Annotated in this window: 63 protein-coding genes, 1 pseudogene and 1 riboswitch (1 of these 65 cut by a window edge); of the genes and pseudogenes, 21 read left to right on the top strand and 43 right to left on the bottom strand. The window is 71.0% G+C overall.

What is annotated here, in order from left to right; genetic code table 11:
• From ABEA33_RS24345 to ABEA33_RS24330, 4 genes are all read right to left on the bottom strand, one after another.
• Positions 1-248 carry the beginning of a glycosyltransferase gene (locus tag ABEA33_RS24345; protein ID WP_345529697.1) on the bottom strand. Its footprint begins 1849 nt before the window's first position, so 248 of the gene's 2097 nt are visible here — the first part of the coding sequence; it begins with the start codon at positions 246-248; its stop codon lies off the left edge, out of view.
• Between the two features lie 153 nt (positions 249-401).
• Positions 402-1358, bottom strand: coding sequence for an ABC transporter substrate-binding protein (locus ABEA33_RS24340; RefSeq protein WP_345529696.1), 957 nt, complete (start codon positions 1356-1358; stop codon positions 402-404).
• 52 nt (positions 1359-1410) lie between these two features.
• Positions 1411-2175: an ABC transporter permease gene (locus tag ABEA33_RS24335; RefSeq protein WP_345529695.1), complete on the bottom strand. Its 765-nt coding sequence runs from the start codon at positions 2173-2175 to the stop codon at positions 1411-1413.
• Positions 2172-2885: an ABC transporter permease gene (locus ABEA33_RS24330; RefSeq protein WP_345529694.1), complete on the bottom strand. Its 714-nt coding sequence runs from the start codon at positions 2883-2885 to the stop codon at positions 2172-2174. The genes ABEA33_RS24335 and ABEA33_RS24330 overlap by 4 nt, the downstream gene beginning before the upstream one ends.
• A 3-nt stretch (positions 2886-2888) precedes the next feature.
• Between ABEA33_RS24330 and ABEA33_RS24325 the strand changes: the two genes are divergently transcribed.
• Positions 2889-3899, top strand: a complete 1011-nt coding sequence (locus ABEA33_RS24325) for an ABC transporter ATP-binding protein (protein WP_345529693.1) — start codon at positions 2889-2891, stop codon at positions 3897-3899.
• A 67-nt stretch (positions 3900-3966) separates the two neighbouring features.
• On the opposite strand, the gene ABEA33_RS24320 is transcribed toward ABEA33_RS24325, so the two are convergent.
• The 6 genes from ABEA33_RS24320 to folP form a co-directional block, all read right to left on the bottom strand.
• Positions 3967-5049 carry a GNAT family N-acetyltransferase gene (locus ABEA33_RS24320; RefSeq protein ID WP_345529692.1) on the bottom strand — a complete coding sequence of 361 codons (1083 nt, stop codon included), beginning with the start codon at positions 5047-5049 and terminating at the stop codon, positions 3967-3969.
• A 79-nt stretch (positions 5050-5128) separates the two neighbouring features.
• Positions 5129-5740 carry a hypothetical protein gene (locus ABEA33_RS24315; RefSeq protein WP_345529691.1) on the bottom strand — a complete coding sequence of 204 codons (612 nt, stop codon included), beginning with the start codon at positions 5738-5740 and terminating at the stop codon, positions 5129-5131.
• Between the two features lie 9 nt (positions 5741-5749).
• Positions 5750-6259, bottom strand: a complete 510-nt coding sequence (locus ABEA33_RS24310; RefSeq protein ID WP_345529690.1) for a DUF3180 domain-containing protein — start codon at positions 6257-6259, stop codon at positions 5750-5752.
• A 21-nt stretch (positions 6260-6280) separates the two neighbouring features.
• Entirely contained in the window at positions 6281-6850 is a 570-nt protein-coding gene (gene folK / locus ABEA33_RS24305; RefSeq protein WP_345529689.1) for a 2-amino-4-hydroxy-6-hydroxymethyldihydropteridine diphosphokinase, read from the bottom strand.
• Positions 6847-7212 (bottom strand): dihydroneopterin aldolase, encoded by a 366-nt coding sequence (folB, locus tag ABEA33_RS24300; RefSeq protein WP_345529688.1) that lies wholly within the window; start codon positions 7210-7212, stop codon positions 6847-6849. Before folB ends, folK begins: the two co-directional genes overlap by 4 nt.
• On the bottom strand, positions 7205-8038 hold the full coding sequence (gene folP, locus ABEA33_RS24295) for a dihydropteroate synthase (RefSeq protein ID WP_345529687.1): 834 nt from the start codon (positions 8036-8038) through the stop codon (positions 7205-7207). Before folP ends, folB begins: the two co-directional genes overlap by 8 nt.
• Positions 8039-8097: 59 nt before the next feature.
• Between folP and ABEA33_RS24290 the strand changes: the two genes are divergently transcribed.
• Complete coding sequence (locus ABEA33_RS24290; RefSeq protein ID WP_345529686.1) at positions 8098-9456, top strand: glycosyltransferase family 2 protein; 1359 nt, start codon at positions 8098-8100, stop codon at positions 9454-9456.
• Here ABEA33_RS24290 and ABEA33_RS24285 read toward each other — a convergent pair.
• The 8 genes from ABEA33_RS24285 to dacB form a co-directional block, all read right to left on the bottom strand.
• Complete coding sequence (locus ABEA33_RS24285; RefSeq protein WP_345529684.1) at positions 9453-10217, bottom strand: class I SAM-dependent methyltransferase; 765 nt, start codon at positions 10215-10217, stop codon at positions 9453-9455. The two genes, ABEA33_RS24290 and ABEA33_RS24285, sit on opposite strands and share 4 nt — an antisense overlap.
• Before the next feature lie 266 nt (positions 10218-10483).
• Positions 10484-11104, bottom strand: a complete 621-nt coding sequence (gene folE / locus ABEA33_RS24280) for a GTP cyclohydrolase I FolE (RefSeq protein ID WP_345529683.1) — start codon at positions 11102-11104, stop codon at positions 10484-10486.
• Positions 11105-11108: 4 nt separating this feature from the next.
• On the bottom strand, positions 11109-13187 hold the full coding sequence (gene ftsH / locus ABEA33_RS24275) for an ATP-dependent zinc metalloprotease FtsH (RefSeq protein ID WP_345529682.1): 2079 nt from the start codon (positions 13185-13187) through the stop codon (positions 11109-11111).
• A gap of 263 nt (positions 13188-13450) precedes the next feature.
• Positions 13451-13660, bottom strand: a complete 210-nt coding sequence (locus ABEA33_RS27555; RefSeq protein ID WP_425577469.1) for a hypothetical protein — start codon at positions 13658-13660, stop codon at positions 13451-13453.
• 7 nt (positions 13661-13667) lie between these two features.
• Positions 13668-14219, bottom strand: coding sequence for a hypoxanthine phosphoribosyltransferase (gene hpt / locus ABEA33_RS24265; protein ID WP_345529681.1), 552 nt, complete (start codon positions 14217-14219; stop codon positions 13668-13670).
• Between the two features lie 10 nt (positions 14220-14229).
• Complete coding sequence (gene tilS / locus ABEA33_RS24260) at positions 14230-15204, bottom strand: tRNA lysidine(34) synthetase TilS (RefSeq protein WP_345529680.1); 975 nt, start codon at positions 15202-15204, stop codon at positions 14230-14232.
• 18 nt (positions 15205-15222) lie between these two features.
• Positions 15223-16260, bottom strand: coding sequence for a zinc-dependent metalloprotease (locus ABEA33_RS24255; protein WP_345529679.1), 1038 nt, complete (start codon positions 16258-16260; stop codon positions 15223-15225).
• A gap of 54 nt (positions 16261-16314) precedes the next feature.
• The gene (gene dacB, locus ABEA33_RS24250) at positions 16315-17727 is read right to left on the bottom strand and encodes a D-alanyl-D-alanine carboxypeptidase/D-alanyl-D-alanine endopeptidase (RefSeq protein WP_345529678.1); all 1413 of its coding nucleotides are present in this window, start codon (positions 17725-17727) and stop codon (positions 16315-16317) included.
• Between the two features lie 122 nt (positions 17728-17849).
• Between dacB and ABEA33_RS24245 the strand changes: the two genes are divergently transcribed.
• Positions 17850-18365 carry an inorganic diphosphatase gene (locus tag ABEA33_RS24245; protein WP_345529677.1) on the top strand — a complete coding sequence of 172 codons (516 nt, stop codon included), beginning with the start codon at positions 17850-17852 and terminating at the stop codon, positions 18363-18365.
• Between the two features lie 110 nt (positions 18366-18475).
• Here ABEA33_RS24245 and ABEA33_RS24240 read toward each other — a convergent pair whose 3' ends face one another.
• The 8 genes from ABEA33_RS24240 to ABEA33_RS24205 form a co-directional block, all read right to left on the bottom strand.
• Positions 18476-20467 (bottom strand): acyl-CoA dehydrogenase family protein, encoded by a 1992-nt coding sequence (locus ABEA33_RS24240; protein WP_345529676.1) that lies wholly within the window; start codon positions 20465-20467, stop codon positions 18476-18478.
• A 62-nt stretch (positions 20468-20529) separates the two neighbouring features.
• Positions 20530-21843: a C40 family peptidase gene (locus ABEA33_RS24235; RefSeq protein WP_345529675.1), complete on the bottom strand. Its 1314-nt coding sequence runs from the start codon at positions 21841-21843 to the stop codon at positions 20530-20532.
• 173 nt (positions 21844-22016) lie between these two features.
• Positions 22017-23054, bottom strand: coding sequence for a phosphatase PAP2 family protein (locus tag ABEA33_RS24230; protein WP_345529674.1), 1038 nt, complete (start codon positions 23052-23054; stop codon positions 22017-22019).
• A 26-nt stretch (positions 23055-23080) separates the two neighbouring features.
• Positions 23081-24073 (bottom strand): ABC transporter ATP-binding protein, encoded by a 993-nt coding sequence (locus tag ABEA33_RS24225; protein ID WP_345529673.1) that lies wholly within the window; start codon positions 24071-24073, stop codon positions 23081-23083.
• A complete protein-coding gene (locus ABEA33_RS24220; RefSeq protein WP_345529672.1) occupies positions 24073-25707 on the bottom strand; it encodes an ABC transporter permease in 1635 nt (544 codons plus the stop codon). Before ABEA33_RS24220 ends, ABEA33_RS24225 begins: the two co-directional genes overlap by 1 nt.
• A complete protein-coding gene (locus ABEA33_RS24215) occupies positions 25704-26771 on the bottom strand; it encodes a thiamine ABC transporter substrate-binding protein (RefSeq protein WP_345529671.1) in 1068 nt (355 codons plus the stop codon). The genes ABEA33_RS24220 and ABEA33_RS24215 overlap by 4 nt, the downstream gene beginning before the upstream one ends.
• Positions 26762-26870: riboswitch (TPP riboswitch) on the bottom strand. It overlaps the preceding gene by 10 nt.
• A 39-nt stretch (positions 26871-26909) precedes the next feature.
• Complete coding sequence (locus ABEA33_RS24210; protein WP_345529670.1) at positions 26910-27800, bottom strand: RNA polymerase sigma-70 factor; 891 nt, start codon at positions 27798-27800, stop codon at positions 26910-26912.
• Positions 27797-28372 (bottom strand): carboxymuconolactone decarboxylase family protein, encoded by a 576-nt coding sequence (locus tag ABEA33_RS24205; protein WP_345529669.1) that lies wholly within the window; start codon positions 28370-28372, stop codon positions 27797-27799. Before ABEA33_RS24205 ends, ABEA33_RS24210 begins: the two co-directional genes overlap by 4 nt.
• Before the next feature lie 75 nt (positions 28373-28447).
• Between ABEA33_RS24205 and ABEA33_RS24200 the strand changes: the two genes are divergently transcribed.
• The gene (locus ABEA33_RS24200; protein WP_345529668.1) at positions 28448-29362 is read left to right on the top strand and encodes an alpha/beta hydrolase; all 915 of its coding nucleotides are present in this window, start codon (positions 28448-28450) and stop codon (positions 29360-29362) included.
• Positions 29359-29790, top strand: a complete 432-nt coding sequence (locus ABEA33_RS24195; RefSeq protein WP_345529667.1) for a GNAT family N-acetyltransferase — start codon at positions 29359-29361, stop codon at positions 29788-29790. The genes ABEA33_RS24200 and ABEA33_RS24195 overlap by 4 nt, the downstream gene beginning before the upstream one ends.
• Here the strand turns inward: ABEA33_RS24195 and ABEA33_RS24190 are convergent.
• From ABEA33_RS24190 to ABEA33_RS24150, 9 genes are all read right to left on the bottom strand, one after another.
• Positions 29780-30283 (bottom strand): RDD family protein, encoded by a 504-nt coding sequence (locus ABEA33_RS24190; RefSeq protein ID WP_345529666.1) that lies wholly within the window; start codon positions 30281-30283, stop codon positions 29780-29782. The two genes, ABEA33_RS24195 and ABEA33_RS24190, sit on opposite strands and share 11 nt — an antisense overlap.
• Positions 30280-31053, bottom strand: coding sequence for a hypothetical protein (locus tag ABEA33_RS24185; RefSeq protein WP_345529665.1), 774 nt, complete (start codon positions 31051-31053; stop codon positions 30280-30282). The genes ABEA33_RS24190 and ABEA33_RS24185 overlap by 4 nt, the downstream gene beginning before the upstream one ends.
• Positions 31054-31131: 78 nt before the next feature.
• Positions 31132-32190, bottom strand: a complete 1059-nt coding sequence (locus ABEA33_RS24180; protein WP_345529664.1) for an MBL fold metallo-hydrolase — start codon at positions 32188-32190, stop codon at positions 31132-31134.
• A gap of 10 nt (positions 32191-32200) precedes the next feature.
• On the bottom strand, positions 32201-33007 hold the full coding sequence (locus ABEA33_RS24175; RefSeq protein ID WP_345529663.1) for an SDR family oxidoreductase: 807 nt from the start codon (positions 33005-33007) through the stop codon (positions 32201-32203).
• Complete coding sequence (locus ABEA33_RS24170; protein WP_345529662.1) at positions 33004-34089, bottom strand: NAD(P)H-dependent amine dehydrogenase family protein; 1086 nt, start codon at positions 34087-34089, stop codon at positions 33004-33006. Before ABEA33_RS24170 ends, ABEA33_RS24175 begins: the two co-directional genes overlap by 4 nt.
• A gap of 114 nt (positions 34090-34203) precedes the next feature.
• Complete coding sequence (locus ABEA33_RS24165; RefSeq protein ID WP_345529661.1) at positions 34204-35391, bottom strand: oxidoreductase; 1188 nt, start codon at positions 35389-35391, stop codon at positions 34204-34206.
• A 49-nt stretch (positions 35392-35440) separates the two neighbouring features.
• Positions 35441-35845 (bottom strand): hypothetical protein, encoded by a 405-nt coding sequence (locus ABEA33_RS24160; protein WP_345529660.1) that lies wholly within the window; start codon positions 35843-35845, stop codon positions 35441-35443.
• 50 nt (positions 35846-35895) lie between these two features.
• Positions 35896-36330 (bottom strand): hypothetical protein, encoded by a 435-nt coding sequence (locus ABEA33_RS24155; protein WP_345529659.1) that lies wholly within the window; start codon positions 36328-36330, stop codon positions 35896-35898.
• Positions 36327-36686 (bottom strand): hypothetical protein, encoded by a 360-nt coding sequence (locus ABEA33_RS24150; RefSeq protein WP_345529658.1) that lies wholly within the window; start codon positions 36684-36686, stop codon positions 36327-36329. The genes ABEA33_RS24155 and ABEA33_RS24150 overlap by 4 nt, the downstream gene beginning before the upstream one ends.
• Between ABEA33_RS24150 and ABEA33_RS24145 the strand changes: the two genes are divergently transcribed.
• A complete protein-coding gene (locus ABEA33_RS24145; protein WP_345529657.1) occupies positions 36685-37488 on the top strand; it encodes a putative protein N(5)-glutamine methyltransferase in 804 nt (267 codons plus the stop codon). The genes ABEA33_RS24150 and ABEA33_RS24145 overlap by 2 nt on opposite strands.
• Positions 37489-37493: 5 nt before the next feature.
• Here the strand turns inward: ABEA33_RS24145 and ABEA33_RS24140 are convergent, their stop codons facing one another.
• The gene (locus tag ABEA33_RS24140; protein WP_345529656.1) at positions 37494-38348 is read right to left on the bottom strand and encodes an SDR family oxidoreductase; all 855 of its coding nucleotides are present in this window, start codon (positions 38346-38348) and stop codon (positions 37494-37496) included.
• Between the two features lie 124 nt (positions 38349-38472).
• On the opposite strand from ABEA33_RS24140, the gene ABEA33_RS24135 reads away from it, so the two are divergent.
• Complete coding sequence (locus tag ABEA33_RS24135) at positions 38473-38817, top strand: winged helix-turn-helix transcriptional regulator (RefSeq protein ID WP_345529655.1); 345 nt, start codon at positions 38473-38475, stop codon at positions 38815-38817.
• Entirely contained in the window at positions 38814-39584 is a 771-nt protein-coding gene (locus ABEA33_RS24130; RefSeq protein WP_345529654.1) for an MBL fold metallo-hydrolase, read from the top strand. The genes ABEA33_RS24135 and ABEA33_RS24130 overlap by 4 nt, the downstream gene beginning before the upstream one ends.
• Positions 39585-39595: 11 nt before the next feature.
• Here ABEA33_RS24130 and ABEA33_RS24125 read toward each other — a convergent pair whose 3' ends face one another.
• Positions 39596-40663: an exonuclease/endonuclease/phosphatase family protein gene (locus tag ABEA33_RS24125; RefSeq protein WP_345529653.1), complete on the bottom strand. Its 1068-nt coding sequence runs from the start codon at positions 40661-40663 to the stop codon at positions 39596-39598.
• Positions 40664-40807: 144 nt separating this feature from the next.
• Between ABEA33_RS24125 and ABEA33_RS24120 the strand changes: the two genes are divergently transcribed.
• Together ABEA33_RS24120 and ABEA33_RS24115 are read left to right on the top strand one after the other, a co-directional pair.
• Complete coding sequence (locus ABEA33_RS24120; protein ID WP_345529652.1) at positions 40808-41308, top strand: thioesterase family protein; 501 nt, start codon at positions 40808-40810, stop codon at positions 41306-41308.
• 5 nt (positions 41309-41313) lie between these two features.
• Positions 41314-41724, top strand: coding sequence for a DUF6314 family protein (locus ABEA33_RS24115; protein ID WP_345529651.1), 411 nt, complete (start codon positions 41314-41316; stop codon positions 41722-41724).
• A 6-nt stretch (positions 41725-41730) separates the two neighbouring features.
• On the opposite strand, the gene ABEA33_RS24110 is transcribed toward ABEA33_RS24115, so the two are convergent.
• Both ABEA33_RS24110 and ABEA33_RS24105 read right to left on the bottom strand, forming a co-directional pair.
• Positions 41731-42213 (bottom strand): response regulator transcription factor, encoded by a 483-nt coding sequence (locus tag ABEA33_RS24110; RefSeq protein WP_345529649.1) that lies wholly within the window; start codon positions 42211-42213, stop codon positions 41731-41733.
• A gap of 151 nt (positions 42214-42364) precedes the next feature.
• Complete coding sequence (locus tag ABEA33_RS24105; RefSeq protein WP_345529648.1) at positions 42365-42541, bottom strand: hypothetical protein; 177 nt, start codon at positions 42539-42541, stop codon at positions 42365-42367.
• Between the two features lie 441 nt (positions 42542-42982).
• Between ABEA33_RS24105 and ABEA33_RS24100 the strand changes: the two genes are divergently transcribed.
• The 7 genes from ABEA33_RS24100 to ABEA33_RS24075 all read left to right on the top strand — a co-directional run bounded on the left by ABEA33_RS24100 (position 42983) and on the right by ABEA33_RS24075 (position 48399).
• Positions 42983-43846: a TIGR03619 family F420-dependent LLM class oxidoreductase gene (locus tag ABEA33_RS24100; protein WP_345529647.1), complete on the top strand. Its 864-nt coding sequence runs from the start codon at positions 42983-42985 to the stop codon at positions 43844-43846.
• Positions 43843-44481 (top strand): TetR/AcrR family transcriptional regulator, encoded by a 639-nt coding sequence (locus tag ABEA33_RS24095; RefSeq protein ID WP_345529646.1) that lies wholly within the window; start codon positions 43843-43845, stop codon positions 44479-44481. The genes ABEA33_RS24100 and ABEA33_RS24095 overlap by 4 nt, the downstream gene beginning before the upstream one ends.
• Positions 44478-46442 carry an oxidoreductase gene (locus ABEA33_RS24090; protein ID WP_345529645.1) on the top strand — a complete coding sequence of 655 codons (1965 nt, stop codon included), beginning with the start codon at positions 44478-44480 and terminating at the stop codon, positions 46440-46442. The genes ABEA33_RS24095 and ABEA33_RS24090 overlap by 4 nt, the downstream gene beginning before the upstream one ends.
• Entirely contained in the window at positions 46439-47077 is a 639-nt protein-coding gene (locus tag ABEA33_RS24085; RefSeq protein WP_345529644.1) for a PaaI family thioesterase, read from the top strand. Before ABEA33_RS24090 ends, ABEA33_RS24085 begins: the two co-directional genes overlap by 4 nt.
• On the top strand, positions 47059-47433 hold the full coding sequence (locus ABEA33_RS27550) for a CoA-binding protein (protein ID WP_425577468.1): 375 nt from the start codon (positions 47059-47061) through the stop codon (positions 47431-47433). The genes ABEA33_RS24085 and ABEA33_RS27550 overlap by 19 nt, the downstream gene beginning before the upstream one ends.
• Before the next feature lie 61 nt (positions 47434-47494).
• The gene (locus ABEA33_RS24080; protein ID WP_345529643.1) at positions 47495-47989 is read left to right on the top strand and encodes a nuclear transport factor 2 family protein; all 495 of its coding nucleotides are present in this window, start codon (positions 47495-47497) and stop codon (positions 47987-47989) included.
• Positions 47990-48072: 83 nt separating this feature from the next.
• Positions 48073-48399 carry a sigma factor gene (locus tag ABEA33_RS24075; protein WP_345529642.1) on the top strand — a complete coding sequence of 109 codons (327 nt, stop codon included), beginning with the start codon at positions 48073-48075 and terminating at the stop codon, positions 48397-48399.
• Positions 48400-48424: 25 nt separating this feature from the next.
• Here ABEA33_RS24075 and ABEA33_RS24070 read toward each other — a convergent pair whose 3' ends face one another.
• Complete coding sequence (locus ABEA33_RS24070; RefSeq protein ID WP_345529641.1) at positions 48425-49861, bottom strand: MFS transporter; 1437 nt, start codon at positions 49859-49861, stop codon at positions 48425-48427.
• A 113-nt stretch (positions 49862-49974) separates the two neighbouring features.
• On the opposite strand from ABEA33_RS24070, the gene ABEA33_RS24065 reads away from it, so the two are divergent.
• From ABEA33_RS24065 to ABEA33_RS24055, 3 genes are read left to right on the top strand one after another with little or no spacing between them, the layout of a single operon-like run.
• On the top strand, positions 49975-50439 hold the full coding sequence (locus tag ABEA33_RS24065) for a MarR family winged helix-turn-helix transcriptional regulator (RefSeq protein WP_345529640.1): 465 nt from the start codon (positions 49975-49977) through the stop codon (positions 50437-50439).
• Between the two features lie 29 nt (positions 50440-50468).
• Complete coding sequence (locus ABEA33_RS24060; protein ID WP_345529638.1) at positions 50469-50933, top strand: PTS sugar transporter subunit IIA; 465 nt, start codon at positions 50469-50471, stop codon at positions 50931-50933.
• A 43-nt stretch (positions 50934-50976) separates the two neighbouring features.
• A complete protein-coding gene (locus ABEA33_RS24055) occupies positions 50977-51297 on the top strand; it encodes a LapA family protein (RefSeq protein ID WP_345529637.1) in 321 nt (106 codons plus the stop codon).
• Positions 51298-51400: 103 nt separating this feature from the next.
• Here the strand turns inward: ABEA33_RS24055 and ABEA33_RS24050 are convergent.
• Together ABEA33_RS24050 and ABEA33_RS24045 are read right to left on the bottom strand one after the other, a co-directional pair.
• Positions 51401-51807, bottom strand: a pseudogene (locus tag ABEA33_RS24050) (ISL3 family transposase); the annotation flags it as partial.
• Positions 51808-51813: 6 nt separating this feature from the next.
• A complete protein-coding gene (locus ABEA33_RS24045) occupies positions 51814-52527 on the bottom strand; it encodes an SDR family NAD(P)-dependent oxidoreductase (protein ID WP_345529636.1) in 714 nt (237 codons plus the stop codon).
• 134 nt (positions 52528-52661) lie between these two features.
• On the opposite strand from ABEA33_RS24045, the gene ABEA33_RS24040 reads away from it, so the two are divergent.
• Complete coding sequence (locus ABEA33_RS24040) at positions 52662-53264, top strand: TetR/AcrR family transcriptional regulator (protein WP_345529635.1); 603 nt, start codon at positions 52662-52664, stop codon at positions 53262-53264.
• Between the two features lie 314 nt (positions 53265-53578).
• On the opposite strand, the gene ABEA33_RS24035 is transcribed toward ABEA33_RS24040, so the two are convergent.
• Positions 53579-53914: HNH endonuclease signature motif containing protein (locus ABEA33_RS24035; RefSeq protein ID WP_345529634.1), on the bottom strand; the 336-nt coding region annotated here is incomplete at its 5' end.

The raw sequence follows: 53914 nt of genomic DNA, 5'->3' as shown, positions 1-53914 counted from the left end.
CGGGCTCGGCCCGCACCCGACTCCCGGAGCTGGACGGTGCGGAGCCGGAGTCGGGGGTGCTGCCGGCGGACCTGCTGGATGCGGTCCGGCGTGTCGTCCAGGATTCCGTTGAGTACGACGACCACCTCGAACTCGGACGGGTCCATCGTCTGGCGGGCCAGCGAGTCCAGCGTCTCGACGATCCGGTCCGCGCCACCGTGTGAGGGGATGACGACGGTCACGAAGGGCTTCGTGGTCCCGTGACTCATCCATTCTCCCTGAGCGAACGCGACTCGTGCAGAACGAGCGTCGGGCGGCATCGTATCCGGGCGCAAAGCTCCTCGCCGAATCATGCCTGGCCAGCCCAGCGCGTCGCAGGCCGCCCCGGAGCGCCCGGAGCGGCCTGCGACGTCACTTCGTCGTCAGAGCAGACCTGCGTCTTCCAGGAAGGCGTGAGCGACGTCCTCAGGGGTCTTCCGGTCGACTGCCACCTCGCCGTTGAGCGTGGTGAGCTCTTCGGTCGTCAGCGCCGCCATCAGCCCGTTGAGCACGTCGGCGACGTCCGGGTGCGCCTCCAGGAAGGCACTGCTGACGGCCGGCACCAGGTTCTGCGCAGGCTGGATCTGCAGGTCGTCCTCGAGCACCACCAGACCCTGGGACTCCAGCGTGCCGTCAGTGGTGCTGGTCTCGCCGAGCTCCGCCTCGCCCCTGAGCACCGACTGGTAGGTCTGGTCGCTGGCGTAGCCGAGCGGGAGGACCTTGGTGATGTCGATGCCGTACTCGTCCGATAGCCCACCCTCGCAGTCGAGGCGCCCCTCGCAGTCGGGCGCGGCGGCCAGCACGACCGACTTGCCCTTGAGGTCCGAGAGCTTGGTGACGCCCTCGGACTCCGAGAACTCCTTCGTCACGAAGAAGGCGTTGGTGTCGGTGGCCGCGGACTGGTCGAGCAGCGTGATCCCGGCGCCGTCGAGCAGCTCGGTGCCCTGGCTGGCGAGCTCCGCGCCGTCACCGGCCGTGAACGGGTCCGCCTTCGCGCCGTTCTCGCGGGCGTTGAGGAAGTTGACGATGCCGCCGACGTACTCCGGGACGACGTCGATGCTGTCCGGGAACGTCGCCATGTAGGCGTCGCGGGTGTCGACCAGCTTGACGTCGGTCTCGTAGCCGGCGTTGGTCAGCAGCTCGTCGTACATGGCGGCGACCAGCGCGGCCTCGGGGAAGGCCTGCCCAGAGATCCGGACCGGACCCTGGTCGGCGGCGGCAGACGTGTCGGTCGACGGCGAGTTGTCGTCGGAGGCGTCACTCAGGTCGGAGCCGGCGCAGCCGACCAAGAGGAGGGAGCCGGCGGCGAGCGCCACGGCCAGGGAACGTCGTACGTGCATGTGCTTTCACCTTTTGTGTCCCGCGGTGTCTGACCGCGCGTGTCCGGTCGAGCTAGTGACCGACGGCGTCGATCTCCTCGGCAACCATAGGACGGGTCGCCGACATTCCCCGGTGACGTTTCGGTGACGGTTCCCGGGGCACCGGATCCAGACGTCGCTGGGCGAGAGCCGCGAGGCCCTCCAGCACCAGCGCGACGGCCGCGACCACGACGGCGCCGGCGATGCCTTTGCCGTAGTTGGTGCGGTAGAACCCGTCGGTGATGACCCGGCCGAGCCCCGGGCCGGCCACCAGGGCCGCGATCGTCGCCGTCGCCCAGACCTGCACCAGAGCCAGCCGGACGCCGGACATCACCAGCGACGCGGCGATCGGCAGCTCGACGCGCCAGAACTTCTGCCAGCCGGTCATCCCCATCCCGTCGGCCGCCTGCCGCACCGAGGGCGAGACCTCGCGGATCGCGACGTTGGCCGCGGTGATGATCGGCGGGAGCGCGAAGAGGGTGAGCGCGATGATCGTCGCCAGCCCGGCCCGGCCGTACGGCCCGAAGCCGCGCGTCCCGGGCCAGTCGGCCACCACCAGCAGGGCGAGCAGCGCGAAGGTCGGGACCGCGCGACCGATGTTGGAGACGTTGATCGCCAGCACTCCGCCGCGACCGAGGTGTCCCAGCCAGAGCGCAACCGGCAGCCCGATCAGCATCGCGATCAGGAGCGCGGTCACCGTCAGCAGGAGCTGCTGGCCCATCAGCTGCAGCATCCCACCCTCGCCGGTCCAGTTGCTTGCCGTCGTGAGATAGGTCCAGGCGTCCGAGATCACCGTCATGGGGTCGACACTCCCCGGGTCCACGGAGTCAGCACCCACTGCGCCCCGACGATGAGCAGGTCGAGGACCACCGCCAGCAGCACGCAGATGATGGACGCCGCCATCAGCTCGGCGCGGAAGTTGGTCTGGACGCCGTCGCTGATCAGGTTGCCGAGCCCGCCGTACGACACGATCGTGCCGATCGTGGTGAGGGCGACAGTCGACACGGTGGCGACCCGAAGGCCGGCCATCATCACCGGCAGTGCCAGCGGCAGCTCGATGCGGAAGAGCCGACGGGTCGTCCCGTAGCCCAGGCCGGTCGCGGACTCGCGCACCTCCTCCGGGACCGAGCGCAGCCCCTCGAGGACGCTGCGCACCAGGATCGTCAGCGCGTAGAGCGCGAGCCCGATCACGACCGTCGTCCTCGACAGGTCCGTGAACGGCACCAGCAGCGGGAGCAGCGCGAGCGACGGGATCGTGTAGACGGCGGTCGACAGGCCGAGGATGCCGGCTTCGAGGCGCGGGAGCCGCCGGGCCAGCAGCGCGAGCGGGAACGCGATGAGCACGGACACGACGATGGCGATGAGCGTGATCTGGATGTGCTCGACCGTGGCGTCGACCAGCTGGTCCTGGCGGTCGTGGAGGTACTGCGCGCAGAACCACTCGTTGGTGAGCCTGCTGTAACAGCTCGGCGCGTCGGCCGCCGTCGCCACCGTCGCGAGTAGGGTCACCGCATGGACGCTACCTCCTCCGCGAGCGCCCAGCCCATGATCCGGCTCTCGGGTGTCGGCAAGACCTACGACGACGGCACGGTGGCGGTCCAGGAGCTCGATCTCGAGATCGAGCGGGGCGAGCTGGTCTGCCTGGTCGGGCCGTCGGGCTGCGGCAAGTCGACGACGCTGAAGATGATCAACCGGCTGATCGAGCCGACGACGGGCACCATCGAGATCGACGGCGACGACGTCACCCACCAGGATCCCGTGCAGCTGCGGCGCAGCATCGGCTACGTGATCCAGCAGGTCGGGCTGTTCCCGCACCAGAAGATCCTGGCGAACGTGATGACCGTCCCGCTGCTGTACGGCGAGTCGAAGTCGGTCGCGCGAGACCGTGCCCGCGAGCTGCTCGACCTCGTCGGGCTCGACCCGGCGACGTACGGCGACCGCTACCCGCACCAGCTCTCCGGTGGCCAGCAGCAGCGGGTCGGCGTGGCGCGGGCGCTGGCAGCCAACCCTCCGGTGCTGCTCATGGACGAGCCGTTCGGCGCGGTCGACCCCGTGGTCCGCACCCGGCTGCAGGATGAGTTCCTGCGCCTGCAGGACGAGGTCGGCGTGACGGTCGTCTTCGTCACCCACGACATCGACGAGGCGGTGCGGCTCGGCGACCGGGTCGCGGTCTTCGCGAGCGGCGGCCGACTGGCGCAGTTCGACACGCCGGCACGGGTGCTCGGCCGACCGTCCGACGAGTTCGTGGCGGAGTTCGTGGGGTCGACCAGCGGGCTGCGGCGCCTCGCGGTGACCCCGCTCGATCCCGCCCACATCGAGCCTCTCGACGGCGTCCGCACCGGCGATCTCGGGGCCGCCGTCGGCACCGACATCTCCCTGGGCGAGGCCCTCGCCGTACTGCTGCGCGACGACCATGGTGTCGTCGGCGTACGCGAAGGCGCGCAGTTCGTCGGCGTGCTCACCCCCAACGGCGTCCACCGGGCCCTGCGTGCGGCGCTGGCGGAGATGGCCGCGGAGGGGTAGTCCCTGACGTCTTCGGGGTGTGGGAGCGAGCCCATCCCAACCATCGTCAGGGACTACCCCGACGATCTCAGCCGATCACCACGTCGCGGTGCCACGACTCCGTGACGTACTTCGTGGCCCACCCCATCGATGTGTACAGCCTGGCAGCGCCGGTTGGTGAGTCGGCGTCCACCTCGAGGCCCACGCGGTCACGCCCGCGCGCCGCTGCGTCGGCGATGATCGTGCGCAGCAGGCCCTTGGCGACGCCGCGGCCGCGGGCCGCCTCGAGGACCCCCAGGTAGGAGACGTACGAGCCGTCGGGCCCGTTCGCCGACTCGGAGACGGTGCCGATCAGCGCGCCCACCGGCCGCAGCGCGTCCCCGTCGACGAGCTCGGCGAGCCACCAGTGGTCCCACCGGTGGCCGGGGTCCTCACGGAGCCGGAAGAGGAACTCCTCGAACGTCTCCTCACTGGAGTTGAAGTGGTCGACGAAGGCGCCCTCCAGGACCTCGTGCACCTCGCGCAGGTCGTCGACGTCCGGCATGCCGTCGCCCGTACGACGCACCAGGCGGAAGACCACGTCGCGCTGCTCCCAGTGGTCCGGCGTCTCGACCAGTCCCTCCTCCTCGGGCGTGACCGGTCGGCTCATCTGCCACCACGTGCGCACGCGCTCGAAGCCGGCCCCCGCCAGCCAGCGCGCCTGACGCTCGTCGCCCTGGAACGCCCCCGTGTCGATCTGCTGCGTCTCCAGGCCGCGGGCCGCGCCGACGGTCCGGGCCTGGGCCTGCGCCCACGCCAGCAACAGGTCCGAGCAACGGTCGGCGACGTCGTCGGGCAGGTCGCGCTGGACGACGTGCACGAAGAGCATCCGGCCGACCGACCGGTCGTGGACGCTCCCCCACGCGTGGACATCGCCGTCCTCGTCGCGGATGACGACGTTCTCGCGCATCCGCAGGCCGTGCTCGGAGACCTCCACGAGGACGTCGTCGACCCCGGCACCGGCCCAGCCGCGGCCGTGCCGCTCGTGAGCCCTGAGCAGGTGGGTCAGTCGCGCGACGTCGAAGCGGTCTGCGGGGTCGGGGGTGCCGACCGTCCACCCCTTCGGCAGCCCGGAGACGGTGCCGAGGGCGGCGTCGGGATCACTTTCGAACCGGTTCTCATCGGGGATCACAATCGTCCATCCTGCCCGGCCGCGGGCAGCGTGAACCGACCGGGGACGCCCGCCGACGTGACCTTGGGCTCAGGCCCGCTCAGGCGTGGCGGCGCGCGGTGGCCTCGGCGGAGCGCCAGGCCTGGGTGACGGCCGTCAGCTCCGCACGGACGACGTCGAGCTCCTGCTCCAGCTCCAAGACCCGTACGACGGCCTCGGCCGCGCGCTCCTCGGCCTCGGCCAGGCGACCACCCAGCCGCTCCTGGTCATCGCGACCCTGGCGCTCGGCGGCGTCAGCCCGACGGGCCTCCGCGTTGAGCTTGCGGGTCGCGTCCGCGGCGCGCTGTTGGGCGAGGGCGAGTGCCTCCTCGAGCTCACCGACCGCAGCCACCTGCCGCGACAGCTTGTCCTGCATCGAGGTGGCGAACGCGGCGTTCTCCGCCGTGCGCTCGTCGGTGAGGCGGCGGTAGGCCTGCGCCTGCTCCGCCCGGTCCCGGGCGGCGTCGCGCCGCGTGGTGACCAGCTCGTTGTGGGTGATCTTGGTGGCCGCGGCTCCGAGGAGCACACCGACCGCTGCGGCGAACGTGACGAGGAGCCACGAGCCGCTCACGACCGCGCCCAGCACCGCGACGGCGGCGAGCGCGAGCAGGGCGACGGCGACGGTCAGGCGGGTGCTCCGCTGCCGACGCCGGTTCGAGCGAGGGGAAGCCATACCAGCAGGTTAGGACTCATCCCCGTCGGAACGGACGCGACACGCGCGCTCGAGGAGCAGCGCCGAGATGACGATCGCCACGCCGGCGAGGCCCGCGATGACGGAGCGCCACAGCCGCTGCTCGCCGAGCTCGGACTCGACACCGACCCAGCTGAGGGCGTACCCGAAGTAGCCGCCGGCCACCAGCGCGCCCACCAGCGCACACGCTCGGGCGAGCACCAGGCGGTTCACCGCCTGGTGCGGGTCGAGGCGCTGGTGATGGACGTGCACCGTGCGCCAGGTGACGTACGCCGTCGCGCCGAGGATCGCCGTCACCAGCAGGAGCGCGAGCGGCTGCGCCCACGTGACGATCGGCGCGGTGTCGCGGAACCGCTCCGCGAGCGGGTGCAGGGCCCAGCCACCGACCAGGCCGACCACCACCCAGCCGGTGATGGCCCCGGCCGAGGTCGGACGGAGCCGGCCCTGCTGGGTCCGGCCCTGCTCCTCGTCGTCCTCGGGGTCGGCCGGGCCGCCGATCACGTCAGGGTCACTTCGGCGGAGTCACTGGATCTCGAGCACCAGGTCCTCACGGACCTTGATGCCGCCCTGGTCTGCCTGGTCGAGGAGCTCGCTGACCGGGCCCCGCTCGGGGAGCTCCGCGGTCGGGTCGACGTCGAGCCAGGGCCGCAGCACGAAGGCGCGCTCGTGGGCACGCGGGTGCGGAAGCCGGAGCGACTCGTCGTCGCTGCGTCGGTCGCCGACGACGATCAGGTCGACGTCGAGCGTGCGGGGCGCGTTGCGCACCTCGCTGCGCTCGCGCTCGAAGGCGTCCTCGATCGCCAGCGCCCGGTCCATCAGCCGCGAGGCCGCGAGGGTCGTGTCGATGAGCACGACGGCGTTGAGGTAGTTCTTCGCCTCCGGCGGACAGTCGACCGGCTCGGTCTCGTAGACAGGGGAGACGCCGGTGACCCAGACATCCGGGGTGTCGGCGATGGCGTTGACCGCACCTTGGAGGCTGGCCATCCGCTCCCCGAGATTCGAGCCGAGCGCGAGCACGGCGCGCCGGATCGGTCGCATCTCACCGGTCAACGTGTCGGTGTCGACGATGTGGGGGTTCGGGGTCTCAGTCACGGGCGGCCCTTCCGGGTAATCGTCAGCGCCACGTCCGAGAACGTCGCGTCGATGGGTGCATCCGGCTTGTGGACCGTCACCCGAGTCCATTCAACACGGTCGTCCAAGAGGCAGACGCCCGAGATCCGCTCGGCGAGGGTCTCGATCAGGTCGACCGGATCCTTCTCCACGGCGGCTTTCACCGAGGCCACGAGACTTCCGTAGTCGACGGTGTCTCGCAAGTCGTCGCTCGCCGCCGCCGGCGTGGTGTCGATGCCCAGGACGAGGTCGATCACGAAGATCTGGCCCTCGCGCTTCTCGAACTCGAAGACGCCGTGGTGGCCGAAACACTCGATGCCGAGCACCGCCAGCTCGTCAGTCATGGACCGCCTCCTCCTCGTCGAGCCGCTCGAGCACCCGGAGGGCGTCCTTCGCAGCGAGTACGTCGTGCACCCGCAGGCCCCACACGCCCTGCTGGGCGAGCAGCACGGTGAGCGCGGTGTTGGCGTGCTCCCGCTCCCCGACCGGGCGCGGTGACCCGTCGGAGGCGAGGAGCGTACCGAGGAACGACTTGCGACTCACCCCGACCAGCAGCGGGAAGCCCAGCGCCCGCACCGGACCGAGGTCGCGGAGCAGCTGCCAGTTGTGCTCGGGGCGCTTGGCGAAGCCCAGGCCGGGGTCCAGCACGATCCGGTCCCGCTCGATCCCCGCGGCCAGCATCGCGTCGACCCGGGCCGCCAGCTCGTCCCGGACCGCGGTGACGACACCGCCAGGCCCGTCGTACACGGCGAAGTCGCGCATGTGGTCGGCATGGGCGCGCCAGTGCATCGCGACGTACGTCGAGCCGGCGGCCGCGACGACGTCGTACATCCGTGGGTCGGCGAGGCCCCCGGAGACGTCGTTGACGATCTCGGCGCCGGCGGCGATCGCCGCCTCGGCGACCTCGGCGCGCATGGTGTCGACGGAGACCGTCGCTCCCCTCGCCGCCAGCGCGGTGATCACCGGGACGACTCGGTCGAGCTCCTCGGTCGCGAGCGGCCGGGTGGCGCCGGGCCGGGTGGACTCGCCGCCGATGTCGATGACGTCGGCACCCTCGCCCAGCAGCTCCAGGCCGTGGGCGATCGCCGCATCCGGGGTGAACCAGCGGCCGCCGTCGGAGAACGAGTCGGGCGTGACGTTGACGACGCCCATCAGCCGCGGCAGCTCCATAGGCCGAACGTAGCGTGCGTCGGAGGAGCGGACATCACCGCGCCGTGCACAATGTCGTCATGTCTCTCCGCGCCTCGGTCCTCGTCCCGCCCGCCGCTGCCACTTCGCGCGGCCTGCTGTCGAGCCTGGACCGGCAGAGCCTGTCGGCCGACGAGTTCGAGGTGCTGATCGGCGACGACGAGCGCGACCCCGATCTCACCTCGAGGCTCGAGGACCTGGTCGCACATCGCACCAACCTGGCGCGAGTGCCGGTCCCCGCCGGTAGCGACGTCGCCTCGACCCTGCTCGACCGGGCGAGCGGTGAGTACGTCCTCGCACTCCCGCCCGGCCGCGCCCTGACCCCGAACGCGCTCGCCGAGCTGTGCGACCGGGCGGACGCCACCGGCGCCGGGATCTGTCTCGGTCTCACCGGCCGAGCCGGCATCCGGCCCGCGGCGCTTCCGGACTCGCCCGAGCGGCTCGCCGGCCCCGCCGCGGGGCTGCGCCGTCGCGCATCCGCGAACGCCGAGCAGATCGCCGCCGATCTGGCGGGCGCCGACGCGGCCACCGAAGGCGCCGCAGCACTCCCCACGACGCTGTGCTTCGTCGACGGACCCGCCCCCGACCGCCGTACGCCGATCGAGACGGACCGGTCGGTCCGGGCGCGGTCCACGCGCGTCGCCTGGAGCGACGGCGTCCTCGAGGTGGACGTCAAGCTCACCGAGCCGTCCGACGACGTCCGGGCCAGCCTCTACTCCGACCGGACCGGCATCGAGTGGCCGCTCCCCGAGATCCAGGTCGACGGCAGCAGCTTCACGCTCCGGATCGACCCGGCGTCCGTGCCCGTGGTGGGCCTGCTCCCGGAAGGCACCTGGTGGCCGTCCCTGCGCATCGGCGGCCGAGCCGCCATCCTGGTCCGCGCCCGGTCGGGGAAGGCCCACGGTGCGAGCGTGCGCGAGCGGACCGTCGTGTCGTTCGCCCGGGGCAAGCGCCTGGGCATCGACGTGGGTGGGCTCACCCAGCAGCCGGTCCGCAACCTCGACCCCGAGGCCACCACCGTGGTCGAGGACTCCCGGGGCAGCCTGCTGACCAGCCGCCTGACGAACCTCGACCTGGCTCCGGGCAAGCGGCTCACCGGCGAGCTGCGGCTCGGCACGATGCCGGTCGTCGCGTGGGTCGAGCACCGGGACGGCGCCGAGCCGGTCCTCCAGGCGTGGGTGAGCGGCCTGGCGGGCGAGAGCCCGCTCTTCACCCGGTTCGGACCCGCGCCGTTCGCCCCCACCGGCGCCCGGCTGATCATCGACGGCGTCGGCACGATGACCGTCGCCTCGATCCCCCAGCCGGCCGACACGACCGCGCCCAGCTCGCCGGCGACGTCGCCGGCACCGGGCAAGGAGCGCCGCGGGGTCGGTCGCCGGCTGCGGGCCCTGCGCGGCTAGGAGACCTGGGAGACCGGCCCGTACGCCGCACCGAGGTCGGTGGCCAGCTGCTCGCGCAACCTGAGGTGGAAGTCGGGCAGGTCGGGCTGGTCGCGCTGCTCACGCAGCGTCTTCCAGAACCCGGCCTCGAGCACCCGCGCCGGCGTCTGCACTCCCCCGCGGTCAAGCAGCTGCTGCGGCACCACCTGCGGGTCGGGCCGCCGGAAGTCGCGGACGATCTCGTCGTAGTTGTCCCGCAGCGTGGTGTTGCTCGGGTCCAGACCGAGCACGAACATCAGGCCGGTCGGCGCGGTGTCGACGAGGATCGTGACGAGCTCGGGGCGGTAGCGGCGCAGCACCTCGATGATCGGGAAGACGTCACCCGTCCACGCTCCGGTGTGGCGCTGACGCGCCGCCTCGGGGACGTTGCGCGGCAGCACGTCGTCGAAGATCACCACCGACCAGGGGTTGGCGTGCTCCTCGGTGTTGATGAAGTCGCGCAGACCGAACTCGAAGAGGTGCATCCCGTCGATGAACGCGAAGTCGAACGGCTGCCCGTCGGTCACGTCGAGGCAGTCGGGACGGGTGAAGTACTCGTCGCTGGTGGTCCGCTTGAGGTGCACCTCGCCGGAGAGCTCCGCCTCGATCAGGTACGCCGGGTCGATTCCGACGGCTCGACACTGGGCGAGTGCGAGGCTGTGCCCGAAGCGCACCCCGATCTCGAGGTAGTTGGCGGGCTGGTGCAGCGCGTGCACGCGGCTGAGGAAGTCGAGGTACTGCATGGCGGTCAACCTAGCGCGCCGCAGGTCAGGATCAGGGCGCCAGGTCGGATGTCAGGTCGAGTGTCGCCTGACTTCGACCGGCCTGGGCCACCTGGACAGCGAAGTGGGTCTCCGTAGCATCGCGACGTGACGACGGTCACTTTCGCTCGAAGTGACGGGCTCGCGGCGTGCCACCGCCCCGGCCCCGAAGGAGCCCCATGACCACCCTCGCCAACGCCGGGTGCGCGACGACCAGGAGTTCTTCGACGTGGAGTCGGAGGACTGGGCTAGCGCCGGCCGCTGTTGATCAGCGACATCGCCTCGGAGCGGGTCGTGGCGCTCGAGAGCATCAGGCCGCGGACGGCCGAGGTGATGGTGCGGGCACCGGCCTTCTTGACGCCGCGCATCGTCATGCACAGGTGCTCGGCCTCGATCACCACGATCACGCCGCGGGCGTCGAGGATCCGCATCAGGGCGTCGGCGACCTGCGTCGTCAGTCGCTCCTGCACCTGGGGGCGCTTCGCGTAGACGTCGACCAGGCGGGCGAGCTTGGAGATCCCGGTGATCTTGCCGGACACGGCCGGGATGTAGCCCACGTGCGCGACGCCGGTGAACGGCACCAGGTGGTGCTCGCACATCGACCAGAGCTCGATGTCGCGGACCAGGACCATCTCCTCGTGCCCGATGTCGAACGTCGTGGTGAGGACGTCCTCGGGGGCCATCCGCATCCCCGCCGTGACCTCGGCGTACGCCCGCGCGACGCGGGCCGGGGTGTCGCGCAGGCCCTCGCGGTCGGGGTCCTCGCCGATGGCCGCCAGGAGCTCGCGTACGGCGGCCTCGGCGCGCGGCTGGTCGAACGCCGGGATGTTGCCTGGCGCCCGATCGTCGGGGCGGATCGAGTCGGTCATCGGATCAGCGCGGCGGCAGGGCCGGGCCCGAGCCGGGGCCTCCGACACCAGGGTCGCCGTGCACGTCCCCACCGGCGCCGGGCGGCGTCAGGATCGCGCCACTCTCGCTCTCGTCGTCGGCCTTCGGCCCGTCGCCGTTCGACGCGGCGAACGCCGCATGGTTGGCGGCCGTCCGGTCCTTGATCCACTGCGGGATCTCGACCGGCGGGATCGCGGACGGGATGCGCCGGTCGGAGCCGGTCCAGGCCGGACGCTCGGGCCGGCGGCGCAGCGGCTCGAAGATCCGCGCGACCTGCTCTTTGTCGAGGGTCTCCTTGTCGAAGAGCTCGAGCACGAGCGTGTCGAGCACGTCGCGGTTCTCCTCGAGGATCTCGAAGGCCTCTTGGTGCGCGACCGCGAGGAACTTCTTGGTCTCCTCGTCGATCTTGGCCGCGACGTCCTCGGAGTAGTTGCGCTGGTGACCCATGTCGCGGCCCAGGAACGGCTCGGAGGTGGAGTCACCGAGCTTGATCGCGCCGAGCGACTCGGTCATGCCGTACTGCGTGACCATCGCGCGAGCCAGTCCGGTGGCCTTCTCGATGTCGTTGCCGGCTCCGGTGGTCGGGTCGTGGAAGACCATCTCCTCCGCGGCGCGGCCACCGAGCATGTAGGCCAGCGTGTCGAGCATCTGCGAGCGGGTCTGGGAGTACTTGTCCTCGTCGGGCAGCACCATCGTGTAGCCGAGCGCGCGACCCCGCGGGAGGATCGTGATCTTGTGCACCGGGTCGGTGCCCGGCAGCGCCGCGGCGACGAGGGCGTGGCCGCCCTCGTGGTAGGCCGTGATGAGCTTCTCCTTCTCGCTCATCAGGCGGGTACGCCGCTGCGGGCCCGCGATCACGCGGTCGATCGCCTCGTCGAGGGCCGGGTTGGTGATCAGCTTCTCGTTGGCGCGCGCGGTGAGCAGCGCGGCCTCGTTGAGCACGTTGGCCAGGTCGGCGCCGGTGAAGCCCGGCGTACGACGCGCCACCGACAGCAGGTCGATGTCGGAGGCCATCGGCTTGCCGCGCGAGTGGACCTTGAGGACCTGGTGGCGGCCGGACAGGTCGGGCGCGTCGACCTGGATCTGGCGGTCGAAGCGACCCGGGCGCAGCAGCGCCGGGTCCAGCACGTCGGGGCGGTTGGTCGCGGCGATCAGGATGACGCCGCCACGGACGTCGAAGCCGTCCATCTCGACGAGCAGCTGGTTGAGGGTCTGCTCGCGCTCGTCGTGACCGCCGCCCATGCCGGCGCCGCGGTGGCGACCGACGGCGTCGATCTCGTCGATGAAGACGATCGCGGGGGCGTTCTCCTTGGCCTGCTCGAAGAGGTCGCGGACGCGGGACGCACCCACACCCACGAACATCTCGACGAAGTCGGAGCCGGAGATCGAGTAGAAGGGGACGCCCGCCTCGCCGGCGACAGCGCGCGCGAGCAGGGTCTTGCCGGTGCCGGGAGGCCCGTAGAGCAGCACGCCCTTGGGGATCTTGGCGCCGACGGCCTGGAACTTGGCGGGCTCCTGGAGGAACTCCTTGATCTCGCCGAGCTCCTCGATGGCCTCCTCGCAGCCGGCGACGTCGGTGAACGTCGTCTTCGGCATGTCCTTGGAGATCAGCTTGGCCTTGGACTTCGCGAACTGCATGACTCCGCGTCCGCCACCGCCCTGGACCTGGTTCATCAGGAAGAGGAACAGGAAGATGATCAGCGCGAAGGGCAGCAGCGTGGCGAGGATCGAGCCGAGCAGGCTGGGCTTGGGCACGTCGACGGTGAACTTCTCCGTCTTGCCCGCATCGACCTGCTTCTGGACCTCGTCCTGGATCGCCTCCTGGGTGCCCGCGAGCCAGAACGACGTGACCTTGTCGCCGTTGTCGAGGGTCGCCTTGATCTGCTGGTCGCCGCCGTCGACGAACGTGATCTCCTTGACCTCGCCGCTGGAGATGTAGCTCTCCATCTTCGAGGACTCGATCTCGTCGTACCCGCCGCTGGGGGCGAGGTACTGCAGGGCGATGAGGACGCCCACCACCGCGAGGACGATCCACAGCCATGGACCCTTGAATATGCGCTTCACAGGCTTCTCTCGACACGAGCTTGCCGCCGGACGGTCATGCGACCGCGTAGGCGCTCAACTGAACTAGTGACGGTACACACCGTCGCCAATGGGCATTGTCTCAGCAATCGGCCGTTCGGGCGCATCGGACCCGATGGGTGGTCGAGTCGGGAGTTCTGACGGTCGAGTCCGGGAAGAAGTCCCGACTCGACGTACCCAGGTCACGACTCGACGTACCCAGGTCACGACTCGACCGTCAGAGGTCGCGACTCAACGGTTCGGGGTCACGAGTAGACGCGCGGAGCGAGCGTGCCGATGTCACGCAGGTTGCGGTAGCGCTCGCGGTAGTCGAGGCCGTAGCCGACGACGAACTCGTTGCCCGAAACGCGCGCAGCGTCCCAGCCGACGCCCCCGACCCGCCTCCAAGACGTCAGACGGACGGTGCAACCGCCTGCTCCACCCGCATGACGTCCGCCGACGGCAATCGACGGCAATCGACGATCACGAGTAGACGCGCGGAGCGAGCGTGCCGATGTCACGCAGGTTGCGGTAGCGCTCGCGATAGTCGAGGCCGTAGCCGACGACGAACTCGTTGGGGATGTCCCAGCCGACGTACTTGACATCGACCTGCATGGTCAGCGCCTCCGGCTTGCGCAGCAGCGTGCAGATCTCGACGCTCGCCGGGCTGCGGGAGGTGAGGTTGGAGGTCAGCCACGAGAGCGTCAGGCCGGTGTCGATGATCTCGTCGACGATGACCACGTGCCGACCGGAGATGTCGGTGTCGAGGTCCTTGAGGATCCGCACGACGCCGCTGGACTTGGTGCCGGAGCCGTACGACGACACCGCCATCCAGTCCATCTCGAGGTGCCGGCTGAAGCTGCGGGCCAGGTCGGCCATCACCATCACGGCGCCGCGGAGGATGCCCACGATCAGCAGGTCCTTGCCGGCGTAGTCGGCCTCGATCTCGGCGGCCAGCTCACGCAGCCGCCCCTGGATCTGCTCCTCGGTGAAGAGAACGTTGACGAGGTCGTCCGGCACGTCGGCTGCGTCCATGGTCGAGAGCCTAGACGGGCAGGACCCGGAGCCACCCGTCGACCCGGGTGCACCGGACCGGTCCCGGCAGGTCGACCCAGCGCTGGCCCCGCCAGTCGGTCAGCAGCGCGTCCATCGCCAGGACGTGCTCGTAGAAGAGCTCGGAGGCGGGCGCGCCGGCCGCGAGCGCCGCGAGCCGGAGCACCCGGCGCCGAACCGGCGTCGGGTGGTCCGTCAGTGCGGCCGCCGGCAGCGAACCGTCCGGACCACGGAGCTCGCCGTACGCCTCCTCGGCGAGGTCGTCCAGCAGGTCCATGTCGGCGCGGAGCTGGTCGGCCGTGCGGGCGAGCGTCTCGGCGACCCCGGGGCCGAGCTGCTCCTCGAGCATCGGCAGCACCGTGTGCCGCACGCGCGACCGGGTGTACGCCGGGTCCTCGTTGTGCGGGTCGTCCCAGGTCTCGAGGCCCTCGACCAGGCAGGCGGTGACGGTGTCGGCCCGGCCGACGTCGAGCAGCGGCCGGACGAAGCGGTCGTACGAGCGGCGCATGCCCGCGAGCGAGCGGCCGCCCGAGCCCCGGGCCAGGCCGAGCAGGACGGTCTCGGCCTGGTCGTCCCGGGTGTGGCCGAGCAGCACGGCCGCGGCGTCGAAGCGCTCGGCGACCTCCTCGAGCACGGCGTACCGTGCCCGCCGGGCGGCCGCCTCCGGACCGAGCCCGGCGCCCTCGACGTGCACCCGCGCGCTGAGGGTCTCGTCGGCGCCGATCGCCGCCATCCGCGTGACCAGGGCCGCGGCCCGGTCGGCCGAGCCGTCCTGGAGACCGTGGTCCACGGTCGCGCCGAGCACGTGCCAGCCGGCCTTGCGGCCTTCGAACACGGTCGCCGCCAGCAGCGCGGTGGAGTCCGGTCCGCCGGAGCAGGCGACGACCACGGTCTGGCCCGCCTCGATGTGCGCGAGCGCCCGGCGTACGCCGAGACGGACCCCGGCGACGGCCGGGTGCAGGCTCATCGCTGCCTCATCGCAGGCTCAGAGGACCCGTGAGATCCAGGCGCTCGGGTCGGCGATCTCGGCCTTGCTGGGGAGGTTGTCGGGGCGCTCCCAGATGGCGTTGAACTCCTCCATGCCGGCCTTGTCGACGACGGCCCGGACGAAGATCGCTCCGTCGCGGTACTGCGCCATCTTGGCGTCCAGACCGAGCAGGCGACGCAGAGTGCGGTCGAGGACGCCGACGCCCTTGCGGCGCTTGGTGAACTTCTTGCGGATGTCGCCGACGGTCGGGATCACGCTAGGCCCGACGCCGTCCATGACGACGTCGGCGTGACCCTCCAGCAGGGACATCACGCCGGTGATGCGGTCGACGATCTCCTTCTGCTCGGGGGTGCTGACCACGTCGAGCAGGTTGCTGCCGCGCGCGCCGCCCTTGAGCGCCTCGGTGATGCGACCCAGGCCCTCGTCGAGGAATCCGGACGGCTCGATGCTGTCGGCGATGCCGTGCATCTCACCGAGCAGGTGGTCGGCCAGCCAGGGCGTCGCCGTGAACTGCACCCGGTGGGTCTCCTCGTGCAGGCACACCCAGAGCCTGAAGTCGTGCGGGTCGACCTCGAGCTCGCGCTCCACGTGCACGATGTTGGGCGCGACCAGCAGCAGCCGGCCGGACGGCGCGAAGAACGGGTCGAACTGCCCGAGCACCTTGCCCGCGAGGAAGCCGAGGAGGCCGCCGACCTCGGCGCCGGTGACTCGCGAGCCGACCGCGTGGGCCACCCGCGAGGGCTCCTTCTCGCCGGACAGCTTGTCGACGATCGGGGCCAGCACGGTCGCGAAGCCGTCGGCGTTGGCCTGCACCCACCCGGCTCGGTCGACGACCACGACCGGAGCGGTGTTGGCGGCCGCCTCGAGCCCGGTGAACTCCCGCACCAGGCCGGTCGAGCGGTTCGCGTCGGCCCGGAGCTCCTCCACGACCGCCGCGGCCTCGGCCCAGCTCACGGACGGGCCGTCCCCGGCCAGCCGGGAGCCGATCGAGACGGCGAGGTCCCAGTCGACCATGCCTGAGCGGGGGTTCGTCATGCGCAGACCGTACTCGCGGCGTCCAACGCTGGGGCCCAACGCCGGGATCCTCAGTCAAGCGGCGCAGCGGCAGGCGGCGAGGGCAGCGGCGACGTCGTCGAGGGCGGCGCGTGCGTCGAGGGTGTCGAGCAGCGCGATGTCGTCGGCGAGGACCGCGAAGACCATCGGCGTGCCGGTCCGGTCGGTCACGGTGCCGGCGAGCCCGCTGACGCCGGTGAGGGTGCCGGTCTTCGCGCGCACGCTCCCCCGGCCCTCCTCGTCGGAGATCTCGGCGAACCGCTCCGAGAGCGACCCGTTGAACCCGGCGACGGGCAGGCCCGTCAGGACCGTCCGCAGGTCCGGGTGCTCGGCGGACCCAGCCAGCTCGAGCACCCCGGTCAGCGTGTCCGGATCCAGCCGGTTGTCGCGGGAGAGCCCGCTGCCGTCGTACGTCGTGGCGCCGCTGGTCGGGACGCCGAGCCCGGCGACGGTGCTGAGGACGGCATCGGCGCCGCCGACGAAGGTGGCCGGTGCCCCGGTGGCGATCGCGACCTGGCGGGCGAGTACCTCGGCTGCCTCGTTGTCGCTCACCAGCAAGGTGTGCTCGACGATCTGGGCGAGCGGAGGGCTGGTCACCCGGGCGATCTCGGGTGCGGCGGGGTCGGCGCTGCGCGGCTCGGGCACCCCGACGACCTCGATGCCGGCCCTGGCCAGGGCCGCGGCGAAGACCGTCGCGGCGACCTGGGCGGGGTCCTCGACTCGGCCGGTGCCCTCGAGGGGCCGGCCCTCGTCGACCCACAGCGACTGGATCGGGGCGACCACCTCGTCGGGAAGGTAGGAGGGTGGCCAGTGCGGGTTGACGTCAGGGCCGGTGAACAACGTCGCGTCGTACCCGAGCCGGATCCGGGTCGTGCCGCTTGCCTGCAGCTGCGCGGCGGTGGCCCGGGCGAGGGTGACGACGTCGGCGGGCCGGGGGTAGTCGCCCCGCTCCGGGCGGGTCGCGGAGAGCAGCGGGTCGCCGCCGCCGACCAGGACGATGCGGCGCGGTCCGGCGGAGACGACCGTCGTGGCGAACGCGTGGTCGGGACCCATCGTCTCGAGCGCCGCCGCGGCGGTGAGCAGCTTGAGGGTCGAGGCGGGCACGGCCTCGCCGGTGCCGTCCGTGAAGAGGAGTGAGCCGTCGACGCCGGCGACCGTGGTGAGCACGTGCGGTCCGAGGTCGTCGTCGCCGAGCAGGGGCGCCAGCGCTCGCCGTACCTTCACGGGGTCCGCGCTGCCGACGGCAGCGGTCGCGACCGGGGCGGGGTCGGTCAGCGGCGGCAGCTCGAGACCCGCCGGCGGCGCGACCTGCTCGGGATCCTCGGTCGGGTCCGGCTGGTCGCGGTCGAGCCAGTACGCCGTACCGGCGCCGCCGAGGAGCGCCACGACGAGCAGCACCGGGAGCCAGAACGCGAGGCGCGAGCCGTGGCGTGCGTCACGTCGGACCACTTCTTGCCCCTTCTCGACTCCACGTTTGGCGTCATTGTGCGCGAGACTGGCCCGGGCCCGCTGGGCGGGCCTCACTCAAAACGTGTAGATGACTGTGTCGACGAACGTGTCGATGGCTGACGATGGCGGAGGATGACGTGCTCGAGTTCGACGTGCTGGTGGAGATCCCCAAGGGTGAGCGCAACAAGTACGAGGTCGACCACGAGTCGGGACGGCTGCGCCTGGACCGCACCCTCTTCACCTCGACCGCCTACCCCGCGGACTACGGGTTCATCGAGAACACGCTCGGCCAGGACGGCGACCCGCTCGACGCGCTGGTGATCCTCCAGCAGCCCACGTTCCCCGGCTGCCTCATCCGCTGCCGCGCGATCGGCATGTTCCGAATGACCGACGAGGCCGGCGGCGACGACAAGGTCCTCTGCGTCCCCGCCCAGGACCCGCGCCTGGAGCACCTGCGCGACATCTCGCACGTGTCGAAGTTCGACCGTCTCGAGATCCAACACTTCTTCGAGGTCTACAAGGACCTCGAGCCCGGCAAGTCCGTCGAAGGTGCCGAGTGGGTCGGGCGCACCGAGGCCGAGGCCGAGGTGCACGCGTCGTTCGATCGGGCCAAGACCGAGGGCTACAACACTCACTGAGGCATCCAGGGATACCCGGTTCACCGGGTGTCCCTCAGGTTCTAGGGCTCTGCAGTGCCCTAGAAGCTCCAGAACTCCCAGTTCACCGGGTATCCCTGGGGCTGGCGTGACTAACCGATGAGGTCGGGCGCCCTGAGCATCTCTACGGGCACGCCCCAGGCGTCGACGAGGTCGACCGCGATCGGTCGGAGCTTGCGGCAGAGGCCGTTGACCTCGCGACTGATCGACTTCGAGCGCTGGACGGTGAGCCGGCCGTGCTCCATGAACCACGCGCGGTCGGCCTCGATCGTCGACAGCGCGAAGAGGTCGCAGAGCAGGCCGAGCGCGACCCGGTTGCCCTCGGGTACGTCGGCGGGCAGGTCGCGCACCTTCTCCACGAACGCCTCCAGGACGAGGCGCTCGACGTGCGCGTTGGCCGCACCGATCACGTGGTCCTGGACGTCCGAGAAGACCACGCCCGGGTTGAGCTTCTGATCCATGCCGCGCTTCAGCCGGCGGGCGACCCCGGAGAGCATGTGCTCCTCGCGGAAGCGCAGCATCGCGAGCTGGTACTCCGAGTCGAGCAGACCGGCCTCCTGGTCCCACTCGTCGCCGCCCGGCAGCAGGTCCTTGACCCGCTCGAGCAGCTTGTGGGCCGAGGTCCGCTCGATCACCGTACCCACGGCGAGGTTGGTGACGAAGCGGACCATGCCGAGCTGGTCCAGGTCCTCGAACTCGCTGGCGTAGTCGGTGAGCAGGCCCTTCGCCACGAGCTGGAGCAGCACGTGGTTGTCACCCTCGAACGTCGTGAAGACGTCGGTGTCGGCCTTGAGCGCGGCGAACCGGTTGACCGCGAGGTAGCCGGCACCGCCGCACGCCTCACGGCACTCCTGGATCGTGCGGGTCGCGTGCCAGGTGCCCAGCGCCTTGGTGCCGGCCGCACGCCCCTCGAGCTCACGACGCGTGGCCTCGAGGGCTGCGTCCGGCGTCGCTGAGAAGACGTCGTGCAGCTGCGTGCGTACGACGTCCTGCGCGAAGTGCAGCGCGTACGTCCGGGCGATCAGCGGCAGCAGCCGCCGCTGGTGCATGCCGTAGTCGAGGAGCAGCTGCTCCTCGGTGTCCGAGGCCGCCTCGAACTGACGGCGGCGCACGGCGTACTTGGTGGCGATCGTGAGCGCCACCTTGCTGGCGTTGATGCCGGCACCGCCGACGCAGACGCGCCCCTGCACCAGCGTGCCGAGCATCGTGAAGAAGCGACGGTTGGGGTTGTCGATCGAGCTCTCGTAGACACCCGCGGGCGTGACGTCGGCGAACCGGTTCAGCAGCGCGTCGCGCGGCACCCGCACCTCGTCGAACCAGATCCGGCCGTTGTCGACGCCGTTGAGACCCATCTTGCGGCCGTCGTCCTCGATCCGGACGCCGTCGAGGACCTTGCCCGCCTTACGGATCGGGACGACGAAGGCGTGCACGCCCTCGGACGCTCTGTCGGACTCTGGACCGACCTCGAGCTGCGCGAAGACGACCGCGAGCTCGGCGTGCTTGGCGGCGTTGCCGATGTAGTCCTTGCGCGACTCGTCGCCATGCGTGGAGATCACGAACTCCTGCGTCGCGACGTCGTACGTCGCCACCGTGCCGAGCGCCTGGACGTTGGACCCGTGGCCGGTCTCGGTCATCGCGAAGCAGCCCATCAGCTGTCCGGTGACCAGGTCCTGCAGGTAGGCGTCGTGGTGCCGCTTGGTGCCGAGCTGGAGGATCGCGCCGCCGAAGAGCCCGAACTGCACGCCGACCTTGACCAGCACGGAGAGGTCACCGAAGGCCAGCGTCTCGAAGGCGGCGATCGAGGCGCCGATGTCGCCCCCACCGCCGTACTCCTCCGGGAAGCCCATCCCGGTCTGCCCGGTCGCCGCCATCTCGACCACGATGTCGCGGACACGTTCGCGGAAGTCGTCCATGCCGAGCTCGTCGGCCTCGTCGAGGACGGAGGCGTACGCCGCGAGGTTGGTGCGCACCAGGTGCCGGATCTCGGCGAACCTGCCGTCGAGCAGCGCGGTCAGGGCGGGGACGTCGACGTCGGGCTGGACGTAACGGGGCGCGCCGGCAGGTACGGCGGTGTCGGTGGCCATGCCCCGAGGATTACCCACCGGTGGTTGCCTTCAAGCGGCGATCTGGACCTCTCAGCAGCCGATCAGGGCCGGGCGTAGAAGTTGGGAGTGATCCAGTAGTACATCGACTCCTCGACGACCGGCCGCCCGGTGCGCGGGGCGTGGATGATCTTGCCGTCCCCGACGTAGAGCGCGACGTGGTAGATCGAGCCCGGGTCGTTGCTGGAGCCCCAGAAGACGAGGTCCCCCGGCTGGAGCTCGCCGGCGGAGATCGGCGTCGACTGCTCGTACTGCGCGACGGAGTAGTGCGGGAGCGAGGAGCCGCCCGCCTGCCAGGCACCGGCCGTCAGGCCGGAGCAGTCCCAGGAGCTCGGGCCGGACGCGCCCCAGCGGTAGGGCTCGCCGATCTGGGCGCGCGCGAACGCGATCGCCGCCTGGGCGCCCGTCTTGGGTGCCGGCGGGGTCGCGGGAGGCGCGGGCGGGGTCGTCGGCTCGGCGGTGTGCGTCGGGGTGGGGGTCTCGGTGGGCTCCGCCTTCGGAGTCTGCGTCTCGGTCGGCTCCGGGGTCGGCGTCTCGGCCGCCGGCTCGGTGGGCTCTGGAGCGGCCGTCGGCTGCTCCTCGGCGGCGGCAGCGGCGGCCGCCACCCGTGCCACGCGGGCTGCGCGCACCTCGAGCGCCGACTGGCGACGCTCGGCCAGCTTGACGCTGACGTGCTCGAGGTCGGCGAGCCGGGCGATCAGGTCCGCCTTCTCGGCGGCGATGCTCTGGGCGTCGGCGGCCGCGGCGTCGGCGGCCCGCTGGGCGTCCTGCTTGGCGTCGAGCGCGTCCTGCTCCGCCCGCTCCGCGTCGGCCTGCGCCCGCGCGGCCCGGTCGCGGGCGACGTCGGCCACCACGGCCGCCGCGCGGAACTCGTCGTAGTTGCCGTCGAGCGCGTCCGCGGCGTTCTCCATGGTCGCCGAGCGCTGCAGGACCATGTCGATCCCGTCGGAGTGGACGACCGCCGACAGGGCCGTCAGACCCGGGGCGAGCTCGTACGACGTGACGACGGAGTCGGTGTAGGCGTCACGCTGGCGTTCGACGTCCTTCTGCGCCGAGACGGCGCCTGCCTGGGCCTGGACGGCGGTGTCGCGAGCCTGGTCGGCGCGCCACCGCGCCCCGTTGAACGCCTCCGCTGCCTGGGCCGCCGCGACCCCCGACGCCTCGAGTCGCTGGTTGGCCACGACCAGCCGGGCGCGGACACCGGCGACGTCGTCTAGTTGGGCGCGCACCGCCGTACGTGCATCCCGCACGTCGGCCTTGCTCGGCACGGCGTCGTCGTCTGCGACGGCCATCCCCGTGACCAGACCGGTCACCAGGAGTGCGAGCACCGTGGTCGCCGCCGTACCCCGCGCTCGCACCGTTCTGCCCCCTCGTCCGACCGCCCCGAACGGGCGGCTCGCGAGTCACGCTAAACAACTTTCGTCACTTTGGGAACAATTTCCTCAATTTTCTCACCAGTCACCGGCGTGTCGGCTTGACGAACTACAAGGTTGTAATTCGTTCGCGGAGGGGTAGTCCCACGACTGCGAGCTCAGCGGTCGACCGGGACCTGCGAGGTGGTGGTCGTCGGGTGCGAGGACAACCCGTGCCGATCGAACTTCTGGCCGCTGGCGATGCCGCCGAGGTAGAAGGAGACCAGCGCGATGGCGACACCGGCGATGTCGTCGGCGATGTAGTGCCACCCGAAGTAGATGGTGGCGACGACGATCAGTCCGAAGTTGATCCAGAAGGCGATCCGGATGATCCGGCTCTGCACGGTGAACTGCACCATCAGCGCCCACAGCAGCCCGATTCCCGTGTGCAGGCTGGCGAAGCCGGCCACGGTCTGGGCCTGGCCGTCGCTCCACAGCACGTGGTGTCGGGCGTTGACGAGCGATGCGATCAGGTCGCTGGTACCCGTATGGGCGAGGTCGCGGTACAGCCAGTCGTACTCCAGGCCCGGACCGATGGTGGGCAACGCGTAGTACGAGATCGTCCCAAGCGTCCACGCGATGCCCTGGGACGTCACGAACCACCAGCCGTACGAGAGGTTGCGCGACCAGACCAGCCAGACGGTGACCATGATCGCGACCATCGGGATGAAGAGCAGGTAGAAGCTCGACAGCACGTGTGCCACCAGGTCGGTGCCGAGGATGTCGTGGAACACGGTGGCGGGGTTGTGGTCGAAGAACAGGATCCGGTCCAGCGTGTGCAGCTCACGGTCGTACATCCGGTCGCTGACAAGCGGGAGGAACGACTTGAGGTTCCGGTAGCAGACGTAGATCACGTAGAAACAGACGATGCCGAGCAACACCAGCGTGATCCGGTCCCGGGTCCAGTGGGTGCGCCAACGGTCCCGGATCAGCTCGGGCATCCGGCCGACTCGGCCGCGGGAAAGCCAGATGGCGCGCGGCACCAGGTCGAGGAAGAGCGCGCCGAAGCAGAGGATCGGCAGCCGCACCATCGCGGGCCCGAGGAAGCTGCCCTCGGGGTCGATCAGCGGCCGTCCGACGGACCAGGCCGTGATTGCGGCCCACAGGAGCATCAGGGCGGCGTTGACCACGAGCAGGGTCCAGGCACGGCGATACACGCCGTCAGTGTAGGGAGTGTGACCAGTCAATGACGGGTCGGTGTCACGGCCAGCCGTGAGGCGTCAACCACCATCGACACCTGGTCGCCGGTGGCGGGGTGCGTGTCCAGGCGGGCGACCGCGTCCAGCTCGCCGATGCCGTCGACGACCACCACGAGCCGGATCTGCTCGGGCGTGACCCGGGCCGAGAGCACCGTCCCCGAGAGCGGCCCGGAGTCCGCGACGACCAGTGCAGACCGGCGTACGGCGACCGCGGCGTCGGCGCCGGCGAGCCCGGCGGCCCGCAGGAGCACGCCGCCGGCAGCGCCCTCCAGCACCCGGGCGTAGCCCAGGAACAAGGCGGTCGCCGCGTCCGCCGGCGCCCGCCAGACAGCGGCGATGTCGCCCTGCTGCACGATCCGACCGCCGCGCATCACGGCCAGCCGGTCGGCGACGGTGAACGCCTCCTCCTGGTCGTGCGTGACCATCAGCGCCGTGGTCCCGGCCTCGCGCAGGATGTCGCGCAGGTCGTTGGCGAGCCGCTCGCGCAGGCCGGCGTCGAGGGCCGACAGCGGCTCGTCGAGCAGCAGCAGCCGGGGCTGCACCGCCAGCGAGCGGGCCAGCGCGACCCGCTGCCGCTCGCCACCCGAGAGCGTCGCCGGCAGACGGTCGCCGTAGCCCTCCAGTCCGACCAGCGCCAGCAGCTCGCGCACCCGCGCGGCGGCGTTGGGCGTACGCCGCAGGCGCAGTGCGTAGCCGACGTTGCGGGCAACCGTCAGGTGTCCGAAGAGCTGGCCGTCCTGGAACATCAGCGCGAACCCGCGCTTGTGGGTGGGTACGCCGTCGAGGTCGCTGCCGTCCCAGGAGATCCGGCCGGACGCGACCGGCTCGAGCCCGGCGATCGCCCGCAGCAGGGTCGACTTGCCCGATCCGCTGGGTCCGAGCACGGCGAGGACGTGGCCGTCCTCGAGCCGCAGCGAGGCGTCGACGACGGCCGGCACGCCGTCGTACGCGACGGAGACGTCGTCGAGGGTCAGCATCAGAAGGCTCCTAGTGACGGCACCCGCAGCCGCTCGACCGCGAGCATCACGACGGCGGTCGTGGCGGCGAGCACGACAGAGGCGGCGAGGGCCATGCCGTAGTTCATCGCACCGGGGTGCCCGATGAGGTGGAAGATCACGATCGGCATGGTCGGGGTCTCGTCCCGGGCGAGGAACGACGTGGCGCCGAACTCCCCCAGCGACACCGCGAACGCGAATCCGGCGGCCGCCAGCAGGGGCTTCCACATGATCGGCAGGTCGACTGTCACAAACGTTCGAAGCGGTCCGGCGCCGAGCGACGCCGCGGCCTGCCGCTGCCGGTCGTCGACCCCGCCGAGCGCCGGCGCCAGGGTGCGTACGACGAGCGGGAGGGCCACCAGCGCCTGGGCGATGGGCACCAGGAGGAGCGAGTCCCGCAGGTCGAGGGGCGGCTCGTCGAGCGTGATCAGGAAGCCGAAGCCGAGCGTCACCGCGGACACGCCGAGCGGAAGCATGAAGAGGCCGTCGACCAGGCCGCGCACCCGGCGTTCGGCACGGGTGTGCGAGCGCCGTGTGACGATCACCGCGACCAGCAGCCCCAGAGACAGCGACATCCAGGTCGCGTCGACCGCGGTCCGCAGCGAGGTGACGAGGGCGTCGGTCGCCGGCACCAGCAACGCATCGCGAGACCCGACCGTCGTGAGCGCCCGGTAGTTGCCCAGTCCCCAGCCGTCGCCGACCTGCAGCGAGCCGACGACCAGAGCCGCGATCGGCAGCCCGACGAGCACGATCACCAGCAGCGTCGCGAGCAGGCTCGGCCAGTCCCCGCGGGAGACTCGCGGTGGGCGAGCCGTCGTACGCGCCAGGCTCGGGTCGGCCACCGCGCGCAGGCGGCTGGTGACGAACAGCAGAGCCGTGATCGCCAGCAGCTGCACGATCGACAGCGCGGCCGCCGCCTGGAGGTCGAGCAGGTTGGTGGTCAGCAGGTAGATCTCGGTCTCGACCGAGGAGTAGCGCAGCCCACCGAGGGTCAGCACGACCCCGAAGGCGGTGGCACAGAAGAGGAAGACCACGCTCGCGGCCGACACGATCGCGGGCCGCAGCGCCGGCAGCGTGACGGTCCGGAAGACATGGGCCGGCCCGGCCCCCAGTGCGGCGGCGGCCTCCGCGGGTCGCGGGTCGAGTGACTCCCAGGCGGCGCCGACGGCACGGATCACGACTGCGACGTTGAAGAACGCCAGCCCCGCGATGATCGCGCCGGCGGATCCGTCGAAGCCGAGGAAGCCGAGCGGTCCGGCCTCTCCGATCAGCTCACGGAAGGCAACGCCGACCACGACGGTCGGCAGCACGAACGGCACCAGCAGCAGCGCCCGCAGCACTCCTCGCCCGCGGAACCGGCGGCGGTGCAGCAGGTGCGCGGCGGGTACGCCGAGCAGCACCGCCACCGTCGTACCCGCCAGCGCCGACCAGGCCGTGAACCAGATGACCCGCAACGTGCGCGGACGGGTGAGCACCTCGGCGACCGCGGCCGGGTCGAACCGGCCGTCGACCCAGAACCCCTCCGCCAGCATCCCGCTGACCGGCAGCACGAAGAAGACGCCGAGGACGGCCAGCGGCACCGCCGCCAGGCCGACCAGCGCCAGGATGCGCTTCATCGCGAGGTGATGTCGCTCCACTCGCGCAGCCAGTCGTCGCGGTTGGCGGCGATGTCGGCCGGGTCGACCTGCCAAGGGTCGGTCGGCTGCTTCGCGAACTCCGCCCACTCGGCCGGCAGCTGCACCGACGAGTCGACCGGGAAGACGTACATGCTGTCCGGCAGCGCTGCCTGCACCTCGGGCGACAGCAGGAAGTCGACCAGAGCCTTGGCGCCGTCGGGGTTCTCGGCGCCGTCGAGCACGCCGGCGTACTCCACCTGGCGGAAGCAGGTGTCGAGCAGCGCGCTGGTCGTGGACGTCCCGTCGTCGGCGATGGTGAACGCCGGTGACGAGTCGTAGGAGAGCACGATCGGCCGGTCGCCCTTGCCGCCACCCTGGGTGAAGTCGACCTGGTAGGCGTCGGACCAGCCGTCGGTCAGCAGCGCGCCGTTGTCCATGAGGTCGGCCCAGTAGTCGGGCCAGTCGTCGCCGTACTTCGCGATCGTGGCCAGCAGGAAGGCCATGCCCGGCGAGCTGGTCGCGGCACCGGAGGTGACGAAGAGGTCCTTGTACGCCGGCTTCACGAGATCGTCGAGACTCCTCGGCGGCGTGACTCCCTTGTCGGCGAACCACGTGTCGTCGACGTTCACGCAGACGTTGGCGTTGTCGACCGGCGACAGTCTCTGGTCGTCGTCGCCCTCGAGCAGGAACTCGTCGGCGCCCTCCGGCAGCTTGGCGGCGTAGGGCGCGAACACGCCCTCGTCGAGCGCCCGCGACGCGAAGGTGTTGTCGACACCGAAGGCGACGTCGCCGAGCGGGTTCTCCTTGGTGAGCACCAGCTTGTTGGTCAGCGCGCCCGCGTCACCGGAGGCGCGGGTCTCGATCTCGTAGCCGGTGTCCTTCTCGAACTGCCTCTGCAGCTCCTCGGGCAGCACGAACGACTCGTGCGTGACCAGGACGACGCGCTTCGAGGCGGCCCCGGAGGAGGTGTCCTTGCCGGCATCGTCGTCGCCGCCGATCACCGAGCAGGCGGAGGCCGCGAGGACGACGGCCAGGGTGGGCGCGAGCATGCGCAGGTGTCTCACTGGTGACTCCCTATCGCCGGTACTAACCGGATCAGGTTCGTAGGGTCTGCGGCTTGTCCGCACTCTCAGCACGCGTGGCGTGCTCCCCTGTCTGTGAGGTGGACTCTAGTACGTCGTCCTCGGTCGTGGTCTCGAGGCTCACCGGGTGAGCGACACCACGGCGTCCAGCCGCGCGAGCTTGGCGGGGTTGCGGATGGCGTAGAGGCCGGTGACCAGGCCGGCCTCGACCGCGAACGTGGCGATCGTGTCGAGCTCGCCGTCGAGGATGATCCGCAGCGCCGGTGCACCGTTGACGACCACGATGTCCGCCTCGGCCGGCCCCTCGGAGACCCCTGCCAGGAAACGCACCACCTTGTCCGCACCGAGGATCGGCCGCAGGGCTGCCTTCTTGACCCCACCGCCATCTGTGACGAGGACGACGTCGGGGGCGAGCACGTCGAGCAGGCTCTGGATGTCACCGGTCGACGCGGCGACCATGAACCGCTGCAGCACCCGGTCCCGCTCCCCCGGCGTCGCCTCGGCGCGCGGACGCCGTTCGGCGACGTGTGCCCTTGCCCTGCTGGCGATCTGGCGTACGGCGACCGGCGTCTTCTCGACCGCTGCCGCGATCTCGTCGTACTCGAAGTCGAAGACCTCGCGCAGCACGAAGACCGCCCGCTCGGTCGGCGCCAGCGTCTCGAGCACGGTGAGCATCGCCACCGAGACCGAGTCGGCGAGCTCGACGTCCTCGGCCACGTCGGGCGTGGTCAGCAGCGGCTCGGGCAGCCACGGCCCGACGTACGACTCGCGGCGACGCGCGTTGGTGCGCATCCGGTTCAGGGCGAGCCTGGTGCTGATCCGCACCAGGTAGGCACGGTCGTCGCGCACCTGGCTCCGGTCGACGTCCACCCAGCGCAGCCAGGTCTCCTGCAGCACGTCCTCGGCGTCCGCGGCCGTGCCGAGCATCTCGTAGGCGACCGTGAAGAGCAGGTTGCGGTGGGCGACGAAGACGTCCGTGGCGTCCGGTGTGCTCTTCCGAGAGGCCGTCATGCGTTCGACGGTACGGCGAGCGGCAGCTCGCACACATCCGAATATCCCTGGCTCTGCAGGCCGGCCGCGGAGTTGAAGCGCGAGCGCATGTTCTCCAGCGCGACCATCTGGGTGAGCTCGACGACCGCCGGCGCGCTGAGCTGGTCGAGCAGGTGCGCGGTCATCTCGTCGGTGACGGTCAGCGGCGTGGTGCTCATCGCCTCGGCGTACTCCAGGACGTCGCGCTCCAGCGGTGTGAACGCGTCGGACTCGCGCCAGCGCGGCACCTCGCGGACCTTGGCAAGGTCGAGGCCGTCGTTGTGCGCCATGAAGTAGCCGAAGTCCAGGCACCAGCTGCAGCCGATGACGCCGGCGCTCGCGAGCTGCGCGTAGGACTTCAGCGTCGGGTCGAGAGCGTCCCACTTCGACACCTTGCTCTCGAAGCCGACGACCGCCTTGAGCACCTGCCTCTGGTGGAAGTAGACGTAGGCGTTGTCGGGGAACTGGCCGTAGGCGCGTCGGGCGTACGCCGACATCACCTTCCCGTAGAGACCGGTGATCGGGGCCTTGGGGATCCGGAACGTGCTGGGCATGTCTCCTCCTCGGTTGTGTGTGTCGCCATGGAGACACCGCTCGTCCTGGATCTGTGACATCCCTACGCTGAGCACATGCCGAGCCGACGCCATCAGCTGCTCGCGTGGGCCGTCCCGCGGCTGCGCAAGGCGAGCGAGCTCGAGTCCCCCGACGTCGAGCGGGCCCGCCTGGAGGAGCGCCACGCCGCCACGCCGCGCACCCTGCCGACGCGGCTGGTGCGCGGCTTCGAGAAGCGCTTCTGCGTCGTGACCGAGGTGCTGACAGGGGCGTCCGGCGAGTTCGCGTCGTACGGGATCACGCCGCGCGGCACTGACCCGCGCCACACACTCCTCTATCTGCACGGCGGGGGCTACGTGTCCGGGGTCGACCCCAACCACGTCCGCTACGCCACCCGCCTCGCCGTCGAGCTCGGCGCCCGGGTCGTGCTGCCCGACTACCCGCTCGCCCCCGAGCACACCTGGCGCGACTCCCACCCGGTCATCGCCGACCTGGCAGCCCGCTGGGCCGAGGACTCCGACCGACTGGTGATCGCCGGGGACTCGGCCGGCGGCGGCTACGCGCTCGCGCTGGCCCTCACCCTGCGTGATCGAGGTGGGCCGCAGCCGTCCCACCTGCTGCTGCACTCACCGTGGGTCGACCTCACGACGAGTACGCCGGAGACAGCCGAGTTCTCCGCGCGGGACCCCTGGCTCTTCCTCGGCAAGCTGCAGGCGTACGCCGCCTGGTGGGCCGGTGCGCCCGACGATCTCGCCCGCCCCGAGGTCAGCCCCGGCCTCGGCGACCTCGGCGGACTGCCGCCTGCGCTGATGTTCTGCGGCACCCGCGACACGCTGGCACCCGGCTGTCGCCTGCTCGAACGCCGCGCAGCGGAGGCCGAGTGGGACCTCACCTACGTCGAGGTCGCTGATCTCATCCATGTCTACCCCTTGCTGCCCTTCGTGCCGGAGGCCGATGACGCCTGGCGCCGCACCCTGGAGTTCCTCCGTTGATCACCGTCACCGCCGGCCCGTTCACCGCACTCGACGGGCCGACGGCGTACGCCGTCTGGAAGCTGCGCCAGGACGTCTTCGTCATCGAGCAGGCCTGCCCCTACCCCGACCTCGACGGCCGGGACTCCGAGCCCGGAACCCGTCACGTGCTGCTGCGCGACGACGACCTGCTGCTCGGCTACGCGCGGGTGCTGGACGACCCGCAGTGCTGGCGGATCGGCCGGGTGGTGCTGGACCCGAGCGCCCGCGGTCGCGGCCTCGCCGACCTGGTGATGAAAGGGGCGCTCGCCGTCGCCACGGGCCGCGACGTGGTGCTGGACGCGCAGTCCCCGCTGGCGGGTTGGTACGCGACGTTCGGCTTCGAGGTCAACGGCCCGGAGTTCGTCGAGGACGACATCCCGCACCTGCCGATGCGGCTCAGTCGCTGACGGTCGCGCCCGGCTGGGTCGGGTGCGGCATCCAGTCGTAGACCACTGCGGTGCGCAGGACGATGTCCTGCACGCTTCGCGACCTTGGGTTGATGACACACCAGAACAGTCCGATCGGGAAGACGACGCAGAACACAGCGCGCGCCAGGGCCACGACGACCCGGAGCCGGTGGCCACGGCGACCGACGACGCGGAGCCCCATGACGTGGCAGCCATAGGTGCGAGCGACCAGCGCCCACGAGATGCCGAGGTAGAGCCCGGCGACCACGAACGCCGACGTCAGCGTGAGCAGCGGGATCGGCTCGCGGAAGTGGAAGCTCCGCGGGTCGAGGAAGAACAGCAGTCCGTTGACCCCGAGGTAGGACGCGAGCAGGATGCCGCCGACGACGGCGGCGTCGACGGTGTTGGCGATCAGCCTGCTGACGATGCCGGCCGGACGGCCCTGGAAGGCGCGAGCCTCGCGCGGGATGTGGCTGAGGTCGTGGTCGGTCATGGCTCGTTCCCCCTCTGGGGCGGAGCCTCGGGTGGGACGGGCGGCACCTCGCGGTGGCGCCGCAGCCGGAACCGGTCCACCGCGCGGCCCACGGCCTCGTCGGCGGAGATGCCCTGCATCCGGACGCCGCGCACCGTCTCGGACGCCATCGACCCGGTGGACTCCCGGATGATCTCGGGCAGGTCGACCTCGGCGATGACGTCCTCGGCGAGGCCGACCAGGTCGATCCGGCTGATCACGGCGTCGATGTCGATCCGCGCCGCGACCGCGTCGAGGTCCACCGTCGCCACGATGCCGTCCAGGTCGACCCGCTCCCGGACGATGCGGTCCAGGTCCAACCGGCCGATGACGGCGTCGATGTCCACCCGGCGGACCGCCTTGTCGAGATCGACGGAGGCGACCAGGTCGTCGAGGTCCACGTAGCGGCGTACGACGTCGGTCAGGTCCAGCCGCCGCAGCAAGGCGTCGGCGATGGCCGGCACCAGCAGGTCGAGCATGGTGGTCACCTCGACGACCAGACGCTCGCGGCGAGCCGCGCCGCGATGTCCGGCCACGACCACCCAGGTCCCTGGCTGGTAGCGCTCGGCGACGACCGGGGGTCGCAGCACGAGTCCGGTCAGCGGTGCAGCGACCGGCCTGGCTACCCCCACCACCCGGCGGCCGACACCGGCCGCGAGGCCGACCGCCGACAGCGCCAACCCGATGGTGAGGTCGACCGCCGTAGGACGGTCAGGTCCCGGGATCGGCTCCAGCTCGGTCGACGCACCCATTCACGCCTCCTGACACGTCCGTCCACGCTCAGCGTGGACCCGGATGTCCGGATCGGCCTCACCCGGTACGGACGAGAATCAGGAGGTTGCCGTGAACTGCACGCCCTCGGGAGTGTCCTCACAGGTCGCCCGGCCCTGCGCGACCAGCAGCTCGAGGTGCGCCTTCGTCTCCATCGCCGCCATGCCCTGGCTGAACTCGTCGAGCTCGTCGTACGCACGCTCGTGGCGGGTCCAGCCGAGCTGGTGGGCGACGGTGAAGCCGGTGGCCGGTCCGTCGGCGAGCGCGGCGAGACTGAGGTCGAGCCGGCGGTCGTGGAAGGCCAGCAGCTCGTCGACGCGCTGGTGCGACGACGGCGCCACCGGGCCGTGCGCCGGCAGGATCGTGAGGTCCGGGAGCGAGCGGACCTTCGTCAGCGACGCCATGAAGTCGCCGAGCGGGTCCGGCGTCGGTGGGACGGTGAAGCCGATCGACGGGGTGATCGTGGGCAGCACGTGGTCGCCGGCGAAGAGCAGCCCGGCGGCCCGGTCGGCGTACACGTAGTGCCCCGGCGTGTGCCCCGGGGTGTGTACGGCGTCGATGGTGCGGGCACCGACCGCGATCTGGTGGTCGCCGTCGAGCCAGGTGTCCGGGAAGAGCCACATCGACGGGTCCGGCCCCTCGCCGTCGCCGACCGCCCAGAGCTCGGCCAGCTCGTGGGCGCCGGCCGTGCGGAGCACGTCGATGAACGGGTTCTGGTCGAGGTCCGGGTCGTTGAGCAGCTCGAGAGCCGGCTTCTCGCCGAGCCCGAGCGACACGTCCGCGCCGTACTCGTGGCCGAGGACCGTGGCGAGGGTGAAGTGGTCGCGGTGGACGTGCGTGACCAGGAAGCGCTTGATGTCGCCGAACCCGTAGCCGACGTCGCGGAGGCACTTCTCGAGCAGGTCGCGCGCGACCTCGATCGACCAGCCGCCGTCGATCAGGGTGAGCCCGTCGTCGGTCTCGATGACGTAGACGTTGATGGCCTTGAGCCCGTCGAGCGGCAGTGGCAGCGGGATCCGGTGGATCCCCTCGGTCACCTTCCAGGCGCCCTCCTTGCTCCAGTGCTCGCCGGAGTCGGGCGAGACGGCGACGGCGGTGGGGGTGTTGGAGGTCGTCACGGATCGGACCTTACGGGGAGACGTCGGCGAACCCGAGGTCGAGGGTGGGTTGCTGGATCCCGCCGTCGATCTCGAGCAGCTTGCCGGTGACGTACTGCCCCGCCTTCGAGGAGAGGTAGAGGACCCCCGCGGCGATGTCCTCGGGCTCGCCGACCCTGCCGAGCGGGGTCTTGCCCTCGAGCTGCCCCATGAGCTCGGGCTGGCCCGCGACGAACTCGAGCGCGCTGGTGAGGATCGAGCCGACGTAGATGCCGTTGACGCGGATGCGCGGCGACAAGTCCTGGGCAGCCATCTTGGTCCAGTGCGCGAGGGCGGCCTTGGCCGTGCCGTAGGCGATGAACCCGCGGTCCGCCGTACGCCCCATCATCGAGCTGATGGTGACGACGCTCTTCTGCGTGCCGTCGTCGTCGCGCAGCATCAGCGGTACGGCGGCTTTGGTGAGCGCGTGCGCGGTGGTCACGTTGAAGCTGAAGGCCTCGTTGAGGAAGCGGTTGCTGGTCTGCATGAACTCCCGCGGGAACGTGCCGCCGACGTTGTTGACGACCGTGTCGAGCCGCCCGAGCTCGTCGTACGCCGCCTGCGCCAGGCCGGCGACCGCGTCGAGGTCGCTGAGGTCGGCGGGGACCACGACGCAGCGTCGGCCCGTGGCACGGACCCGCTCCGCGACCACCTCCAGCTGCTCGGCGGTGCGGGCGGAGATGAGCACGTCGGCGCCGGCCTCGGCCAGCGCGACGGCGGTTGCGGCGCCGAGCCCGCGGCCCGCGCCGGTGACGATGGCGACCTGGTCGGTGATCGAGAAGCGGTCGATGATGCTCACGTGGTGCTCACCAGCCCGCGGCCCGTGATGAGCGGGAGGTCGAGGGCGGTCACCAGACCGCCGGGTGCGGCAACGACGGCGGGGACGGCGTTCACGATCCGCTGGGCGGTCGTGATCATGCCGGAGACGTTGTGGTCGCCGTGCTCGCCGTGGTGGGTCAGGTCGCACTGCATGAACGGCTCCCCGGTGATCACCACCCGGTAGCCACCGCCGCCCTCGGCGGGCTGGGGCCATTCGGGCACCTGGTCGGGATGGGTGCGGGTGACGTGCTCGAGGACGACCCGGTCGACACCGTCGACCTGGCCCCTGAGCTCGAATCGGACCGCGCCCCGCGTGCCGGCCTTCACGTCGCCGGAGACCGAGTCGGTGTCGAAGTCGGCCGGCCGCTGGTCGACGTACTCGGTCAGCGGCTCGTCCAGCACGATGTCGAGCCCGGCCGCGATCTGGCGCACGACGCTCCCCCAGGCCATGGTCAGGATGCCGGGCTCCCAGAGGAACGGCTTGTAGTCCATCGGCCGGCCGAAGCCGAACATGTCGCCCATGACGACGGGCTGGTAGTACGTCGAGTAGTCGGCGATCTCCATCACCCGCACCTCGTCGATCCGCTGGCTCAGGCTGGTCAGCGCGAGCGGCAGCACGTCGTTGGCGAAGCCCGGGTCGATGCCGTTGACGTGCAGGCTCGCGCCCGTACGCCGTCCGGCCTCGGCCAGCCGCTCGAGCATCTCGGGCGGCAGGATCTTCTCCGGCCACTGCAGCAGCACCGGCCCGCTGGAGGTCACGTTGATGCCGGCCTCGATGAAGCCGAACAGGTCCTGGATGCACTCGAAGACCCGGTCGTCGGCCATCGCGGTGTGCACGATGCAGTCGGGCTTCAGCGCGACCAGCGCGTCGCGGTCCGTCGTGGCCAGGATGCCCAGCTCGCGGCCGAGCTCGGCCAGCTCCCCGACGTCCTTGCCGTCCTTGGCGGGGTTGGACACCCACACCCCGGCCAGCTCCAGCGCCGGGTGCGCGTCGATCCCGGCAATCGCGTGGCGGCCGATGGTGCCCGTGGACCAGACAACGACCTTCAGTGGCTCTCCCATGCGGGTCAACCTAGAACACGTTCTAGTTAGTTGGGAAGGGTCGGAGGCTGGGGCTGTCAGCCGAAACCTGCCGACACGCTGTTGCGGCAACGGCGTGTCGGCGGCTTTCCCCGGTCAGCCGGGGAATCCCGCCGTCTCCGTGATCACCGGACACCGCGTCCCCGTGTAGATCGTCGGCATGCACCGGTTGCAGTGGATGCAGACGCCCTCCGTGGCGCGGCCGGCGGCGAGTTGGTTGACCAGGTCGGGCTCGCGGAGCAGCGCGCGACCCATGGCGACGAAGTCGAAGCCGTCGGCCATGGCCCGCTCCATGGTGTCGGCCCGGTTGATCCCACCGAGCAGCATCAGCGGCATCGTGAGCGCCGACCGGAAGCGCAGCGCCTTGTCCCGGAAGTACGCCTCCTCGAAGGGGTAGGACTTCAGGAAGCCCTTGCCCACGGGCGTCTTCATCCCGAGGCGTACGACGAGGGGCATCGTCGCGGCGAACTCCTTCAAGGGGGCCTCCCCGCGGAAGAGGTACATCGGGTTCATCAGTGACGAGCCGCCGCTGAGCTGGAGGGCGTCGAGGGTGCCGTCCGACTCCAGGAGCTGGGCGTACTCGAGCCCCGCGTCGGTCGTCACCCCGCCCTTGAATCCGTCGGACAGCGAGATCTTCGCTGTGACCGCGACCGAGTCACCGACCTCGTCGCGGACCGCGCGCGCCACCTGGCGGCCGAGCTTGGCGCGGTTCTCCAGCGACCCGCCGTACCCGTCCTTGCGGCGGTTGAGGCCGGGCGCCAGGAACGACGAGATCAGGTAGCTGTGCGCCATGTGCAGCTCGAGCACGTCGAAGCCGGCATCGACGAGGGTGCGGGCGGTGGCGACATACGCCCTGGTGACGCGGGCCAGGTCGGCCTCGGTGGCCGAGCGGATCATCTGCATCGAGAGCGGGCTGGGCATCCGCGAGGCGCTGATCGCCTTGACGCCGTTGGAGCGGCCGTTGGCGACCGGGCCCGCATGCCCGACCTGGCCGGCGATCGCCGCCCCGGTCTCGTGGATCGTGGCGGCCATCCGGGCCAGCCCGTCGCGAGTTTCCGGCCCGACCACGATCTGCTCGCGGTGGGTCCGGCCCTCCGAGGCGACGGCGAGGTAGGCGACCGTGGTGAGTCCGACGCCGCCGCGCGCCACGGCCAGGTGGTAGTCGATCAGGGAGTCGGTCACCTGGCCGTGCGGCGCGCGGCCTTCGAAGGTCGCCGCCTTCACCGTCCGATTGCGGAGCTTGACCGGGCCGAGCCGGGCGGGTGCGAAGACGTCGGGAGACACGACAGCAATCTAGAACACGTTCCACCCTGATGACGGAGTTCCGGCTGACTCAGGCCGCGACCTCGAACAGCTCGGGGGTGCTGAGCCGAGCCAGCAGCCGCGCCTCGTGCTCGTCGTACGACGTCTGGTCGCGCAGGATCCGCAGCACGCCGGCGTAGCCGTGGCCGGATGCCAGGGCCAGCACGAGCGGGTCGGCCCCGAACCGGTCCAGCCACGCCCACAGGGTCCGGGCGTCGATGCCGTGCTGGGCGATGCGGGCCAGGACGAAGTCGACCTGACGGTCCGGCAGCTCCGCGTCGAGGCGCCGCTGCACGTCGCCGAGGTTGGCGAGCGCCGGGCAGCGGGAGACGCGGCGCGCCCTGCTCTCGGCCTCACGGGCCTGGGACGAGGGCATGGTCGCCAGGTAGGCGACCAGAATCGCGAGCGGGACTGCGAGGGCGATCAGCGTGTTCATGGGAGCACCATGTCGTCGGGCTCTTGGCACCGACTGGGGTCGGACTGGAGTCAGTCGTCGCGCGACTGGGAACCGACTGGGAGCCGCTTCTGCTGGCGCAGCCACAGCAGCCCCGCGATCGGCAGCGCCGCCGGCACGAAGCCGTAGCCGATGCCGTAGTCGGACCACACCGAGGCGTCCGGGAACCAGTCCGACTCGACCAGGCTGAGCGTGCCGACGGTGAGCACCCCGGCGAGCTCGACCCAGAGCATGACGCTGGCGAAGCCGGTGTGACCGACCGACGCCTGCCGGATCGCGTACCAGCCGAGGGCGTAGGTGACGGCGGCGGCGAGCGAGAGCCAGTAGGCGACCGGCGCCTCGTCGTACTGCGTCGCCAGCTGGACCAGCGCCCGTGCGCCGGCGGCGAGAGCGAAGAGCGCGTAGACGGCGAGCAGCACCTTGTGCGGCCCGCTGCGCGGGCCGGGCTCATGCGACGCAGTGGTCACGAGGCCGTCATCTCGAGGCGTACGGCGACCACGCCGACCGCGACCGCCGCGACCGCGATCACCGCCGAAGACCAGACTGCCCGGTCGTCCTTGATCGACTGCATCGCGATCGGGAGCACGCAGACCGACGCGAGCAGGTAGCCGACGTACGTCGACGTCGACGGCGGGCCGTCGCCGCCGAGCGCGCCGAGGCCGGCGAGGGCGCGTACGACGAGCAGGGCTTCGAGCATCCACGCCAGCTGGTCGAGCCATCCGGGCCGCTCACCGTGGCGCAGCGCGACGACGAGGGCGAGCACCGCCACCAGCGCGGCGTACCCGACCACGATGAAGGTGATCTGGGTGGAGACGCTCGGCATGGGAGCATCATCGACCATGCCGTACGACGCGCTGGTCGCCACCCTCCGCGCCGCCGGCAGCGTCTTCGCCGAAGACGAGGCCCGGGTGCTGACCGAGGCGGCGACAGACCGTGCGGAGCTGGCCGCGCTGACCGCACGCCGGGTCGCGGGCGAGCCGTTGGAGCTGGTCGTCGGGTACGCCGACTTCTGCGGCATCCGGGTCGCGGTCGCGCCGGGCGTCTTCGTGCCGCGGCAGCGGTCGTCGGCATTGGTTCGCGCCGCCGCGGCCGGCCTGTCCGCTGGCGACGTCGCCGTCGACCTGTGCTGTGGCACCGGCGCCCTCGGCGCGGCGCTGCTGGCCGTCGTCCCCGGCCTCGAGGTGTACGCCGCGGACGTCGACCCGGACGCCGTGAGCTGCGCGCGCCGCAACCTGCCGCCCGGACGGGTCTTCGAGGGCGACCTCTACGCGGCGCTGCCCGACGACCTGCGCGGCCGGGTCACGGTGCTGGTCGTGAACGCGCCGTACGTGCCGACCGGCGAGATCGCGCTGATGCCGCCGGAGGCCCGGGACCACGAGCACCGGGTCGCCCTCGACGGTGGGTCGGACGGCCTGGACGTCCAGCGCGGCGTCATCGCGGGGGCAGGCGGGTGGCTGATGCCGGGCGGGCGGCTGCTGATCGAGACCAGCCTCGCCCAGGCGCCGCTGACCGCGGCGTTGATGACCGTCGCCGGGCTGGCCGTCGACGTCGTACGCGATGACGACGTCGACGGCACCGTGGTGGTCGGGCTGCTGAGCCGCAGCGTCTCATCGGCTGACCGATGAAACTCTCAGACCCAGGAGCGGACAGTCTCCGCGAGCGGGACGGTCGGGCGGCCCAGCAGCTTGGCGAGCTCGCCGGTGGTGACGCCGACAAGACCTTCGGCGATGTTCTGGTCGAGCGCGACGACGAAGCTGGCCGTGCCCTCGTCGAGACCCGCGCCGAGCAGCAGCTGACGGTGCTCGTCGGGGGTCAGGCGCTGATAGGTGACCTCGCGGCCGAGCACCTCACCGAAAGTCGCCGCCAGGTCGTCGAACGTCCACGCGACGTCGCCGGAGAGCTCGTAGACAGCATCGTCGTGACCGTCGGTGCTCAGCACCACGGCGGCCGCCTCTGCGTAGTCGGCGCGCGGCGCGCTCGCGACCCGGCCGTCGCCGGCGTTGCCCACGACGGCGCCGGTGGCCTTCGCCTGGTCGAACGCCGCCAGGTAGTTCTCGTCGTACCAGCCGTTGCGCAGGAAGGTGAACGGCAGGCCGCTCGCCCGGATCACGCGCTCGGTCGCGGCGTGCTCGGGAGCGAGCACGAGCGCGGTGTCGTCGGCGGCCGGCGCGCTCGTGTAGACGATCCGGCCGACGCCGGCGCGCCGGGCGAGCTCGACCACAGCGGTGTGCTGCGGCACCCGCTTGCCGACCTCGCTGCCGGAGACGAGCAGGACGACGTCGCCCGCACCCAGCCACGGGACGGAGTCGGGTACGTCGTCGAAGTCGAGCCGCTCGACGCGGACTCCGCGCTCGGCCAGGTCCGCCAGCCTCTCGACGGACCGCCCCGTGGCCACGACCTCGGCGGGGTCGACCCCGCGCTTCAGCAGCGCCTCCACGGTCAAGCGGCCCAGGTGGCCAGTGGCTCCGGTGACGACGATCGACATGACATTCCTCCAGGTGGTTGCGGTTGCTTCACCTGTCCGAACGACGCACACCGGACGCACCTTCCCGATCGGCAGTACCCACTTCAAAGTGGGGTACCAACCTCAAGGTGAGTAGGCTGGGGACATGAGCGCCGTCAGCGACCTCCAGTTCGACACCGCCTGCCCCGACACGCGGACCCTGGTCGAGCACGTCACCAGCAAGTGGGGCGTCCTGGTCCTGCTCGCCCTCGACGGGCGCACCATGCGCTGGAGCGAGCTCAAGCGCGAGATCGACGGGGTCAGCGAGAAGATGCTCATCCAGACCCTGCAGACGCTCGAGGCCGACGGACTGGTGCTGCGCACGGCCCGCCCCGTCGTACCCCCGCACGTCGAGTACACGCTGACCACACCCGGTCACGAGGCCGTCACGCTGCTGGCGCCCCTGGTCAGCTGGGCCTTCCACCGCGCCCAGACACGATCGGTCGCATGACGAGTGACCTCAGCCTCACCTGGTGGGGGCACGCCTGCGCCACGGTCGCGATCGACGGCGCGCGGGTCGCGGTCGACCCGCTGCTGAGTGACCAGCTCTTCCACCTGCACCGCTACACGGCACCCCCGACGGCCGAGGCGACCGACGCCGACGTCGTCCTGATCTCGCACCTGCACTACGACCACCTGCACCTGCCGTCACTGAGGCGCTTCGCGCGCGACGTCCCGATCCTGGTGCCGCGCGGTGGCGAGACGCTGCTCCGCGACCTGGGGGCCGACCGGGTGCGGCCGGTCGAGCCGGGCGACGTCGTCGAGGTCGGCGGTACGACGGTCCGGGTGCTCGCCGCGACGCACGACGGCGGACGCGGTCCGCACACCAAGGTCGCCGGCCCGCCGCTGGGCTTCCGGGTGGACCGGGCCGACCGGTCCTTCTGGTTCCCGGGCGACACCGAGCTGCGCGAGGACATGTACGACGTCGGCCGGGTCGACCTCGCGCTGATCCCCGTGGGCGGCTGGGGTCCCACGCTCGAGGACGGCCACATGGACCCCGTCGCCGGCGCGGAGGCGGTCCGCCGGGTCGGCGCCGAAGTCGCCGTACCGGTGCACTGGGGCACGTTCTGGCCACTCGGGCTGCGCCGCCTGGCGCGGGCCAACCACCAGCGGCTCTTCGTCACCCCCGGCGACCGGTTCGTCACCGCGATGACGGACCTGGCTCCCGGCGTACGCCCCGTGCTGGCGACGCCGGGCGAACCGCTGACGGTGACCTAGGAGAAGGTGACCTAGGAGAAGCGGAGCTCGGCGAGCAGCGGCCGGTGGTCGCTGTTGTAGCCCGTCAGCACGCGCTGCCCGAGCACATCGATCCGGTCGCTGCGCAGGTTGTCCCGGTCCACCCACACGTAGTCGATGCTGCGATCGAGAGAGCGGTACGTCGGTCGGACGTCCGTGCCGACCACCTGGTACGTCGAGCGGGCGACCTTGCCCAGGGTCCGCACCGGTCCGCCGGGGCTGCGGTGCTTGAGATCCGCGCGGACGCCGAAGTTGAAGTCACCGGTGCCGACGACCCAGCGGGTGCCGACGGATCGCCAGGCCTGGACGAGGTCGCGCAGCTGCTTGCGGGCCTGCTCGGCGTTCTGGGTGGCGGTCCAGCGCCCCGGCCGGTCGAGATCCTCGATCACCGGCGGTAGGTGGGCGTCGAGCACTGTGAGCCGACGTCCGCTCGCGCGGTGCTCCAGGGTGACGACCGCGATCTGCCGACTGCCGAAGGGGTAGCGCCCCGCCCGAGCACCGACACCCGCGATCGCGTCCTGGACCCGGGCCGCGACGAACTTGAACTTCTTCGTGCGCCACGACACGGCCAGCTCGGAGAACCCGCCGTTCTCGGGGAACGTCGCCGTCGTCCAACCGGGGAGGTCGTGCAACGCGCCGCCGATCTTCTGCGCCTCCTGCCAGCCGACGACGTCCACGTCGGACCGCCCGGTCAGGCGGAGGGCGTCGGCGGTCGCCGAGCTCACCGGCTGGGTCTGGAGCACGTTCAGGCTCGCGACACCGACGACGTCGATCGCGGGCCGCACCGGTGCGACCGTGCCACCGGTCCGACCACCTCGGCTGAGGAGCTCGACCTGACGCACGATCCGGGGCTCGACCGAGCGCGGCGTTGCTGCGACACCGGTCCGCGAGGACACGGAGAGTGAGGCTGCGGCCGGCTTCGCGGTCGGTGGGTCGTCGGCGACGGCGGGGGCGATCACGAGCCCGAGGACGGTCACCAGCAGCAGCAACGGCGGCGGCCCGGCCCACGTCAGGCGTCGCCGACCGTCGTCACGGCGCCCGAGACGGACCCGGTTGACCACGCGGCTTCCCCTCCGGCTCGGTCGATCGAGGTCACTACGCTAGTCCCGCGAGCCCCTCCAGCCCCGGAGGGCGCGCCCGTGTCGTTGGGCCGCTGTCGTGGGCCGCTGTCGAGACCGGCCCCCGCAGCCAGTACCGTCCCAGGTGTGACCACCGCGCATCCGTCGTACGACGAGCTCGCCGCCCTGCCCGCCTACGCCACCCGGGCCGTGCCGACCGCCTTCGAGGACATCAACGGGCACCTCAACATCCGGCACTACGTCGGCATCGCGAGCGAGGGTCTCGACGAGTCGCTGCTCGACGTGGGCATCCCGCAGAACTGGCCGACCGTGGCCGGTCAGGGCGTGTTCACCGCCGAGCACCACATGACCTACCTCTCCGAGCTGCGCACCGGCGACAAGATCTCGGTGCGGGTCCGGGTCGTCGGCCGCTCCGCGCGGGCCGCGCACGTGGTCGCCTACCTCCTCGACGACACGCACCAGAAGCTCAGCTACGTGATGGAGGAGATCTTCCTCCACATCGACATGGACAGCCGGCGGACGTCGGACTGGCCCGAGGACGTCGCCGCCGCGATCGACCGCCGCGTCGCCGCCGACGCCGAGCTGCCCTGGAAGCCCGCGCTGTCGGGCTCGATGTCGCTGCGCTGATCCTCGTGACGCCGGTCGACCTGCTCGGCACCTGGGAGCTCACCCGGGTCGTCTACGACCACCGGGCCGGCGACAGGCGCGAGGTGGTCGGCACCGCCGAGCTGACCGAGGTGTCGCCCGGCCGGGTGCGCTGGGCCGAGGCGGGCACGATGAGCTGGCCCGGTCACGCCGTACCGGTCTCGCGGACGCTGTACGTCGTGCTCGAGGACGACGGCTGGTTCGTGCGCTTCGAGGACGGCCGCCCGTTCCACCCCTGGGCGACCGGCGAGCAGGTCGAGCACCCGTGCGCTCCGGACCACTACCGCGGCCTGATCGAGCTCGAGGGCTCCCCGGTCGAGTCCTGGACGGTGACCTGGGACGCCGCCGGGCCGGAGAAGGACTACCGGATGGTCACGGTGCACACCGACCGAAGCTGATCGTCCCTACTGCGGGCGCCGGACGATCCCGTGCTGGAGACACCACACCGCTGCCTGGCTGCGGCTGTTGACCCCGATCTTGCGATAGGCCGCGCGGATGTAGGTCTTCACCGAGTTGATGCTGACGTAGACCCGGTCGGCGATCTCCTGGTTGGTGAGGCCCTCGGCGATCAACCCCAGCACCTCCATCTCGCGACCGGTGAGCCCGACGAGATCGGCGCTCGCGGTCGAGGGGCGTGCCGCTGCCTCGACCATCGCCACGATCTGCTCGACCCCGATCCGCAGCGGCACCCGGGCCGCGGCGCCGTTCGCGCGCAGCACCACCTCGTGCTCGCGATCGTCGCCGTCGTGCAGCACCACGTCGACCGCGTCGCACCCGTCGTCCACCACGACCACCCGGTGGGACTGCTCGGCGAGCATCCGGCGCAGACCCTGCGCGACGGCCTCGTCGGCGCTGGCGATCGCCAGCCGGACTGGGCTCCCGGGCATGGGGACGATCCTTCCGACGACAGGGGACCCGCAGCCACTCGAACTCACCACCCAAAGGGGTGAAAGTTGTCCGGACGCGCAAGAACCCCTCCCCGCTCCTGGCAGGCGAAGGGCTCTCAGGGGCCGACTTCGCGGCCTAACGCGTCGCCGGTCACGCAGCGCGGCCGTAGCGCTCGGGCGGGCCGGAGACGGTCACCAGGACCGGGGTGGCCGCGGCGCCGCGGAGGTCGCGCAGGGCGACGGCGATGCCGGTGACGGCGACCGCGAAGGCGATGGCGGCGATCACGAGGAAGCCGTAGGCGAAGGGGACGAGGGTGGTGTCGATCATGGTGCTTCTCCTGACTGGTCGGGCCCGGAGGTGGCGGGCCCGGATCGGTGTGCCGGGGGAACTCCGACAGCACCTACCGTGCGCCACCGCTCTTGAGGTCGACTGGGAGCTGACTGGGATCGTCCTCTCGAGCTGGCCGGGCCACGTCGAGCCGTCACAGTTCCCACGCTTGGTCGAGGGGCCCACGTGGGCCCCTCGACCAAGTGCTCGCGTCCGTCTGGGGTGATTGTCGACGGAGTCGAGCTCGATGCCGAAGACCCGGGTGCCCAGCTCGAGATCCGGATGCCGCTGCAGCCGTCGGACCATCTCCGACCCGACATTGCCGTGGCCACCTGGAGGACACGGATCTTGTCCCTCGCTTCTCCTCCACACCTTTCACCCAGCCCACTTTTCACAGAGCCCTACTTTTCACAGAGGGCTCGATGAAACTAGCATCACGGCATGCGCTTCGCGGTGGTCTCTGCCTTCCTGCCCATCGAGGAGATCGCCCCCATCGCCGTGGCCGCCGACCAGCTCGGCTACGACAGCCTCACGATCGCCGACCACGTCGTCGACCTGGAGACCCTCGCGACGCCGTACCCCTACACGGACAGCGGCGACCGACGCTGGGACGCGACCTGCGAGTGGCCCGACCCGTGGGTCCTGGCCGGCGCGCTCGCCGCGCAGACCACCCGGCTGCGCTTCTTCACGTCCATCTACGTCGCCGCCCTGCGCAGCCCCTACCAGGTGGCGAAGTCGGTCGGCACCGCCTCGGTCCTGTCCGGCGGACGGGTCGCGCTCGGGGTCGGCGTGGGCTGGTGCCGCGAGGAGTTCGACCTGCTCGGCCAGGACTTCGGCACCCGCGGCGCCCGCACCGACGAGGCGTTGGAGCTGATGCGCGAGCTCTGGGCACCCGGCTGGACGTCGTACGACGGCGCGCACTACCCGACGCCCCGGCTCGCGATGCGGCCCGAGCCGCCGGCGCCGGTGCCGATCCTGGTCGGCGGGCTGTCCGACGTCGCGTTGCGGCGAGCCGCGCGGTACGACGGCTGGGTCGGCGACATCTGCACCGTGGACGAGGCGGTCGCGACCGCCGGCAGACTGCGGGCGCTGCGCGAGGAGGCCGGCGCCGGGGGTCCGTTCGACGTGATCCCGGCCCTGAGCGACGCGATCCTGCCCGAGGACTTCGCCCGCGCCGGGGAGGCCGGTGTCACCGAGGTGATGACCGTGCCCTGGATGTACTACTTCGGCCGCAGGGCCAGCCTGGAGCAGAAGCTCGAGGGCCTGCACCGGTTCCACGACGACGTCCTGGTGCCGCTCAGATGACAGCGGGCGCCGACCAGCACCGCCGCAACCGGCGTGGCGACGCGACCCGGGCGCGAATGCTCGCCGCCGCCCTGGAGTGCCTGTCGTCGGGCGATCCCGACGCCGTCTCCGCCAACCACGTGGCCAAGCGGGCCGGCGCCACCTGGGGTGCGGTGAAGTACCAGTTCGGCGACGTCGACGGCCTCTGGGCCGCCGTGCTCGACCACCTCGAGGAGCGCCGGGGCGGGCCGCTGTCCTTCCCGGGCAGTGCCGACGACGCGGTCGAGGCTCGCGTCGGCCAGATCATCTCCGCGCTGTGGCGAGGGCTGGACAGTCCCGACGCCCGGGCGATCGACACGCTCCGGATGGCGCTGCCGCGCGAGCGGGCCGAGCTCGAGCAGAAGTTCCCGCGCACGGCGGAGGCGCTCGCGTCGTGGCAGGTGAGCTGGGTCGCGACCTGTCAGGCGGCGTTCGCCGACCTCGACCTCGACCCGGAGCGGGTGCGCGAGGTCGCGGCGCTGCTGCCGGGCGCGATGCGCGGCCTCAACTCCGAGGCGCACCTCTCGACGTACTCCGACCTCGACCTGGCCCGTCACGGGCTGACCCGCTCGATCGCGGCCTACCTCGGCGAGAGCTCGGGAGAGGGCCGGTCGTGACGGCGTACGAGCACCTCCTGCGTCCGGGCCGGATCGGCTCGATGGAGCTGCGCAACCGGCTCGTGATGTCGCCGATGGAGACGATGTACGGCACGCCCGAGGGACTGCCCTCCGATCGCACCGTGGCGTACTTCGCGGCACGCGCGGCCGGCGGCGTCGGCCTGGTGACCGTCGGCGCGACCGGCATCGACCCGCTGCACCCGGAGACACCCGGCGGCCTGCACCTCGGCACCGACGACGCCGTCGCAGCACACCGGCGGCTCGTCGACGCGGTGCACGAGCACGGCGCGAGGATCCAGCCGCAGATCGTGCACGCCGGGCCCGACGGCCTCGGCCCCGAGATGCACGGGGTCGACTCGCTCGGCCCGTCGGTCATCCCGTCGTACCTGACCGGACGCCCGTCGACGGAGGTCACCCGGGAGCAGATCGCCGGGATCATGGACCTCTACCGGGCGGCGGTGGTCCGCGCTCGCGAGGCGGGGTACGACGGCATCGAGCTGCACGCCGCACACGGCTACATGTTCCTCGGCTCGTTCCTCGCACCGCAGCGCAACCGGCGCCACGACCGCTACCGCGGCAGCTCGGTCGAGGGCCGGATCCGGGTGGTGCTCGAGGCGCTCGCCGCGATCCGCTCGGAGGTCGGCCCGGACTTCCCGATCACGCTGCGGATCTCCGGCTACGAACGCGTCGCAGGCGGCCGTCCGTCCTACGAGACCGCGCTGGTGGCGCCTCTCCTCGTCGAGGCGGGAGTCGACGCCTTCCACGTCAGCGGCGGGGTGATCGACAGGTTGGTCACGCAGATGGTCAACGGCGCGGCGTACGGCGACGGGCTCAACGTCGCCGCGGCCGCGGCCGTCAAGGAGGTCGTCGACGTCCCGGTGATCGCCGTCGGGCGGCTGCACGACCCGGCGCTGGCCGAGGCGGTGCTCGCCGACGGGCGTGCGGACTTCGTGGCGATGGGCCGCCCGCTGCTCGCCGATCCCGACCTGCCGCGCAAGCTCGCGACGGCCGATCGGGTGCGGCGCTGCATCTCGTGCGAGAACTGCATCGACTCCCTGGAGGAGCGGCTCGCGACCGACTGCGCGGTCAACCCGCTGACCGGGCGCGAGCACGAGCTGCTGCCGTTGCCGGTCGTACGGCGACGGCACGTCGTCGTGGTCGGCGGCGGGCCAGGTGGTCTCGAGGCAGCACGGCGGGCCGCTGCGCAGGGCCATCGGGTGACGCTGCTGGAGAACGGCGACCGACTCGGCGGCCGGTTCCGCCACGCGGCGCTGGTGCACCCGGACAACGCACTCTTCCTCGACTGGCTGCTCGCCGAGGTCGCCGACGCCGACATCGACGTGCGGCTGCTGACCATCGGGAAGCCCGACGCCGTCGCCGCGCTCGAGCCCGACGTGGTCGTGGTCGCGAACGGCGGGATGCTGACAGTGCCGGAGGCCGGCATGGAAACCCCGCACGTCATCGACCTTCTCGACGCGCTGCAAGGCCCGGAACACGGCTACCCGATCGGCCGCAAGGTCTGCGTGGTCGGCGGCACGCTGCCCGGCGTGGCGATCGCCGGCCACCTGGCGGCGGCCGGGCACCTGGTGTCGCTGCTCGAGCCGGGCCTGGAGCTGGCCCCCGAGGTCGGCCCCAAGCGGCGCACCGAGGAGCTGGACGAGCTCGACCGGCTCGGCGTCGCCGTCCACGTCGGGACCACTGTCGAGCGCTACACGGTCGGCGGGCTGGAGTTCACGCCGCAGGGCGGACGGACCCGCGAGCTGCGCGCCGACACCGTCGTGGTCACCGGGTGGTTCGAGCCGAACCTCCGCCTCCACGAGGCGATCGCCGCGCGGCTGCCGGACATCGAGGTGTACGCCGTCGGCGACTGCCGCGGCTACGGCCTGGTCCGCCAGGCGACGGAGGACGCCGCGCGGGCGGCGTACGAGTGGGGACAGACGAGCGAAAGGAGCAGGGCTTGAGCGACATCGGCGGGTTCATCCACGACGAGATCCCGAGCGCGGAGGTGGACCGCATCGAGGCGGCGTACGGACCGCTGACCGCGGCCGTGCGTGAGCTCATCGACGCCACGATCCGTACGACGGTCTCGCCCGAGGAGGCCGGTCTGGCACTGGCTGAGGTCGAAGCGGTGGTGGCGCGGCTGCGCAAGGAGCAGCTGCCAGGTCCCGCCGGCGTGCGCTTCAACTCCGAGGGTCGTGCCTGGAACTGGGGCAACGCCGCCGTCGGCCTGCGCAACGCGATCGCACCGCCGCTCGACATCACCCACGTGCGCTCCGGGCTCGCTCACGCGACCGTCGACCTCGGCGCGGCGTACGAAGGCCCGCCCGGGCTGGTCCACGGCGGCGTCACCGCGATGCTGCTCGACCACCTGATGGGCGAGACGGCAGCCGCCAGCTTCACCCGGATCACCTTCACCGGCACCCTGACGATGGTCTACCGCCGCGGCACTCCCCTCGGCCCGTTGCGCCTCGACGCGCGCATCGACCGCGAGGAGGGCCGCAAGGTCTGGGTGGTCGCCTCCATCGGCGACGCGGAGGGGCCCACCGTCGAGGCGGAGGGTGTCTTCATCATCCCGAAGTGGGCCGTCCCGGAGTAGGCGGCCGGCGGTCGAGCAGTGAAGGCGCTCTGGCGCCTGAGCTCGTCGAGACCCCCGCAGCCCGAGCGCTTGCCTCGGGTGCGGGATGTCCCCGTGCCCGTCGACATCGTCAACGTCTTCCACGCCCCCGACGCCCTGCCCGAGATCGCGGCGGACACGGTCGCGATCGGCACCAACACCTGTGGTGCCAGTTCGGCGTCATCAACGAGGAGGGCAATCGGATCGCCGAGGAGGGCGGGGTCTCCGTCGTCGTGGATCGGTGCCTCAAGATCGAGCACGCGAGGTACGTCGGGCGGACGCACAGGCTCGGCTTCAACACCCAGCGGATCACGTCGGTCCGCACCGGACTTCAGTAGCCGGAGCGCTGACTTCGCAGCCCTACTGGAACACGTTCCAGTTTGGCCCTAGGTTGGCGCCATGACGACGTACTCCCGCGAGGAGCTCGAGACCGCCTTCCAGGACTACCAGGACGAGGTCGACCGGATCGCCGGCAGCGGGGACTGGTCCCGGTTCGCCGACCTCTTCACCGAGGACGCGACGTACGTCGAGCACGCCTACGGCAACTTCAACGGCCGCGAGGAGATCCGGGCCTGGATCACGCGCACCATGACGGCCTTCCCGGGCAGCGAGATGCCGCACTTCCCGATCACGTGGTACCTCGTGGACGAGGAGCGGGGCCGGATCGTCTGCGACGTCTACAACGAGCTGCACGACCCCGGCGACGGCCAGCCCCACGGCGCCAGCAACATCACCATCCTCACGTACGCCGGCGACGGGCTGTGGTCGTGCGAGGAGGACATCTACAACCCCGCCACCTTCCTGCGGGCGGCCAAGAAGTGGTGCCGGGCGGCGCGGGCGCACGGCCGGATGACGCCCGAGGGCGAGGCCTGGATGGAGATGTTCGGGGACTGACGCTCCGTCGATGACATCGGGCTCGATGACAACCTGGGGGCACCACCCGGAGTTCTTACGGGTGTGACCAGGCGGAGCCCCCGATGATCCCGAGCCGAGACCGGCGAGCGTTCGACGAGTTCGTCGCCGCCTCGGCTGACCGGCTCGTCCGCACGGCGTACCTGCTGTGCGGCGACCGCGGCCACGCCGAGGACCTCGTGCAGGCCGTTCTCCTGTGCACCGCGCGGCGTTGGCGAACGGCACGGAGCCAGCCGGAGGCGTACGCGCGCCGGGTCGTCGTCAACCTCGCCAAGGACCGGTGGCGCGACCTGAAGACACCCAGCCGCTTCGACGGCAAGCTGTTCGGGGTCTCCTCGCCGAGCCTCGACGAGGACCAGATGGTCACCTTCCTGCACACCGGGGCCTCCTGAGCGGTCACCTGGTGGCGTGTGGTCCTCAACCAGTAGGGCGCTCGGCCTTCGGGATGGTCAGTGCGAGCGCACCGCCGAGGAACGCGGCGGCCGTGGCGACGAGGAAGCAGATCTTGAAGGCGCTCTCGGTCGGGATCTCGAAGCCGCCGATCAGGGAGGTCTGACCGGTCAGGATCACCGCCATCACAGCGGCGGCGACCGTCGTACCGATCGATCGCATCAGGGAGTTGATGCCGACGGCCGAGCCCGCCTCGTTCATCGGCACCGCGTCCATGATGAGCGTCGGCATCGCGGCGTACCCGATGCCCACTCCCGCGGAGCAGACCAGGGACGCGACCAGGACCTGCCAGGGCGCGCTCATCAGGAAGAAGGAGAGCAGGTAGCCGCAGCCGAGGACGGCAGCACCGAGCGCGAGCGCGTACTTCGCGCCGAAGGTGCGCATGAGGTAGCTGGCGACCGGGGCGAAGGCGAGCATCATCAGACCGCCGGGCGCCATCCAGAGACCGGCGGCGAGGAGCGACTGGTCGAGACCGAAGCCGGTCGCCTCCGGCAGCTGGAGCAGCTGCGGGAAGACGATCGCCTGGGCCATCATCCCGAAGCCGATCGCGACAGCGGCGATGTTGGTCAGCAGCACGGGGCGGCGCGCGCTGACGCGCAGGTCGCACAGCGGCTCGCTGCGGCGGAGCTCGAACCAGCCCCACACGAGCAGCACGACGAGCCCGAGCGCGATGCTCCCGATGGTCCGGCCGGACGTCCAGCCCCAGGTGTTGCCCTTCGTGATGCCGACCAGGAGGGCGATCAGCCCGACCGCCAGGCCGACGGCGCCACCGAAGTCGAAGGTGCCCTCGTGGCCGTCGTGCACGTGAGGCACGATCAACCAGGAGCCGAGCCCGACCAGGACCGCGAGTCCGGTGGCCACCCAGAAGAGCGCGTGCCAGTCGCCGGTCTGCACGATCCAGGCCGAGAGGGGCAGGCCGATCGCGCCGCCGACACCGAGGGTCGCGCTCATCGCGGCGACCGCGGTGGTCGCCATGGCCGGGGGGACGATCTCGCGCATCAGGCTGATGCCGACCGGGATGAAGCCCATCGCCAGGCCCTGCAGGCCACGGCCGGCGAGGACGGGGACCAAGGAGTCGGAGAGCGCGCACACGAGCGACCCCGCCAGCATCAGGATCGAGCTGCCGACAAGCACCCGCTGCTTGCCGAAGAGGTCACCGAGCCGGCCCGCGATCGGCATCGCGACCGCGGCGCCGAGGAGCGTGATGGTGACGACCCAGGAGGCGTTCGCGGCCGAGGTGCGCAGGATCTCGGGGAGCTCGGACTGGATCGGGATCACCAGCGTCTGCATCAGCGCGACGCTCATGCCGCTGAAGCACAGGAAGATGACCGTCAACAGAGCCGACGACCGGCCCTGCTCGACGAGGGGCTCCACGTCGTTCGCGGTCTTCACGGTGTCGGTCACACGTCCTCCAGCTATCGGCGGCCCGGCCTGCCGAGCCATGTGCATCTTACATATGTATCTTGCACATAGCGGGTAGCATTCGTCACATCGACGACGTCACGACGAGGTGAGCCATGGCCGGCAAGGCCGGATCGACGCGGTCGGAGCAGTCCCTGCTGACCGATCTCGGCAACGAGCTGATGCGCGTGGGCCGACGTCGGCACACCAACGTCGAGGGCACCGAGCTCGACATGTCGGCGTTCAAGCTGCTGTGGGTCCTCTCCGACGACCAGCCCCGCACACTGCGCGAGATCGCCGACGAGCTCGACCTGGAGCTGTCCACGATCAACCGACAGGTCAACGCCGCCGTACGCGCCGGCCTCCTCGAGCGGTTCTCCGTCCCCGACAGCCCGAGCAGACCGGTCCGGCCGACGGCCGAGGGGCGGCGGCTCTACGGGCATGACTCGGCGATCCACGCCGACCTCTACCGCTCGGTACTGGCGGAGATGGGCGCCGATGCGGCGCGCGAGCTGACCAGTGGCCTCCGGGCGTTCAACGACGCCTACGAGCGTCGGGCCCCCCGGCGGACTCGGGACTGAAATGCCCGTGGCCTAGGCTCGGGGACGCCATGAACGACACTTCGCCGGTCTCGATGCCGGACATCGCCAGCCTCGACCAGGACCTCGGCGCCGACGGCGCCGCGGTCATCCGATCGCTCGCCACGCTCCTGCACGATGCCGGCCGGATCAGCGACGTCGACGTCTTCGCCGACGCCGCGCTGGCCCGTGAGGCGCTCGGCTCGACCGTGCTGCCCGGCGGCCTCGCCATGCCGCACGCTCGCAGCCACGCCGTGACGACGCCATCGGTCGCAGTCGCCCGCCTCGCGTCGCCGGTCACCTTCACCTCCGGATCCGAGCCGGTCCGCTTCGTGCTGCTCATCGCGGCGCCGGGCGACGACTCTGCCGGCTACCTCGCGCTGCTGCAGAAGATCGCCACCGCGTGCGTGAAGTTCGGCTTCGTCTCGGACCTCACAGAGGCACGTACGACGGGGGCGCTGGCCGACCTGGTCAACTCCGCCGTCGCCGGTCGCTGAGGCCCTCGGCGTACGACGCCCCTGTTGCGGGTACGGCCTCGGTATGGCCGACCCCGCACCGCCACCGTCCCCGGAGACAGACCCGGAACCGACAGCACCCTCGCCGCCGCCGAAGGACCCGCTGCGCCGGTCCCGCACCAGCGGCGCCTTCCTCGCGCTCGTGCTCTTGGGCCTCCTGCTGGTGCTCCTCATCGTCTTCATCGCCCAGAACACCCAGGACGTACACGTCTCGTTCCTGACCTGGGACGGCACCACCCCGCTCGCCGTCGCCCTGCTGATCGCCGCGGTGGGCGGCATCCTGCTCACCGCGATCGCCGGGCTGCTGCGGATCTGGCAGCTGCGCCGGCGGGTGCGCCGCTCGTAGCGGGTCCCTCTGGCGTTCAGTCATGGACCTGGACCCGAACCGTTGGCGGGAGGGGACGCTGGATGCCGGGAGGAACGTCGTACTTGATCTTGATGGCGTCGACAAGCCCCTCAGCGACGCGGGCGACGGTGAGGTGCTGCATCACGATCCCTTCCAACGCCCACCGCAGCCCACGACGCGAGAGCTTGGCTCGCGGCTCCGCAGCCCGGTCCGTGTCTTGGCGCCACACGTGCCCGCACTCAGCACATCGGTAGCGGCGGATCCTGACCTCGAGCATGGTCGGGCGCCAGCCAGCGGCTCGTGCGCCAATCGCCGAACAATGCTGTCGCGGGCCAAGCCCTCACAGCCGCAACGTCGGCACCACTGGTCGGGGTTGACGACCCGACAGGCCAGCACAGCGCGATCCGGCTCGAGTCTCTGCCCGACGACCTCCAGCCCCAGTTCGTCCAGACGACAGAACGTGGGCAGGTCAAGGCGGTCGAGCCCGGCAGGTGGAGCGATGAGGGGCATTGCCGATTAGGGGCGGGAGTGGATGCCGATGCCTCCCGAGACTGCGAGGTTGTTGCCGGTGATGTGGCTGGCTGCGTCCGAGGCTAGGAACGCCACGGCCTCGGCGATGTCGGCGGTGGCGCCGACGCGGCCAAGTGGGATGTCGCTAGCCCAGGAATCGATCATCTCCTGGGAGATCCCCATCTTGGCGTAGGCAGGCGTGTCGACCAGTCCCGGGCTGACCGCGTTGACTCGGATGCGACGCGGTGCCAGCTCGAGCGCGAGTGCCCGCATCAGCGGCAGGAGTGCGCCCTTGGCGGCTGTCATGGCGGCTCCGAGTCCTTCGCCGGCGCCGACGGTGAACACGACCGCGGCTCCCTCGTTGAGAAGCGGAAGCGCCTTCTGCAGGGTGAAGAAGTTCCCCTTGACGTTGATGTCGAAGAGGGCATCGAACGCATCTTCGTTCGTCGACTCGATCGGGCCGGGACGCGAGATGCCCGCGTTGAGGAAGAGCAGGTCGAGAGAGCCGAGACGTTGGCTCACGTGGTCGATCGCGCGCTCGATGTCCGGCAGAGATCGTGCGTCTGCTTCGACGAGGGTGATGTCCTCGGGAAGTCCGGCGTCGGCGAGATCGCCGATGCCGGTGACCACGACGCGGTAGCCGCGCGAGTGGAGTAGTTCAGCGGTCGCCTTGCCGATGCCGCTGGTTCCACCGGTGATGAGGGCGCTAGGTGCAGACATGCGCGTTCCTTATGTGTCTCGAAGAGGCCGCAGCCGTGCGGCTGATTGCTTCTTGTCAGCTTACGCCTATATGGCAGCCACTGCCACATCGCGTATGAATGCCTCTATGGCAGTCCGCGGGTATGCTGGCTCCCATGGAGCAGGAAGCGGCGACGATCGGGACACGAACGTCGCTGCGCGAGCGATCCCGCCAGCTGGTCACGCGGGAGATCCTTCAGACGGCGCTGCGCCTGTTCGTCAAACAGGGCTACGACGAGACGCCGATTGCGCAGATCGCACTAGAGGCCGGTGTCTCACAGCGCACGCTCTTCCGGTACTTCGGCACAAAAGAGGATCTCCTCGGCGGCAACGAGCATCAGTTCGGACAGGTGCTCATGGCCGCAGTCAGCGCACAGCCTCCCGACGCGAGCGCCTGGGTGGCGCTGCGCGCGGGGATCGCTGCTGTCCAGGCCCTGCATGACAGTCGCGAACAAGCTCTGGAACGGCTCAGTCTCCTCAACAGCACCCCTTCATTGCGTGCTGGGTGGCTAGAGAAGAGACTCCGCTTCCAGACCGACCTGCTTCCCCTCGTCAAAGAGCGGATGGACACAGGGGCAGGGGTCGACGCCAGGGCCCGTGCCGTGATCGGGACCGTGTTCGCGTGCCTGGAAGCCGCATCCACGACCTGGGTCGAAAGTGGCGGCAAGGGTGACGTCATGGATCTGTACGACGAATGCCTTGCCGCTGTACGCGGCTGACACGAAGACGACCGCGGCTTCAGGCACCGATTACACCGGGAGTCGACGGCAGGTCGATGATCTACTCTCCCGCCCGACCAGCAGAGACGGCGCTCCACCATTGGGGACCGCCGGTCACAATCGGCCACAGTCCGGCGACGTGACTGCACATGAGGCTCACCGTCCCAGCAGAGCCACGGGCAACGAGCACGTGCGACGAACGCGGGTAGCAGCGGGGGACAGCAGCGCGACCTCGAGGAGAAGGACATGCCGTCGACCTGGACCACTCGCACTGACGCGACGTCCACCGCGGCGTACGCGTTGCTGCGTCTGCACTAGCACCTGCGGTGGAAGCTGACCTTGCCGGTGTGGTGTCGGGTCGTCTCGAACGTCGGGTCGTGGGCTCGGGCGTGGTGTCTCGGGCAGAGGAGTCCGCCGTTGGTGAGGTCGGTGGGTCCGCCGTCGGTCCATCTTTGCCAGTGGTGTGCGTGGCAGAGCCAGGGTGGCCAGTCACAGCCCTCGGCGACACAGCCGCCGTCGCGGAGGGCCATCGCGAGCAGCTGGGCCTTGGTGAAGAGCCGGCGGACACGGCCCACATCAAGAACCTGAGACTCGCCGTCGAGGACGACGGGGATGATCCGACCCGTGCAGGCAAGCCGGCGGGCCTGTCC

The organism is Nocardioides endophyticus, from assembly GCF_039543845.1.
Classification (GTDB): Bacteria; Actinomycetota; Actinomycetes; order Propionibacteriales; family Nocardioidaceae; genus Nocardioides; species Nocardioides endophyticus.
Note: the sequence above shows the minus strand (reverse complement) of the source record. Positions and strands in the feature narration are given on the sequence as shown.

What these genes read in the sequence shown, in the direction of transcription:
- ABEA33_RS24340 (WP_345529696.1), bottom strand. Translation starts at nt 1,358, where the DNA reads ATGCACGTACGACGTTCCCTGGCCGTGGCGCTCGCCGCCGGCTCCCTC.
- ABEA33_RS24335 (WP_345529695.1), bottom strand. Translation starts at nt 2,175, where the DNA reads ATGACGGTGATCTCGGACGCCTGGACCTATCTCACGACGGCAAGCAAC.
- ABEA33_RS24325 (WP_345529693.1), top strand. Translation starts at nt 2,889, where the DNA reads ATGGACGCTACCTCCTCCGCGAGCGCCCAGCCCATGATCCGGCTCTCG.
- ABEA33_RS24315 (WP_345529691.1), bottom strand. Translation starts at nt 5,740, where the DNA reads ATGGCTTCCCCTCGCTCGAACCGGCGTCGGCAGCGGAGCACCCGCCTG.
- folB (WP_345529688.1), bottom strand. Translation starts at nt 7,212, where the DNA reads ATGACTGACGAGCTGGCGGTGCTCGGCATCGAGTGTTTCGGCCACCAC.
- folP (WP_345529687.1), bottom strand. Translation starts at nt 8,038, where the DNA reads ATGGAGCTGCCGCGGCTGATGGGCGTCGTCAACGTCACGCCCGACTCG.
- ABEA33_RS24290 (WP_345529686.1), top strand. Translation starts at nt 8,098, where the DNA reads ATGTCTCTCCGCGCCTCGGTCCTCGTCCCGCCCGCCGCTGCCACTTCG.
- ABEA33_RS24285 (WP_345529684.1), bottom strand. Translation starts at nt 10,217, where the DNA reads ATGCAGTACCTCGACTTCCTCAGCCGCGTGCACGCGCTGCACCAGCCC.
- folE (WP_345529683.1), bottom strand. Translation starts at nt 11,104, where the DNA reads ATGACCGACTCGATCCGCCCCGACGATCGGGCGCCAGGCAACATCCCG.
- hpt (WP_345529681.1), bottom strand. Translation starts at nt 14,219, where the DNA reads ATGGACGCAGCCGACGTGCCGGACGACCTCGTCAACGTTCTCTTCACC.
- tilS (WP_345529680.1), bottom strand. Translation starts at nt 15,204, where the DNA reads ATGAGCCTGCACCCGGCCGTCGCCGGGGTCCGTCTCGGCGTACGCCGG.
- ABEA33_RS24255 (WP_345529679.1), bottom strand. Translation starts at nt 16,260, where the DNA reads ATGACGAACCCCCGCTCAGGCATGGTCGACTGGGACCTCGCCGTCTCG.
- ABEA33_RS24245 (WP_345529677.1), top strand. Translation starts at nt 17,850, where the DNA reads ATGGCGGAGGATGACGTGCTCGAGTTCGACGTGCTGGTGGAGATCCCC.
- ABEA33_RS24240 (WP_345529676.1), bottom strand. Translation starts at nt 20,467, where the DNA reads ATGGCCACCGACACCGCCGTACCTGCCGGCGCGCCCCGTTACGTCCAG.
- ABEA33_RS24225 (WP_345529673.1), bottom strand. Translation starts at nt 24,073, where the DNA reads ATGCTGACCCTCGACGACGTCTCCGTCGCGTACGACGGCGTGCCGGCC.
- ABEA33_RS24220 (WP_345529672.1), bottom strand. Translation starts at nt 25,707, where the DNA reads ATGAAGCGCATCCTGGCGCTGGTCGGCCTGGCGGCGGTGCCGCTGGCC.
- ABEA33_RS24210 (WP_345529670.1), bottom strand. Translation starts at nt 27,800, where the DNA reads ATGACGGCCTCTCGGAAGAGCACACCGGACGCCACGGACGTCTTCGTC.
- ABEA33_RS24205 (WP_345529669.1), bottom strand. Translation starts at nt 28,372, where the DNA reads ATGCCCAGCACGTTCCGGATCCCCAAGGCCCCGATCACCGGTCTCTAC.
- ABEA33_RS24200 (WP_345529668.1), top strand. Translation starts at nt 28,448, where the DNA reads ATGCCGAGCCGACGCCATCAGCTGCTCGCGTGGGCCGTCCCGCGGCTG.
- ABEA33_RS24190 (WP_345529666.1), bottom strand. Translation starts at nt 30,283, where the DNA reads ATGACCGACCACGACCTCAGCCACATCCCGCGCGAGGCTCGCGCCTTC.
- ABEA33_RS24185 (WP_345529665.1), bottom strand. Translation starts at nt 31,053, where the DNA reads ATGGGTGCGTCGACCGAGCTGGAGCCGATCCCGGGACCTGACCGTCCT.
- ABEA33_RS24170 (WP_345529662.1), bottom strand. Translation starts at nt 34,089, where the DNA reads ATGGGAGAGCCACTGAAGGTCGTTGTCTGGTCCACGGGCACCATCGGC.
- ABEA33_RS24160 (WP_345529660.1), bottom strand. Translation starts at nt 35,845, where the DNA reads ATGAACACGCTGATCGCCCTCGCAGTCCCGCTCGCGATTCTGGTCGCC.
- ABEA33_RS24145 (WP_345529657.1), top strand. Translation starts at nt 36,685, where the DNA reads ATGGGAGCATCATCGACCATGCCGTACGACGCGCTGGTCGCCACCCTC.
- ABEA33_RS24150 (WP_345529658.1), bottom strand. Translation starts at nt 36,686, where the DNA reads ATGCCGAGCGTCTCCACCCAGATCACCTTCATCGTGGTCGGGTACGCC.
- ABEA33_RS24140 (WP_345529656.1), bottom strand. Translation starts at nt 38,348, where the DNA reads ATGTCGATCGTCGTCACCGGAGCCACTGGCCACCTGGGCCGCTTGACC.
- ABEA33_RS24135 (WP_345529655.1), top strand. Translation starts at nt 38,473, where the DNA reads ATGAGCGCCGTCAGCGACCTCCAGTTCGACACCGCCTGCCCCGACACG.
- ABEA33_RS24130 (WP_345529654.1), top strand. Translation starts at nt 38,814, where the DNA reads ATGACGAGTGACCTCAGCCTCACCTGGTGGGGGCACGCCTGCGCCACG.
- ABEA33_RS24110 (WP_345529649.1), bottom strand. Translation starts at nt 42,213, where the DNA reads ATGCCCGGGAGCCCAGTCCGGCTGGCGATCGCCAGCGCCGACGAGGCC.
- ABEA33_RS24105 (WP_345529648.1), bottom strand. Translation starts at nt 42,541, where the DNA reads ATGATCGACACCACCCTCGTCCCCTTCGCCTACGGCTTCCTCGTGATC.
- ABEA33_RS24100 (WP_345529647.1), top strand. Translation starts at nt 42,983, where the DNA reads ATGCGCTTCGCGGTGGTCTCTGCCTTCCTGCCCATCGAGGAGATCGCC.
- ABEA33_RS24095 (WP_345529646.1), top strand. Translation starts at nt 43,843, where the DNA reads ATGACAGCGGGCGCCGACCAGCACCGCCGCAACCGGCGTGGCGACGCG.
- ABEA33_RS24080 (WP_345529643.1), top strand. Translation starts at nt 47,495, where the DNA reads ATGACGACGTACTCCCGCGAGGAGCTCGAGACCGCCTTCCAGGACTAC.
- ABEA33_RS24075 (WP_345529642.1), top strand. Translation starts at nt 48,073, where the DNA reads ATGATCCCGAGCCGAGACCGGCGAGCGTTCGACGAGTTCGTCGCCGCC.
- ABEA33_RS24065 (WP_345529640.1), top strand. Translation starts at nt 49,975, where the DNA reads ATGGCCGGCAAGGCCGGATCGACGCGGTCGGAGCAGTCCCTGCTGACC.
- ABEA33_RS24060 (WP_345529638.1), top strand. Translation starts at nt 50,469, where the DNA reads ATGAACGACACTTCGCCGGTCTCGATGCCGGACATCGCCAGCCTCGAC.
- ABEA33_RS24055 (WP_345529637.1), top strand. Translation starts at nt 50,977, where the DNA reads ATGGCCGACCCCGCACCGCCACCGTCCCCGGAGACAGACCCGGAACCG.
- ABEA33_RS24045 (WP_345529636.1), bottom strand. Translation starts at nt 52,527, where the DNA reads ATGTCTGCACCTAGCGCCCTCATCACCGGTGGAACCAGCGGCATCGGC.
- ABEA33_RS24040 (WP_345529635.1), top strand. Translation starts at nt 52,662, where the DNA reads ATGGAGCAGGAAGCGGCGACGATCGGGACACGAACGTCGCTGCGCGAG.